The sequence below is a fragment of the Shewanella hafniensis genome (assembly GCF_019655335.1).
Classification (GTDB): domain Bacteria; phylum Pseudomonadota; class Gammaproteobacteria; order Enterobacterales; family Shewanellaceae; genus Shewanella; species Shewanella hafniensis.
This window is the reverse complement of record NZ_BPFD01000010.1, coordinates 1-57671: the sequence shown is the minus strand read 5'-3', so window position 1 is coordinate 57671 and position 57671 is coordinate 1. Positions and strand designations below refer to the sequence as shown.

Here is a 57671-nt window from a genome sequence, read left to right as displayed (position 1 = left end):
GAGAGTGTGAAATAGCGCTTGCCTTAGCCTTAAGCCCTTATTCCATCGCATACTGTTTAGGGCATTTTGTTTACTAAGAAAGTCTATGGTGATTTTCTAATGCGCGGCTTAGAATGCCCCTCACGCCTGTTCTATAATAATCAAGAATAACAACAGAACATTTGAGCGTAGGTCGCTTTTATGTCGTATGGTTAAGTTGATATTTTATTCGGGCACATCATCCTTGGGGTTGTAGATATGAGTGAGTCGGCAGAAACAGTTGAGCTTATCAAATTACCTGTGTCGCAATTGACATTAGGTATGTTTGTCAGTGCCATAGACAAAAATGATCAGGGTCAACTTGCTATTGCAAATGCTGGACAAATTAAACATAAGGATGCAATTTTAAAACTGGCCAAAAGTGGCATCAAATTCGTTTGGGTGGACACTGAGCGTTCGGCAGAACATTGTGGGTTAAAGAAAAAAACGACTAATGATAGTCAAGCCGACAATCGAAAAGCGCTAGTGAGTCGCGATAAACAACAAGCTCAAGCTAAGGTTATGCTGACCGAAGCGAAAGACCTTATTCGTAAAGTGTTATCCGAAACCTTCGAAGGCAAAGCCATCGAAGTCGCGCCCTTCGAAGCGTTAGCCGATACCATGATAGAGTCTGTGATGTTGGATGCCGATGCGCTTAAATGTATGTCTGCACTGCGTTCAAAAGATGCCTATCTACTCGAACATTCAGTGAATGTTGCCTTTCTGCTGGTAACCTTTGGTAAATACCTCAATCTTGATCGCGATATGCTGCGGCAAATGGCGGTTGGTGGGATTTTGCACGATATCGGCAAGATAAAAGTCGACAATAAAGTGTTGCACAAGCCGGGCAAACTGACGCCAGAAGAGTTCGAACATATGAAGTTGCATCAAGTATATGCACTTGAAATTATGAACGAAACTAGCGGCCTGTCGCAGATTAGTAAAGATATCTGCTTAATGCACCACGAAAAGTTAGATGGTCGAGGTTATCCAAGGGGCTTGAAGGGTGATGAAATTCCTCGCCACGGTCGTATGAGTTGTATCGTCGATATCTTCGATGCGTTAACTGCGACGCGCTGTTACAAAGAGGCCATGAGCCCAGCCGCAGCTTTTAAAATTTTACTCAGTCTGACGCCATTTCACTTAGATCAAGAATTGGTCTACGAGTTTATTCGCTGTATCGGTATTTATCCTGTGGGTTCCTTAGTGGAATTATCGGACGGCCGCGTTGGTATTGTCTGGGCTTCGAAGGACAGAGACGCACTGCATCCAATCGTAAAATGCTTTTATTCTTTAAAAGTAAAACGTTACACAGATGTCGCTATGGTGGATTTATTAAAATCTGAGCTGTATATCGAGCGCGGCGTGTCACCGAGCTCATTGGATATCGATCCAACGCCTTTCTATTAATTCTCAAATTCTGCCTCTAACGCCGGTCATCTGTATCGATGGCTGGTGTGAACGATTGCAGAGCCTGCGCTACAAACCGTAAACTGAATGTCTTCTCCAGTCTGGCAATGGGATGAACAGTGCTATGAAATCTTTATTTCCTATTTTTATCATTCTCTTATCTTTAGCTTTATTAATCCCTGGGGTGACTCAACCTATTTTGAGCATCAGCGGCACTATCGATAAGGCCAAACTGACCGAGCAGGGCATAGAGCAAGTTGCCCAAAGGTTCGATGAAGACTCGGGGCGCGACAGCGCTCGCGGTATGCTGAGTATGGTCAGTGGTTTGCTGGGGCTCAATAGCCTTAAGGGCGAGGTCGAAGTGCTACAGAAAACCCGTAGTATTTGGGGAACGGTAACCGAACTTTATCACTCTGGGAACGGGCTCGTTGCGGGATTAGTCATGTTATTCAGTGTAGTAGTGCCTGCCTTGAAGTTGAGTTTAATGCTGGCACAGCAATGTGTTAGCTCGATTGGCCTGAAGCTGAGGATTAATGCCGTCGTCAACGCACTCGCTAAGTGGTCGATGGCCGATGTGTTTGTGGTGGCGCTGATCATCACCTTTATGGCGGGGAACGCCTCAGGTGGCATGGGGGAAATGCTAAAAACCCAAGCGCAATTTGAAAATGGATTTTACTTCTTTACCGCCTACTGCATTTTATCGATTTTGAGTGGCTTGTTAGTGCGTCGTCCAACGCCAATTTTGTAGCGAGTTCCAAATGCCCTATAGCGGTTTAAGCGCCGCTGGATTGGCTTAGCTGTTATAGCTATTTGTTATTGAAAATCGATATTTGCTGAGTTTTTAGTTCTAAATAATAATGAGCATCCCCTAAGTTTGCAGGAAGATGCCATTGAAAAACTGGCTGATTATCGTGTTTTGCCTGATTGCCTTGGTCGCTTCGACGCAAACCACAGGACTCGTGCGCTCACTTATCGAATTCTCCGCCTTTGTTGGCGTCCTCTGCTGGGCTTGGCGAATGAAGCCAACGGCAGAGTAGACTGGCTTCTTGCTAACCATATTTATTGAAAATAAAGAATATACACTAAAGACGTGATACCAATCGCTGCCCACAGCATGACCCCAAGTAACAAAGGTTTGGGGCCACTCGCCCGCATTTTCTGCACTGTAATGCCTGCACCAATCAAAAATAAACACAGTACTAATGCCCGTTTCGACACCATAAATAAGGTGTCATAAACAGCGTGGAATTGTGGTAACCAATGGGCCACGGCAATAGCTAGACAATAAAAACCGATAAAATACGGCAGGTTAAGCTTGCGCTTATCGCCACCAAACAGCACTGCGCTGACTAATGCGATCGGGATAATCCACAGGGCGCGGGCGAGCTTTATGGTGGTAGCGGTTTTTAAGGCTTCATCGCCATAGGCCGAAGCGGCGCCGACAACCGATGAAGTATCGTGGATGGCGATGGCACTCCATACGCCAAAATCGTATTGGCTCATATTGAGCAAGTGGCCGAGAGCGGGGAATAAAAATAGCGCGACTGAATTGAGCACAAATACGCAGGCTAACGCAGTGGCGGTTTGATCGTTACGCGCATTGATGGCCGGAGCGACTGCGGCAATGGCGCTGCCACCACAAATAGCAGTACCAGAAGCAATCAAATGGCCCGTGACATGATCAAATTTCAGGGCGCGGGTAAGCACAAACCCTAAGCTCAGGGTGAAAAAGATTGAGCCAACAATCAGGCCGAAGTTGTGGGTGCTCGCCTCTATCGCCGCGTTTAAGTTAATCCCAAACCCTAAGCCAATGATCGAATAAGACAGGAGTTTTTTGGTGAGCGCGGCGATATTCCATTGCACTGGCACCCAGCCAAGACTGGCTAAGGTAAAACCTAAGACTAGCGCCATGGGCGATGAGATAAAAGGCGCGAGGCATAACAAGCCCGCACAGATGAAAACGATGCGGTGAGTCTTATTATCTTGCTGTGATGTTGATGAAGAATTCATAACGCCTTAGGCTCGAGCGATTCGGTTTATCGTTCCAACCATAGATCTTCACATTAAGCGACGGATACAAAATGGCGATCAATTGGATTGATCATGGAGACAGATGCAAGAGGGCATTATAGCTGTGTGTATGATCCTCAATAAAATCAATTAAACTTAACTAGTTAATCAGTTTTATTGACTCTCAGAAGGTTTGGCAAAGCAGGAGGGTAAATCGAAGAAGATGAACTGTGCTCAGTTCATCTTCTTAGCTAGATAATAAATGGTGAGCTTACAGAGCGTAAAATTATAAATTTACGATACTTTTCAAACTGTAATCACTGCCATCCTTTGCGGTAAACAACTTATCTTGGGTGTCGTTAGCGCTGGACATACCCGCATGTAATAGGCTGAGCCAATGGCGCGATGCGGCAGAACGTGACTCTGGTGTTCCGACTACCATGTTTAATGACGTTCCGATTTGGATATCTTCCAGATTGGCAACGTCTCTCGCACCTATCATGCCACTGCGGTCGAAACTGAGTTCAACGTGGCAACCTAGGTCCTGTAACACTATGGCGCAGGGCGCATCTTTAGTGCCGTTAAAGGCCACAAACTGTTTTGGCTGACGTAAACCACTGTGGCTGCCATCGGCAAAAAAGGCCAACAGGTGCTGGTAGTAAACCACATAGCTGCTCACATCTTGGTGTGAACCAGAGTTAAGTGGAAAGAGGCGGTCGAGGAATTGTTTCGCATTAGCGATCTTCTCGTGCTCGGTGACATTGACTTGGGCCACGGCTAGCACTTCTTCTGCGATGAGGCTGTTTAGATTCGGTTGGATCTGGTTGCTCTTGATAATTGACATATTCATCGCTTGTTCCTCTCACTCTTTCAATTTAAAAAAAATTCAGGGTTTTGATTTAACTTTTGGCTTATCAAAGTTTGTCTTCAATTTGGTTTGTCCGCTTTGAGTGCTTAGCCACTTTTAGTGGGAGTGGTTAAGCATTTCTTGTACTGGAATGGCTTAGCTTGTTCGCATTAGCCTTTCCTTGATTGCTTGATTTGTAGTCTAGTCTTTTTTTGACTACAATTTCACAATAAAAATTTTACACTGTGAATTTTACAAAATGCGCAATGACCAGAGCTTGATGAGAAAATCACATTTCCTAGGCACAAAAATACGTAACCTACGGAAACGTAATAATTTAACTATGGAAGATTTGTCGGCACGCTGCATTCGAGTCGACGCCGGAAGTGCGCCCTCTGTGTCATATTTGTCGATGATCGAGCGTGGAAAACGAGTGCCGAGTGCCGGAATGCTGGCAGTCATCGCCGCGGTTTTTCAAAAAGACGCCGAATGGTTCTTAGACGATGTGCCTGAAGAAAACGCCATTACGCCAGACAAGGGCCGCCGAGGTGGCATAAGCGGTATGGCGCTCGAACCCAGTTTTTTGTTTTCCAATGATATTTTACAAATCGCGATTCCAGAAATGCTGTCGCAAACAGGGATCTCTGGTCGGCAGTTTGCCCATTTATTGATCCGCGCCCATCAAGAACACCATCAAAATCATTTCCCCGATCTTGAACGGGCCGCCGAAGAAGTCGGCCTCAAACGTATGCCCTTATCTCTGGACGATATGTTGGATATCGCTAAGGGAATGGGATTAAAAATCAAATGGATAGATAGTACGCCGCAGGAAGTTATCGATGAAATGGGCGTGAGTTCGCGTCAGTTGGTCACCTCATTTATTGAGCCGCCGAGCACGATTTATGTAAATAAAATCCTCAAAAATCGCCCCAACAGACTCAAATATGATTTAGCCGTGCACATAGGTCATTGCGTGTTGCACAACAAGGACGGCCTCAAGAGTGTGATGATCTCAGGCCGCAAATTAGAAGTGGATGAAGAGGCGGGTATGCAGTCCAATACCTTGAACGCGCAGGATATTTTGCATGCGTGGCGCGATTTTGAATCGAGCTTCTTCGCTGGTGCGCTGCTGTGCCCTAAAGTGCCTTATCGCCAATTACTCGACCGCCACGGTTATGAGATTGAAGTACACAAGCAACTGCAAGTGTCAGCCTCAGTCGCCATGCGGCGCATGACAGTGGTATCTCCTTATCCTCATTGGCATTATTTCGACGCTTACGCACCGGGCAAGCTCAAAGCCGTTTACCGTGGTAACGGGATTCCACTGCCTTGGGGCAATATGCGGTTAGTGGAAGACCCTTGTCAGCATTGGGCCGTCTTTAGGATGATCAGTGAGCCGACGGTCGGCACTTCTGCACAGATTTCGATTTTAAACGTCGGCAACGAACCACGCATTTACTGCTGCGAGTCGATTAAAGTCGAAGACTCGGCTGGCAACCCGCATGTGCTCTGCGCCGGTATCGATTTAAATCCAGCCATTGAAGCCCAAGGTAAAGATGCCCTGTCTATCGCCCACGATTTGAAGAATGCCTGTGTCGCCAGCGGCGGTTCAGTCACTATTCCAAAACACATTAAAAGCGATCTGGTGAGCGTCGCAAAAATCCTCAATATCAACTGGATAGAACGCGGGATTAAAAACGACGCCCGCCTTATTTGCTCCCGCGGCGCCGTATGCCCACGTCAACCAAGTTGCTATCAAGCAGGTAAGTCACAGTGTGATGGGGCAACGTAAATCACTATTTGATTTACGTTGAGTTTTGCGGCCTTACGGCCGAGAAAGTCGTGGGGCTTCACCCCACACCCGACCAAGGAGGACTGCTCGTCCTATCCTCCTTGGATGCTCCATGACGCCCCCAACGGAGTTGAAAGCTCCTTGTGCTCATTGGCAAATTTGCTATCGCTTCCGAAGTCCTCGCTTTACATCCATGTAAAGCACTCCAGTTCGGCAATCCTTGCCTCTCGCTCATAAGCGCGAAAATCACCGATTTTCATTCGCCTTGCGGCAACTCCGAGGGGAATAGTATTCTGCGGCATCAGGTATGAAATTTAGGCTCGAAGAGATTTGCCTGTCATATCTTTTGGGTTTGTTTTCTTGAGCAAAAAGTGTTGGCTAGCATTTTTTGACTTTAACTATTTGTTATATTAGATGATTTACATAAGATCGCGTATTTATTTGATTTTAAATGATAATTTTTGAAGTGTGGTTATAGGCGGAATCGAGTTTAAACATATCGGAGGAAGGAATGGAAAGTTATAAATTAGCAGAAAAAGATCCAAATGATTTAGTTGAATCTTTGATTCATAAATATGGTGACAGTCCTTGGACTAAATCGGTTGTTGCGTCCTTACCTGTTATTGGTGCTTTTTTAGATTCTCACTTCAACTCAATGGCGAATGAAATATATCAGCGTCGTATTGAATCGATGTTTAGCGAAATCAACAATGAGTTGAGTTACATAAGCGATCAAATTGTAGATAAAGACTACTTAAAATCAGAAGAGTTTTTTGATCTTTCGCAGAATGCATTTAGCCGAGCTATAAAAATAGCAGATACTGAAAGAATATCCGCCATTGCTCGAATCATCGCTGAATCAATCATTGGTAAGCAGGCTACCTCTATTCCTTCTTTTGATTTAGTGAGCGTTATAGGTGAAATGTCACCATCTGAAGCCTGCATGTTTGGTGAGATTGGAAAGATTTATCTAGAACATAAACCTCTCTTAACTGGGTCGGGAAATACTTTATTTCGAGTGGAAGACATTCTCAACGTTTTACCTCCAAATTTGCAGAAAATTGCAGGTTTCTTATGCGCAAGACTTGAATCAAAGGGCTTACTTTTTTCAATTCTTGAATACTATGGTTTAGATGACGCTGGTGAAGAGCTTCTTAAGTACTTTCGGTCACAATGCTTGTAATCCATGAAGATAAAATGTTCATTTCCGTGAGATTACTTTTTTATTGAAAAACTGTGGCTAACAATCAATGTCAATTCTTCTGCTTCATCGAGAATATTTGGTTTTACTGTGATGTCTCAGGAATTAACGAGATTAAGCACTCGCATGTAAGTGACCGTTGGCGGCATGGATGCCGCCGTCGAGCCTATAGGGATATATTCACGGCGAGTCACTGGAATGAGAGTGCTTAATCATTTCTGCGTCGCTTATTAATATGCTAGGTCTAGAATTTAACGGTGCGATTGGCTTCAATCAGAACCATTATCTAGCTAATGGTTAGCGGATAGCAGCATCAATTCCAGTAGTAAAAATTGTCTGTATTGAGCCTGATTGACGTCATTTGGTTTTTAAAATCATGGATTAATACAACAAACCGAGCAAACACACTACGGTGCTGGCGGGCAATATGGGCTGTAACCAGCGTGGTTTGTAACTGAGTAAAATCACTAGGATTATCGAACTTAAACACACCCAGCCGAGCAGTAATACGCTGGCGTACGCGGGGCCGTAGTGACGACTGGCAAGCCAATAGCACAGGACGAGCGTTGCAGTACCAGCGGTGCGAAATCCGCGTGCCTGTGCATCGGTTAACGGGCGGTTACGCACGGCGCGGTGGTGGCTAAAATAAGATAAGGCCAACAGCCCCATGGCGATAAAACAGGTTAACAATTCGACTGTGGCTGTCATGATTCAACTCCTAATTCTGTCGTCGCTTTGGTTACCCTTGTAGCCAGTACTTTTTTAGGGCTACGCAAGCGTTTGGCTGCCATGTAAAACAGCGCTGCAAGCGCGAGCATCATGAGATCAAATCCTGCGAGAACATAGGCTTGGCGCTGTAGATTGTTTATCAGCTGATACTGTGAAGTCATGGCATTGAGCAGGGGTAACAGGCCATAGAGCAAGGCTGTGAGTAAAAAGAGTCGTTGCCATGTTTGTTTATCTCGTTTGAAGCAGGCGAGCAATGCGACTAACGCCCAACTGATAAAGAAACAATGGATTTCCCAGTTCTCTCTATCCACAAAGGTGACGGGTAAGAGTCGATTGGCATAAAAATAACAGGCTAGCGCTATGGGCAAGCCAGCAAACGTGGCGAGATTCAACATGTTCACTAGCGTGAGCCCGCTATGATTCTTATCTTTTTTAAGCTGTTTTTGTGCCAGTTTTTCGGCCCACATAATTGCGCCGCTGGCGATCATCACGCAGCCCGTTAATCCCGCCAGTAAATACAGTAAACGTAGGCCTTGGCCAGCAAAGCGACCACTGTGCAAGGCTATCATGGCACTTTGGGTTTGATTCGCTCCCGAAGTCACTGCCGACTGCGCCAACACAGTACCTGTCACAGTAGACAAGTGATACCAAGGCGCTTGCTGATTTAAGTTGTGCTCAGGGGCGATTTTGACTGTTACGCTGGCATTGCTGTCGTTGAGATTATCAAACTGCAAGCCTTCAATTGGTGACTCACCCACGACACTGTGAATCGCACTGAGTAAACTCTGACTATCGAGCATAGTGGCTGGCGTGCCAGTGGCGGCGGGAGTTTGGTAAATGGGTTTCCATTGCGAATAAAAGGCTTGAGTTTCATCACCATATTGCGTGTTAAGTCCCCATGGCATATACATAAACATCAGGGTCACTAGGCCGGTATAAGTGATCATAAGATGAAAGGGCAATGCGAGCACTGAGCTGGCGACATGGGCATCTAACCAAGAGCGCGGGCCTTTTCCGGGGCGAAAACTAAAGAAATCCTTAAAAATACGTTTGTGGATCACTATCCCGCTGATGATGGCGACCAACATGAACATAGTGCAAAAGCCGACAATCCAACGCGCTGTGAGCACACTCATATAGTACAAGTCGAAATGCAGTCGATAGAGAAAGTCGCCCCCTCGGCTTTCCCGTGCTTTAGGTAAGGCTTCACCTGTCGTAGGGTTAATAAAGCCTTGATGATAATCACCAAATCGCTGTCCTTCAGCGGCGGGATCGCTCCATGCATAGGTCAGTAATGGCACCCGTTGTGTGGGTAAGTAAATCCACCACGACTCAGCGTCAGGCGCTTGTTGTGCCAAGGACGTGAGGCCCTTGAGTATTAATTGTTGATTATCCGCATTGGCATCATATTGGCTGCCGTGGTTTTCGGGTTGCATCCACAGGTTGATTTCAGCACGGTAATAGGCCGCTGTTCCGGCGAAAAAAACCAGAAACAACACCCAGCAGGTGAGTAATCCCACCCAAGTGTGTAGCCAAGTCATTGAACGAAAAAAGGAGTCTTTCATAATCCACTCCCTTGAGCACTTGTAGCATCAAACGCTTTAGCGGCGAGGTAAGCTAAATACAGCAGACTGCTAAGCGTGAATAAATCCAGCCAGTATCGCCAGGTTGATTTAACGCTGAACACCCAAATCACGGCGCAGGTGTACACAGCAAATGACAGCATCATGGCGGTTAACACCCGATCAACCTGAGATAACGGCAGGATTTGCGCGAGCAAAATAGTCGCTACCGCACTTAATAAATAGCCACCAAAGGTTGCCGCGAGACAGCGATTACCTATGTGCAGGCTATCGCGCCAAATAGTGGTGTTTTTCCAACGCGTTAGCCTTTGTATTAACGGCTGAGTCATGGTGATTTTCTCAGTCATTATGGTGTGCCACTTTGGCTGAACTGGCGGTTAAATTGGCCCTGTTGGTGTAGGACAACACAGAGATTAACAGCGCGGGCAAAAAGGTTAAGCTGAGTAGCGTTGCCACGATAAGACCTGCCAATACCACTATGCCAACGCCGCGGTAGAGTTCACTGCCAGCCCCAGGGAATAACACCAGCGGCAATAAGCCAAACAAGGTCGTCGCGGTAGACATTAAAATCGGTCGCAATCGATTAGCGACGGCAGATTTGACGGCATCAACGACACTAAACAGACCCGATTGCAGGTTTTTACGGCTCTGTTCCACGATCAAAATTGGGTTGTTAACGACAGTGCCGAGTAGGATTAAAAACCCAAGCATAGTAATCATATCAAAGGGTTGGTGCCAACCTTGGCCGCCAAGATACGCAAATAAGCTGCCAATAGAATTAAGCGCTTGTAAGCCGACTAACCCGCCTGCGAGTCCGAGCGGGATAGTGATCAGCACAAATAACGGATAACCCCAGTGATTAAAAATCGCGACTAATAACAAGTAGATGATCAACACGGCGACCAGAAAATTGCTGGAGAGTGCCGCTTTTGTCGCTTCGAGCTGATCGGCTGCGCCCGAAATGTCTAAACTGACATCTTTGCCGACCGCACCTTGTTGATAGAGGATGGGGACTAGTTCTTCCCGCACCTTAGCCACAGCGGTTTCCAGCGCAATGGAGCGCGGCGGAATAATGTAAAGGGTCACGGTTCTGCGGCCATCGACGCGGCGTAAACTGTCGCTATCCATCTGCTCGCTAATGTCGGCTAAGGCTTGCAGTGGCAGTACATTACCCTTAGGCGTGACTATCGGCGCGAGCGCCAATTGCGACAGACTCTGTTGATTGCCTGCCAGACTAAATAGAAAGATATCCACCTTGTTATCATTGAGGAAAAACTCGTCGACATAGGCGCCATCGCTCAGTGCCGAAACCGCATAGCCAAACTCGCTGCCGCTAAAATCTTGTTCTACAAGACGTTGCCAGCGAGGGGAAATCTGCCATAGCGGTTGGTCTAGCGATAAGGTCGATGGGTCTGAATACAGCTGCGGCTCGGCAAATACTTTTTCCGCCGCTTGATACGCCGCTTCGGCAGCGCGATAGAGACTGGCTTGATTCGGGCCAGAAATATCCAAGGCGACAGCGCGGGTGCCACCATCGTTGCTGGAAATAATCGAACCCCGCGATGAAAAGGCGCGCATGCCCGGATATTGCTCAAACAAGGCGGTGAGTGAGCTCATCATGGCATCCATATCTTGGCTGCGAACGGGCTCGCTCATCACCCAAATACTGCCGACACCTACGCTGAGGGTATAGTATTTTAGCGGCGGAATTTTTTGCTCACCAGATTCAAAGGATGACGCCTCTGCATTGACTCTCGCCGATAGCTGAGTCGTTAATTCTTCAGCAATTTTAGCCATTTCCGACAGGTTGTAACCCGGCGGTGCGACCATAGAGGTAAAGGCTTTTGGTTCTTCACCTTCGGGTAAATATTCGGCCGGAGGCATAAGCCAAGCCGCTAGCCCAATCGTTAAGGCGAGCGAGAGCATAATCACAGCGGCGCGGCGTCTTGCCGACAGTACCAGCTGGCTGACTAAGCTCAATATGCGTGATGCTTTGGGCTGCTTACTTTGGTTTGTCTGCGCCGAGTGCATCTTACCGAAACCAAAACGGGCAATAGCGGCGGGTACGATGAACACCGCGACCAGCATAGAAGCGATAATGGATGAAGCGATGGCAATCGCGATATCCGAGTACAGTTGTCCCGCTTCTTGTTTGATAAATAGAATGGGTACAAACACCAGTACTGTGGTGAGTGTCGAGGCTAATACTGCGGGCCACACATCGTAGATACCACTGATGGCTGCTTCGAGACGATCTAATCCGCGTCTGCGCGCTTGTTCAATGCTTTCGAGCACCACAATGCTGTTATCGACCGTCATGCCGATGGCAAAGGCAACACCCGCCAATGAAATGACATTAATGGTGCGATCAAACACCAGCAGCCCGACGAAGGCGGCTAAGGTACACAGCGGAATACCGATAACACCAATCAGGGTGGCTCGATTCGAGCGCAAGAAGAGATACATGACCAAGGTTGCCAGTAAGGCTCCTAGGCCTAAATTGACCCACACATTTGCAACAGAATCTTGCACATAGCGCACATCATCACTGAATAACTCTAACTGCATGGCGTGCTGGGCGAGTTGATTTTGATTGATCTGCGCTATCACGGGCATCATGGCATCTTTGATGGCGATAACGTTAGAACCGACATCCCGTTTGACCGCTAAGCTGAGGGTACGTTCTTGTTCGGCAAAGGACAGTTCGCGGATCTCGGCGTGGTCGAGTTTTATCTCGGCCACGTCTTGCAGCAGAATATTCGTATTACCTTGGCGTTTTAAAATCAGTTGCTTAAGTTGATTTAAATCCTCAAAACGGCCAATTACCCGCAGTAAATAACGTTTTTTACCACTGTCGATATCGCCCGCAGACGTGTCCTTGTTGCGATCTCGAATGGCTTGGCGCACGTCCATAATGCTGATGCCGCGTTGGGCGAGTTTGGCGGGATCGAGCCGTATTTGAATTTGCCGTTCAGCGCCGCCTTGAATAGTGACGGAGGAAACGCCTTTGACGCGCTCCATTTGTGGGCGAATGAAATCGTTAGCGAAATCGCGCATCATGTCTATATCTAGATTCAGCGGGTTCCCCGCGACAGGCACGAGGCGGAAATACATGAAAGCGTTGTCTGAATATGAACTGCTGTAAAGCCTTGGTTGATCGACGTTTTCTGGATAAGACGACACTTGACTGAGCGCATTGCTAACACGAATAAGCGCATCGCTGATCTCAGTGCTTTGGGGGAATTCGAGTTCTATCCATGCCGAACCCGTATCTGCCCAAGATGTCATGCGTTGTAAGTTGGGCAGGGTGCGCAGGTAGCGTTCCTGCTCAAGCAGAATTTCTTTCTCGACGTCTTGCGGCGTTGCCCCCGGCCAACCTGTGGCCACGCTGATGGTGCGCACATCTAAGTCGGGGATCATTTGGATTGGGATACGCAGTGCTACAGCCGTGCCCAATACGCAAAATATCAGGACTATGACCGACAGTAAGGTGCCATGTTTAATTCCAAACTTCAGCATCCCACTAACCTCCTACTGCAGAGTTGAGTACAGAGACTGGCTGTTGGTCTTGTAGGCTCTCGTTACCGCGGATCACTACGGGCGCATCTTTAGGTAATGGGCTGAGGATTTCAATTCCGATGGCGCTCGTATGGCCCACTTGAACGGTATGCCGTTGGGCTATGTTGTTTTGCACGGTAAAGACACTGAACTGGCCGTCCGGGTGACGGACTAGCGCATCTTGCGGCACGACAACACTGTGTTGCGCCCGCTGTAAGTGGAAGGTCGCAGTGGCCGATGTGCCGGGCATCAAAAGTCCACTCGCATCAGGAATGGTTAAGCGCACCAAGAAGCTGCGAGCATTGTGGTCGCTCACGGGGACGAGTGCATTCACATGGCCGATAAACTGCTGTTCAGGCAGCATATCTGCGGCAATATCGACTTGAGTTGCTGTGGCTATGTTTTGGAACATTTCCTGTGGGACTTGAATATCGAGCCAGAGCTGCTCTTGGGACACTAAGGTGAAGATTTCTGTGCCGACATTGACCCATTCACCGATTTCAGTTTGTTTGCTTGCAATCACTCCCGCAAACGGCGCGATCAGTTGGTGGCGGGCGACCACCTCTTTTTGGTGTGCTAATGCTGCCGTTAAACTCTGCAGATTAGCTTCGGCTTCGGTTAACGCCGCTTGACGAATCGCGCGCTCCGTTTCGGGGAATAATTGCTGAGAACTGAGCGTTTGCGCCTCGGTGAGGAGCCGCTGTTTTTCTAGCAGCATGGTCTTAGCGGCCATTACATCGGCCTGACGCTGTGCTAATTGGTGTACGGCTAAGGTGTCATCGAGTGCGAGTAGAGGCTGGCCAGCGCGGACTTGCGATCCCGCATCGACCAACACTTTGGCGACTAGGCCATCGGTGCGAGCCGATAAGCGGGCCACCCGTGCGGATTTAATGGAGCCACTGAGTGGCAAAAGTTCATTGGTATTGCCTGTTTGGGGCAAGGCAACTGTTACTGGTACTGCGTTTGCGTGGACTGCAAAACACAGTAGGTATAAACCTATCATTAAATACCGCACGTTAACTCCATCTCACTATTAAGATCATTACTGAGTGATAAAACTCGTGGTGGTGATGTGTAAAACACTATCAACTTCGTTGCCAGCCAGTGTTTGTTTGCCTTCTGTGGTGTGGTTACTGACGAGCAAGTAGCGGCCTGCATCTGGGGTATCGAGGGCGAACTTACCTTGGGCATCTGTGGTGAAAGACTTGCTCCAAAAACCGGGGCGATAAACTTGTACTGGATGATTCACCAGTGGCGCGCCTTTATAGCTAAGCACAAACTCGGGTGTACCTGACTTTACTGGCGTAAATTCAAAATCTTGCAGCGCTTTGGTGTGTTCTTGTCCCGTGCGGGCATAGAGTATTGCGGCTTGTAGTCCTGTCTCGGTTTTCCAGGGTTGCCACGCGGTATCGGCATAGAAGCTGACGTCACTCTTGCCATCGCGTGTTTTAACCAGTAGATGATCGGCCTGCGCTGTGGCGGTCAGCGGTGCTTTGGCATTGGCATCGAAAATCCTTGCCGCGCTTAAGGATGCTAACTCTTCTGCCGAAGCTTGCTCTGAACCCGGTTCGCCAAATTGCACTTTAACCGAACCATCGGTATTACGCTCAAGCCACACTTCATGCGCTTGAGCCGAAAAGGCGATTCCACCGAGTAAAGTAAGTATTGCAAATGCTTGTTTCATATAATTATCCTTAATGTTGTTTAGGGTAGCGTGCAAATTTTTACAGTGTCCAACGTAGTGACAGCGTGGCATTACGTGGCTCGCCAAAGTCTGCGTAACCCCAGAGTGAGCGGTTATAGTTTTTGTCGAAAATATTGTTAATGTTCACTTGCATCGAAATCGACGGTGTTATTTGGTAGCCAAACATTAAGTCGACGAGTGAGTAGGCTGATTGTGTTTGGCGATAAGCCACATTCGGCGCGCCATCGACGCCATAAATAGTGCCTTGATAGAAAGTGCTGCTCTGCCAGCGCCAGCTTGCGCCCGCAGTAATGCCCGGCAGAATGTCTTCAAAGTTATATTTAGTGGTGAGTTTGAAAATATCTTCGGGTAGATAAGTTTGACGACGTAGGCCATCTTCATCTTCCGCGTCGTTATGGGTATAACCGCCACTGATATCCCATAAGTCGGTAAGCCGTCCGGCAATTTCTAACTCGTAGCCCTTGGTGGTAATGCCATCCACACTTTCGTAGATAGAATCCCCAGAAGGGAGCTGACCTTTACCCGCATATTCGGGTTCGTTGTCTTTATTGGTTTCGTAGATGGCCGCTGACATATTGAGTGTGTCATCGAACAGTGCGACCTTGATGCCGCCTTCGACGTTGGTGCCTTCTGCGGGTTCGAGCAGTTGGCCATCTTCACCAAAATAGGTGCCAGGTTTGAAGATTTCAGTACGGCTGGCATAGACAGAGATTTGTTCGGTCACATCGTAGACTAGGCCATAGTAGGGGATGAAAATACCGGTTTTTTCCATGGTCGCATCTGTGCTGTTACCCACGAGATCATGCTTTTCATAGGACCAGTTACTTACGCGTCCACCGACCATTAATTTCAGTGAATCCAACACATTGACACGGACAGTGCCGTAAACACCCGATTGGCTTTGCTCATTGGTTTGGCCATTGGTGGGTGAATTAGGCAGATTAGGCTTGGGATAATGGCCTTGATCCGCCACGTTATAGCGACGTTGGCGTGCGGAGTTTGTGTTGATGTTATCAAACTCGTTGTCACCATAGTTAAAACCGATCACCGCACTATGTTCACGGCCGAGTAAGTCGAAGTTACCCGTGGCGTACAGGTTGAAGCTGTTGGTATCGGATTCGCGATCATGCTGGGCGGCATAGGTATCGCCCCAAGGGCCAACAAATTCGCCGGTTGATTTGACAATATAATCGCCAGGGTAAAAGGCCAATGCGTCTATGGTGGCGTTGGCAATACGATAGGCACTGACGAGTGACCAGTCGTTATCGAATCTATGTTTAAATTCGGCCATGAGACTATTTTGGGTCACATCCCAATGGGTCCAGTCCTGTGAGCTGGAATAGCTGCGGCCAAAATCGACAGCTGTGCCATCGGTATAAAATGCGGGATTAGAGTTCCAGTTATACACGCCGTCGGTTTGCGATTTTTGATAGTCCGCAAACAGTGATAGGCTAGTATCTATGCCGAGACTCGTTTCAACTACGCCATAAAGCACAGTGGTATCGCGCTGATAGCGGTCGATAAATGAATCGCCTTTCTTCACCGCACTCACGAATCGACCTTTCACATTGCCAGAATCCGTTAGCCAGCCAGAAACATCGGCCTCTAATCTATAGGTATTCCATGAGCCATAACTGATACTTGCCGTGGCACGGGTGTCATCCGTTGGGCGTTTACGAATAAAATTAACCGTGGCAGAAGGTTCACCTAAACCGCTTAAGATCCCAGCCGCACCTTTTAATACTTCAACCCGTTCGGCAATTACAGGGTCTAAACCTTGATCTATTGAGCCGCTGTAAACATGGGATGAAGAGGTCGTGATTAAGCCGTCAATTTGCACCCCGCTGTCGAGTGCATAGCCGCGCACGAATATCTGACTATTTTCAGAGGCATCGCCCACCATAGTCACGCCAGGAGTGTGATTTAACACTGACTCCATAGTGACCAAACCTTTGTCGCTAATCATCTCTTCGGTAATCAAAGTGACGCTTTGTGGGGTTTCTTTGAGTGACATAGACAAACCCGTGGCGCTATTCATTGCTGCGCGGGTGTATGTCCCTACCACGTTCAATCTTTCTATCTGTTCTGTATCTTTTTTCTCATCTTGCTTAGGGTCAGTATTGGCTTGAACCGTCAGAGTAAGTGTGCTGAGAAGTACAGGGATCAATGGCGAGCGCCAAGACGTTAAAACAGATAGGGGAGGCATGGTATTTCAATCCTTTCAGGCGATTTCAGATTAAATGATGATTGGCGATCCTGAGTGCAAATAAAGCATATAGTTGCAAATGAGAATCGATCGCATAATAGGTTTGTTGAAAATAAATGCAATATGCCCAATGTGTAAATTGTTGAAGCAGGGTTGTAACTTATTGGCGAATGGTTTGTCAGCGAGCTGTGATAAGCGGTCGCGGTGGGTGTGGCACTTTTAGCGCATGCCTTACTATAACTCGGTTTCGGGCCAGCGACTTTGAACAAAAGCTGTTGTGACTCAAGTTCTCTTAGCCAATAAAAAGGCCACAGTCGTTACCGACTGTGGCCTTTAATCTTTACAATCGAATCGAAATCCAACCGACGTATTAAGCCTAAAAGTGTGATTTACATTCTCGGTTTATGCCCGTACTTGGCCTGTGCCTGAGACTAAATACTTCTCAGCGGTCAAGGATTCGAGCCCCATTGGGCCGTAGGCATGTAGCTTAGAGGTCGCGATGCCAATTTCGGCGCCAAGACCGAGTTCGCTGCCGTCGGAGAAGCGCGAAGAAGCATTGACCATCACCACTGAAGCATCGACTGCACGTTGGAAGCGTGCGGCAGTGACTTCGTTTTCGGTGCAAATCACTTCGGTGTGCTGGCTACCAAAGCGGGCAATATGTTGGATTGCATGGTCGAAGTGATCGACTTGGCGAATGGCAATTTCGAGATCTAAATACTCTTGGCCGAAATCGTCTTCTTCCATATAAGTACAGTTTTCGAAGTAGCCACCGGATTGAGTACAAGCGTTGATTTTAACCTTATGCTCGGCTAGCGCTTTGGCCACTTTAGGCAGAAATTGCGCGGCAATTTCTTGGTGCACTAAGAGCGCTTCGAGGGCATTACACACGCCTGTGCGCTGGGTTTTACCGTTGAGCAGTAAGTCCAACGCAATATCCAGATCGGCATCTTTATCGACGTATAAATGACACACGCCTTTAAAATGCTGGATCACTGGGATTTTACTGTTGTCAGACACAAAGTTGATCAAGCCTTCGCCGCCACGGGGAATGATCACATCGATATAATCTCGTTGCTGCATCAGTTCCAACATCAGGGCACGGTCAGGATCGGGCACTACAGTGATTAACGCCTCGGGCAAGCCGTACTGTTTCAATACGCTTTGCAAAATGGTGGCGATAATTTTACTGGTGTGCAGCGCCTCTTTACCACCGCGCAAAATCACGGCATTACCGGATTTAAAGCACAGGGCACCTGCATCGGCAGTCACATTCGGACGCGCTTCATAAATCATACAAACCACGCCTAATGGCACGCGCATCTTGCTGATGGATAAACCGTTAGGTCGTTGACCAATATAACGTTCATTGCCAATGGGATCGGGCAAGGCAGCGATGGTTTCAATCCCTACTGCCATGGCTTCTACGCGTTCTGGTGTTAGCGTTAAGCGGTCGAGCATAGCAGGGGCAAGGTTATCGGCTGTTGCTCTGTGTAGGTCAATCAAGTTAGCGCTTTGGATTTCGTAGGACTTTTCACGTAATGAACGCGCCATGTCGAGGAGTACAGTATTTTTAAGCTGTTCGTCAACTTGGGCGAGAATAAGAGCCGCTTTAGCAGCTTCTTGAGATAAGTTTTTGATTAAAGTCATATTTACTCCGCTTAGATGTTTACTCACTCATATTTATTCGGCTGATGCTTATTCGAGAATGGCGATATTTTTCTCGGAAATGATCGGTCCAGTCTTTTGCTGAAATTCACTGGCAAACTCGCGATCGTCTTGGTCCGTAATAAAGCTAAGTAAACAACTGCTGTAATTGGATTTGGCCTTGGCCAATTTAGTACCATCACCTTTGCGTACTAAAATGGTGTCACCGGCAGAAAAGTCCCCATTGATGGCAACGACATCGTCGCTGGTCAATTGCTCGCTATGGATATCGAGGGAGATATTAAAGTCATTTTCAACAATGACTTCGCCCTGAGCCTGCGAGGTATGTGTCATCCAGTGCAAGTGATCTTGCATTGGCTTTTCATCGGGGGTAAATAAGGTTCCTGGGTTTTGGCCCTTCAACAATTGGTTGAATGAGTCAGCATCAAAACCATTGATAATAAAGGTTTCGATCCCGTGGGAAATTGCCTTTTTGGCGGCTTGTATCTTAGTCCGCATACCACCAGTGCCGACGGCACTGCTGGCGCCGCCTGCCATGGCGTAGATTTCGGCATTAATCTCGGTCACCTGCTTGATAAGCTGTGCATCGGGATTTTCATGGGGGTTTTGTGTGTAAAGCCCATTCACATCCGAACAGATAATCAGGGTATCGGCATCGGCCGCTGCGGCTACCATGGCCGAGAGATTATCGTTATCGCCAACTTTGAGCTTGTCGGCGGTCACGGCATCGTTCTCGTTGATGATAGGCAGTAGCCCATGTTCGAGTAGGCTGAAAATCGTATCTTTAATACTGATGTAACGATCTCGATTGCGTAAATCACCGTGGGTTAACAGTAGCTGTGCGGTCGGGAAATCAAATAACTTGTTCCATGTGGCCATCATATCGGCCTGACCAGCTGCTGCCATGGCTTTCTTCACTGTGACGCTAGGTTTATCAACCTCGCCAAAGTGATGCCATCCCGCGGCGACTGAGCCCGAAGAGACCAAGACAACTTGGATCCCTTGGGCACGACAATAAGTAATAAATTGGGCAATGCCGAGTAAGTAGTGGCTGCTGCAACCTTGTTTGTGGGGTGCAATCAGGGCACTACCTACCTTAACGACAATGCGTTTCCAGGGTAAGTCAGTCATACCTGCGCGCCTCATCTGTCTTCGGCTAAAACACGGCCAGCCTTATGGAATAATTTAGTGGTTTTGGCACAGGGATCAGTATCGAGTAACGAGACTATCCAAATCACCACACTGCTCACGGCAAAGCCGGGGATCATTTCATACACCACTGTGGTTAAGGCTTTTCCATCTGCCAATACCGGTGCATAAATCCAAAATAGAACGGTAGCTGCGCCAGAGACAATGCCCGCAATTGCGGCTTTGTGAGTTAAGTTAGCTTTATACAAGCTAAATAAAACTAACGGACCAAAGGCGGCTCCGAATCCTGCCCATGCATTACTCACCAGTGACAGCACACTGCTAGAGCGGTCGAGCGCCAGTAGACTTGCGACAATTGCCACGCCTGCTACGCCAAAGCGACCCATTTTCACCATGTCTTTTTCGGTAGATTCTTTCTTCGACATCACGCGATAGATATCTTCCGTTAGCGAGCTTGATGACACTAATAGCTGCGATGAAATGGTGCTCATGATCGCGGCCAGAATGGCGGCCAGTAAGAAGCCACTAATGATCGGATGGAACAACAACTCAGAAAACACGATAAAGATGGTTTCAGGGTCTGTTAGCTTCATACCAAATTTATTGGCGTAAGCGATACCGACAAGGCCCGTTGCCAGTGCACCAATTATGGTCACTGTCATCCAGCCCATACCTATGTGTCTGGCGGTTTTAATGTCAGCGACTGAACGAATCGCCATAAAACGCACAATAATATGCGGTTGGCCAAAGTAACCGAGTCCCCAAGATAGGCTCGAGATAAGCCCTAACATAGTGACGTTTTGCATCGCATCGGTGAAGTGTGGAATCGACTGATAGGCAAAGTTCATCATCTTGTCGGCGCTGGTAAATTCCTGATATGCAACTACAGGGACTAAGACTAAGGCGATAAACATGATACAGCCTTGAACAAAGTCAGTGAGGCTCACAGCCAAGAAACCGCCCAATAAAGTATAAGAAACCACAACAGCGAGGGTGACGACTAAACCTAAGTCGTAGTTCAGGCCAAATGCCGACTCAAATAACTTACCGCCAGCCACTAAACCCGCTGAGGTATACAAGGTAAAGAAGATCACAATTATCGCCGCGGCAATAATACGTATACTGCTATTGGCATTACCAAAGCGTTTAGCAAAAAACTCTGGAATAGTGAGGGCGTTATCCGCCACTTCGGTATAGACCCTAAGTTTAGGTGCGACGATTAAGTAATTGATTAGAGCACCAATCAATAGTCCGAGTGCGATGTAAATGGTTTCGAAGCCAACCAAAAACATAGCGCCGGGAAGCCCCATGAGCATCCAGCCACTCATGTCAGACGCCCCCGCTGAAAGTGCAGTCACCTGTGGACTTACCTTGCGGCCACCCAGAATATAGCCAGACACATCGCTGGTGGATTTTTTGTAAGCGAATAAACCAATGGCGAGCATAGCAATAAAATAAACAGCTAAGGAAATATAAGCGAGGTAATTCATGGATTATTTATCTCCTAACGCTTTGTTATTTTGAATAATACTCGGTTTCAAAATGACAAAGAGATAGGTGCTTAATATTGCAAATAAACACATAAACTGCATTGTTTCCTTGGCGTGTAATCGGGTAAAACTTGCTGCCTGCGAGATGAGATTTTCCTCTGCTGGGGTCTCCGTTGACATAATTTCTCCTTGGTTGATAATTGAATTTATATCACCAATATAGTTAGTGATCTAACTATATTAAGGCATTTTATCGGCCAAATATCAAGCTTCTATTGGATTTAAATGGTTTTGGTGGCAGTAAAAGAGTGGCTTTTGGGGTGGGAAATAGTTTGAGAACTGACTATTTTTCTGAGGTGTTTTTCTGCTCGGCGATACTGTGGGCAGTACGTTCGAAGGTTAAAGTGATGCGTTCAAACATCCCAGTAATCATAGTGAATTGTTCGTTGGGTAACGGACATTGGGCCAGCGCTTGTAATAAGGCTTCGCTGCTGATTTTAAACTCTTCTGCGACTTGTCCGTGGGCGCAGGCGATAAATGCCTGACCTAAATTGTGTTGCCAGAGGTTGAGTGCATTTTCTAAGCCTAAGTTTAAGTGCGTATCTGAAATGCCCTGCAACATGCGCCGCATCCGAATCGACACATGGCCTATATTAAGTGCCGTAAACACCAGATCGGTAAATACCCTCGAACTCTTGCCCGAGCCTTTTTCATAACTGGCGATCCGCAGCAGTCGATCGCCCATGCGGGCGTTAAACCAAGGCTCAGGATCATCATGCTGCGCGATATGCACCAGATCTTTTTGGATGGATTGCAGCAGACGATATTGCATCAACCGCTGGCTAGGTTCGGTAATCAATTTAAACAACCAATACAGCACAGTAACGCCAACAAAAATCGCTAAGGCATTGCTGACGGTGTTTTCTATCGCAAATGAAATGGTGTTGCTGGGCTGCACTAACACAGCAAACGGCACGCAAATGCCGAGCCCATAGGGCAAGGTCGGTCGATTCGCCAAGGCGAGTAAGCCAATAAAAAACGGCCCAGCGAGCACTAAAACTAGGATTTCAAAATCGCCGCTACTCTGTGCTAGTAAAGGTAAAGCGTAAAACACTGTGAGGGGCCCAGCGATAGTGATGCCGACAAGAATGCGGCGCAAAATCGTGGTTAACATCGGCAGTGGCTGGCGCGCCATCATGATGGAAAAGACCACGGGCAGCAGGATCATCATGAGGACCGCGCTCGACCCTGTGCCAATCCACAGTGAAGCCCCAATGACAAACACCGCCATGCTGCGCAGGCCCGTGGTAACGCCTATTAATGGGTCTCGGTGAAACTCCATCGGCGGCGCGTTGAGCTGTACCGCAGAATGACTGGTCAGCACGTTGTAGCTCTTGAGCACCATGATCAGATCGGCGCTTAATTCCATCGCGACTTTGAGTAAGCGCGTCTCTAACGGCGCGCGGTCGCGGTATTGCATCAGGTTTTGCTGGAGTTGATACCTCAAGGTGCGTGCCATTTTGTAGCATTCTTGGTCATCACTGGATTGCGCCATCAAGGTAAAACTACTGCGCATATTGGCTAAGGATTTCGCGAGTGGTTCGCTAACAAGATGGGAATGATTACGTTGCAGCCGGCCAAATATTTGGATTGCCGCCAATAGCGAAAGAGTCTTATTGCAGAGAAAGTTCGCCGCATGGCTCTGCCCGCGTCCTTCGGGGCCTTCATAAATCACTGCGCTGGAATCGTCACTCAGCGCCGATACTGACTCCATAATCGTGTCGATATGTTCATGGCGACTCGCATGTTCCCCTAGTAAATCGAGTTCTAATGCAAGATAGTTAAGCGTATGATTAATGGTGTTTTTAGCATGCAATTGTAGACTATGTTTTACCTTGGTCGGCCAAAGTAGCGAGCTGACCAAGACGGCGCATATCGCCCCAACAACAATCTCGCTGATCCTCGACTGCGCCACATCGAATATTTTTGCGCTATCGGCCGTGCTCGGGCTCGCCATCACAATGAGCACTATCAAGCAGGCGGTCATGCCCGCCATAGCAAACGCATAGACAAAGTTTTGCTGGCGCACCATGGCCGATAACCCAGAATTTAGCCCTATCCAGCAGGCGAGTAATCCTAAGGCGAGTTCGGGATAGGGCGTAAACCCGTTGAGTATGGCAATCCCTGCGAGCGCACCGACTAAGGTGCCGCCGATTTGGCATAAGCCCTTTTCGATCACGAGCCCGCTTTCGGGGCGGATTTGCAGGAATACCGCCGACACCAGCGCCCAATATGGCCGTTCTAGATTTAAGAACATGGCCACATATAAGGCGAGCGCCATCGAGATCACGCCTTTAATCGCGAAGATGAGGGTTCGTCGGTCTGGAAAGAATAAACTCTTCAGTAACAGCGTCATAATGACTATTTGTCAGTTTGTAGCTGGATGGAAACTGTCATGCCGACGCTCAGCTCTATGTCCTTAGGAATGCTATCTAGCTGGATATCGACCGGAATACGCTGCGACAACCTCACCCAATTAAAGGTTTGGCCGATTTGCGGCAATAACTGTCCATTAGTAGTGACATTAGTATTGGCGATTGCTTTACCTATGCTGGTCACTTTGCCATGCAAGACATGGCCGCCACTCATCAGGCTGACATCGGCGTTTTGACCTATGTGAACCAAGGGGATTTTGGTTTCTTCAAAATAGCCTGTGATATAGAGAGAATCTTGTTTGACCAGCGAAAATACCGAGTTGCCTTTGCTGACATAGTTGCCATTGCGCAGACTTAAATTGATCAGCGTGCCATTTTCGGGAGCGTGAATTTGCGTTCGTGCTAAGTCAATTTGGGCGGTATTCAATTGCGCCTGTGCGAGCTCATAACTGGTTCGTGCCAGTTCGGTATTGATAAAAGCTTCGTCGAAGGTTTCTTTGCTGACCAAGTTGTCATTGGTCAAACCGATACGGCGTTTGTACTTATGTTTTGCCAGTTCCCATGCCAATTTTTGGCTTTCCGCTTTGGCATTCAATTCGGCAATCGTGGCCTTGTAGCGGGTATCGTCCACAGTGAACAACACATCACCCTTACTGACGATTTGATTGTCTTTTACATTCAGTTGATTCACCCAACCGGACACATCTGGCGCTATGGTAATGATTTCGGCGCGAACTCGGCCGTCGCGAGTCCAAGGAGAATAAAGGTAGTGTGACCATATCCAATGTCCCGCGATACCTGCAACCGCGACCACAATGAGGGTGAGGCTGATACGAAAGATTTTTCCCATGAACAATCAACTCCCAAGCAAGTAAATGACCAACGCCAGATAGCAGATAAACAGCCCAACTTCGAACCAAGCTTCGCGCCACAGCTTGTGATAGAGCCCAGTTTGATAGAGCACCAAGCGAGTGATACAGGAAAGCAGAAAAGCTAAGGGGATAAAGATAATTAATGGACTAAATAACAAACCATCGAACGCGAGTTCTTTAAGCATTACGCTATTCATCCCGATTACAGTGGCGCAGCGATAACCGCGCTATGTGTTTAAAATGCAAAGTACTCAGTCGAGATTATAGGAAAGTCGCGTGAGAGTTAATGATTTTATGCTATCTGTGATCAATTAGGGCCAGCATTAGCTGGCCCTAAATATGATGAAATCAAAGCGAAAATCACTTCTACCTCATGGTAACGAATTCTTCCGCGCCCGTTGGGTGGATAGCAACAACCGCATCGAAATCGGCCTTAGTTGCACCCATTTTCATGGCGACGCCAAAACCTTGAAGGATTTCGTCCATACCAAAACCAATACCATGAATACCGACGACTTTTTCGTCCTTGCCTGCGCAGACTAACTTCATCTTACAGGCTTGGCGATGGGCCGTGACGGCGGTATACATTGAGGTAAACGTCGAGGTATATACTTTGACGTTATCGTCGCCGTATTGAGTACGGGCTTCTGGTTCGGTCAAGCCCATAGTGCCGATTGGTGGATGGCTGAATACAACGGTTGGGATCAGGTTGTAATCCATTTTGGCATCTGTCATACCGTTAAATAAACGCTCGGATAACAAACGGCCCGCTTTAACCGCAACAGGAGTGAGCTCTACGCCGCCCGCCATAATGTCGCCGACACAGTAAATCCCTTTGTGAGTGGTATTTTGCTGTTCGTCAGTGATGACATAGCCCTTGTTATCTAATTGCACTTCGGTGTTTTCTAAGCCGATATTGCCCGTTGCAGGAGAACGGCCAATCGCCCAAATCAGGCAATCGACTGTGATGCTTTCACCGTTTTCTAAACTCAATGTCAGGCTGTCATCGGCATTTTTGACCACGGCTTTTGGCACGCTATGGGTGTGCAATGTTGGGCCTTCGGTTGCCATGGCATCGACGAGTGCATCAACTAAGATGGGGTCAAAGTTACGCAGCGGTGCATGTTTACGCACTAATAAGTGAGTTTCACTGCCTAGAGCATGTAACACGCCAGCGACTTCAACGGCGATATAGCCCGCACCTACAACGGCTACGCGCTTTGGTTGCTCGCGTAGTGCGAAGAAACCATCGGAGTCGATACCGTATTGCGCGCCAGGAATGTTCGGAATAGTCGGTGCGCCGCCAGTGGCGATAAGGATGTGATCGGCGGTGTAATGTTCGCCGTCCACTTCGATGGTGTTGCCATCGACAAAACGGCCATAGCCATTTAACAGCGTTACTTTGTTATTGGCAAAACCACGGCCATAGGCATCGTGAATGCGGCCAATGTAGGCTTCGCGGTTTTCGACCAAGGTATTCCAATCGAATTTATTAACAGTGACGTCGAAACCATAATCTTTGGCGTAAAGGTTCATCGCTTCGGCAACATGGGCGCCATACCACATGACTTTTTTCGGCACACAACCTACGTTTACACAGGTGCCACCTACGTGTTTGGCTTCGATGAGTAGAACCTTAGCACCACGCATTGCCGCTCGGTTTGCTGAGGCGATACCGCCGCTGCCTGCGCCTAGGCAGATATAGTCAAAATGTTGAGCCATGAGTTTCTCCGTCTTACTTCAAGGATGAGATGCTTTACAGCAGAAGGTCATTGTAGGGGTGTTTGCGATAACAGACCAGCCCATTGCATGACTAACGTATAAGACCGTACTTTGACTGAAAAAGATCCCGAGCTTTACACTGAGCCTAACTGAGCATCGCGTGGTTATCTAGCGGCGATATTGGCACTTGGAGTGATCGTTTTGAGCAGGGCCTTCTGCACCACATTTCAAACATTGCCATTCCTTTTGGCGGGCGCTGAGTTCGTCGGCTTGATGGGCTGCAGCATTATCTTGTTTGCCGCCGAGTTGTGCTTCTAACTGATCCATACGTTTATCGAGCCAGCGGCAGTTGGGGTCATTGGCTACGTGTTCACGGCTGGCAAGTTGTTGCTTGCGGGTGAGTTTTTTACTCTTAGTGGCTTTGGTCGATTGCGTGTCTTTCGTTGATTTAGTGGCTTTGGGTGGCTCAGTCGGCGTGAGAGTGGGAGCTGCATACTCGAAACTGCTTTGCACTTGGTTAGGCACTGTAATCGGCTTGCCCTCACTATCGAGCAAGGTACCTAGGGGCAAAGGCGCGGTTTGTGTCGATTGGGATAAGGATTCTAGACTCGGTTCAGGCTCAAGCCGTTGCCGTGTGTCAGCCGAGCTCATTATTGGGGTAAAAAGCAGAAGCAAGGCAATAACTGTGGTGCGAATAAGGTAGCAGTACTGGGCTAACATTCCTTGTTCCTCGGCAAAATCGATATGAATGGTGAGTCGTTCCGTCGACATTTTGAGTGTAGTTAGCGAGCGTTATTTTGCCAAATGTAGCGGATAAATTGATTGAGCAGGGTTGCATTACGGCGCGAGAAATAAGGTGTTAAAACGTCATCGCAAAGTGGATACCGGCATAGGTCTCATCTTGCGAGCTTATATCGCCATTTGCCGTCGCTTCTTGCTCAATATCACCTTGGGCAATGCTGTGGCTAATGTGGCCGCTAACATTCATGTAGGATGACAACTGATAATTGGCTTCTAGGCCAAACTGTAGGTTATTGCGACCATCATGTTCTTCTGTTCGGTATTTAAAATCAAAGCCTTGAGTGATGTATGGTGTGAGGCTGAGTTGCTCTGTGACATTCCAATAACTGTGCAAACTCACTTCAACAAAGTAACCCGCAGCTTCGGTTGAATAGACGTAACTCATCGATGGTATTAGCCAAGCTTCTGCGGTGTAAGCGAGTTCGGCAAATAGCTCGTTATCTTGGCAACGGCTAATGCTGTAGCCTTCAATGCGCTGATATCCCAGATTTGCTTCTAGGTTCTCGGCGATATTGAACCCATATTCGAGGCCGATATTCCACTCTGTATAGGCTTGGCTATCACCACGGCCGACTAAGGCGTAGGTAGTAAGGTTACCGAATTGCACTGCTGTATTCAGCCAATAGATACCGCCATCTTGCAAGTTATTGCGACCCTGTGAGATGTATTGACTGTCCCACCCTAAATCTAGTGTCACAGCTAAGGCTTCACTAGATTGACTGGGTAATACTGTGTTTGAAATGCTTTCGATACTTTCATTAGCGAGTGCACTGCCACTAATACCATTGATACCGAGAGCGCAGAGGATACCAGCCATGAATTTAACAGAATGTGTTGCCATATTTTTGCTGATTTAGGTAGCAGTGCGTGAGTTACGCGAATAGTACCTTGAACGCACTTAAACATTAATGCGAATTGATTCGATTTGCGATCGAGCCAACAACAATACTTAAGTAAATTAAGTGTAAATCTTAAATGCGAACCAGTTCACTTTTTTTTAGAGGAAATCGAGCTAGATAGCGATATTCGAAGGGAACAATCGGTTTTCTTGCCTTGATAAATAGCACATTAGCCCTTATTTATACTCAAATAACCTCAAGATCCTGCATCTCGCATCTTGAAGTGGCTCGGGCGTACACCCTATACAGATTATTGAGGAGTTAGAATGAGCAACCCTTTGCTTAGCGGCGCAAAATTACCGCTTTTTTCACAGATTAAACCGGAACATATTCAAGTCGCCGTTGAGCATGCCATTGCTCAGTGCCGCACTAAGATTGATGAAGTGCTGCAGAATCAAGGTCCTTACACTTGGGACAATTTGGTCGCGCCATTAGAACAGGTTGACGATGAACTAAGCCAAATTTGGTCGCCGGTTTCCCATATGAATTCAGTGACCAGCACAGATGAGTGGCGTGCCGCCCATGATGCTTGTTTACCTCTTTTATCGGAATACGGTACTTACGTTGGCCAACACCAAGGTTTGTATCAAGCCTATAAAGCGCTGCGAGCATCCAATGAATTTGCACACTTGAGCCAAGCCCAGCAGAGGGTGATAGAGCACAGCCTGCGCGACTTTGAACTATCGGGTATTGGTTTAGATGACGCGCAAAAAGTGCGTTATGGCGAGATTGTAAAACGTCTTTCTGAACTCACCAGTGGTTTTTCGAATCAATTACTGGATGCGACGCAAGCTTGGACTAAGTTGATCACTGATGAAGCTGAGCTTGCTGGTTTGCCCGAGTCTGCCAAAGCCGCCGCTAAAGCGATGGCGCAGTCGCGTGAGCTAGAAGGTTGGTTATTTACCTTAGATTTCCCCTCTTATCTACCCGTCATGACCTACAGCGAAAACCGCAGTCTTAGGGAAGAATGCTACCGTGCGTTTGTCACTCGCGCTTCAGATCAAGGTCCCAATGCCGGAGAGTTTGATAACAGCCCGCTGATGGACGAAATTCTTGCTTTGCGCCACGAACTCGCATTGTTACTCGGTTTTGACAGTTTTGCTGACAAATCCCTAGCGACGAAAATGGCTGAAACGCCGGCGCAGGTGATGGCATTTTTAAATGAATTAGCGCTGCGCTCAAAGGATCAAGCTAAGGCAGAACTGGCTGAGCTGAGAGCGTTTGCTGAGGCCGAATATGGCGTGACTGAAATGGCCTCTTGGGACTTAAGTTTCTATGCTGAGAAGTTGCAGCAGCATAAGTATGAGATTTCACAGGAAATCCTGCGTCCATACTTCCCCGAAGATAAAGTGCTCTCGGGTTTGTTCTACACAGTATCGCGTTTATTCGGCCTTAAGATTGTCGAGCAAAAAGACTTTGACCGTTGGCATAAGGACGTGCGTTTCTTCGATATTCATGACGAAACCGGCGAACACAGAGGTAGTTTCTACCTCGATTTATATGCCCGCACAGGTAAACGTGGTGGCGCTTGGATGGATGACTGCCGCGTGCGCCGTCAAACCGCCAATGGATTACAAAAGCCAGTGGCCTATTTGACCTGTAACTTTAATGGTCCGGTCGATGGCAAACCTGCGCTGTTTACCCATGATGAAGTGACAACCCTGTTCCACGAATTTGGCCATGGTATCCACCACATGCTGACCAAAATCGATGTTGCAGGCGTGTCAGGTATCAATGGTGTGCCTTGGGATGCGGTCGAGTTACCAAGCCAATTTATGGAAAACTGGTGCTGGCAGGAAGAGGCATTAGCCGAAATTTCTGGCCACTTCGAAACGGGCGAGCCATTACCTAAAGCCTTGTTAGATAAGATGCTGGCGGCGAAAAACTTCCAATCTGGGATGATGATGTTGCGTCAACTCGAGTTCTCGCTGTTCGATTTTAGAATGCACCACGAATACGACCCAGCAAAAGGCGCGCGTATTCAAGAAACCTTAGACGAAGTGCGTCGTCAGGTGGCCGTATTAACGCCGCCAGACTTTAACCGTTTCCAACATGGTTTTGCCCACATTTTTGCGGGCGGTTATGCCGCAGGTTATTACAGCTATAAATGGGCTGAAGTGCTGTCGGCGGATGCGTTTTCCCGCTTCGAAGAGGAAGGTATTTTTAACCCTGAAACGGGTCGTCGCTTCCTGCACAATATCCTTGAAATGGGTGGTTCAGCCGAGCCGATGGACTTGTTTAAACAGTTTATGGGACGCGAGCCGAATATTGATGCCCTGTTAAGATATTCGGGCATTGCGGCATAGATTTAATGCGTAAGCTATTGCGATAAAAGATAAACTTGCCAATTTTAACTGGCTGGTTATCTCAGGCCAATGAGCTTAGTTGAACGATAAAAAGACGCCTTAGGGCGTCTTTTTTGTGATCTGATTCACGCTTGCCCTGTGGTATGACCTCTGTTAGCCTGTGGCTCTTATTTTAAGGGCGACTGGTTATGAATCTGTATTTTCGTTTGTTTTGGTTGTTATTCTGGCGCACGCGCCACTGCCGTAAAATTGATTTTCTCGGAACTAGCCGTATCACCTATCGGGCGTTACCGAGCGATTGCGATATCAATTTCCATCTGACTAATTCTCGCTATCCTGCATTTATGGATCTGGCGCGGACTTATATGTTAGCCGAGATGGGTCTGCTAAAACGTTTCTTAAAGTTGAAGTGGATGCCGATAGTTAACGCTGCCGAATTTACCTATATTCGCGATATCAAGCCGCTAAAAACCTTTGAGATTGAAACCAAAGTTGTTGGCTGGGATGAGAAGTATTTCTATATTGAACAACGCTTTGTGAGCGAACGTGGCCTACATTGTATCGTCCATGTGCGCGGTGTATTTGTGTGCAAAGGTAAGCAAGTGCCGCTCGATGTGTTAGTGAAAGAGGCGGGTTATACCGATGCCGCACCTGAATTACCGCCAGAAGTCGTGAAGTGGAAAGCATTTTTGCAGTTGAAGAAAGAACGCAATATGTGACTGTGTAGAGGCATGACTTACCCGCTAAGGTATGCCTCTTATTCCTGCCGTTTCCTCCATCTCAGCCAGTAACACCTCTTCTTGTACTAACATCCAAGCGCCACGCAGTTGTGCCTGTTGCCAATAGCGCACGATTTCATCTAAATCCAACAGGTTTAGATGTTGGAAGCTATAGCTTAAGCAAGGGATGAGTGCACAGTCGGCTAAGGTAAAACTGTCGCCACAGACCCAATGGTGTTGCGTGAGCTGGGTGTCTAAGCGTTGAAACTGGGCCAGTAGTTGTTTCTCTAATTGTTTGATTTCGAACTCGTTGCTGTCCTCGATGTGCTTTAATTTTTCTAATTGAAATAAAGGGTTGTTAATATCGTTGTCTATGATGCGATCGAACAAACGCACCTGTAAATTGCGTTGCGGTTCTTGGGGCAGCAACTGGGTACTGTTATTAAAATGCCTATCTAGGTATTCGATAATAATGCTGGACTCGGGGATCAACTGATCATCCTGGGTTTTGAGTAGCGGAACTCTTGCCTGTGGATAGGTTTGGTGAAATTCCTTGCGTGAAAAAGGGTCGCGCAGATCTATGATTCTGGGATAGAAATTGGCCTGCTTTTCATAAAGTGCGATCAACACCTTTTGCGAATAGCGTGATAAGGGATGATAAAAAAGCTCCATAGGCACTCACTCCAAACCCTGTATTTTACTGACTTTACGCCTTAACTTTAGTCGCAATTGAAGCGCTTGCTGTAGGAGTTTTTCTAAAAAATGTAGGGGCAAAGCCAATTTTTCGCGGCAAAGCCAAATGATCCATCAAGGATAAAAATCGGTATTATTAACGACATTTCAAAAGTGTCGGGATTTAATTATTTTAAAGGTAATAATATGAGCCAGTTAGAGCGTTTTTCATCTATTTATGCCAGAGCCAGTGAGCGCAAAGGCGGCCCTGCGGGGCTCGAAGCCTTATTATCTGGTTGCCTGTCCGATGATGAAATTCGCCAGTATCGGGATGCTGAATTATTGTCTGCGATGAGTCGTCAGGTGTTTCAAAGTGGCTTTGTATGGCGGGTAGTTGTTAATAAATGGCCTGAATATGAGAAGTCATTCTTTGGGTTTGAACCGCATAAAGTCTTGATGTTATCTCCAGAGCAAATTCAAGCGCGGGCGAGTGATGCGACGCTGATCCGCCATTTAAAAAAGACCCAAGCCATTTATGATAATGCTTTAATGATCCACGATATTGCTCGCGAACATGGTAGCTTGGCGCAGCTGATCGCCGCTTGGCCGACGCAGGATATTATCGGTTTATGGGCACTGTTGAAGAAACGTGGTACTCGATTGGGCGGCAACACAGGTCCTTATTTTCTGCGCGGTATTGGTAAAGATACCTTTTTGTTAACCGATGATGTGCAAGGCTATTTTAAAGCGCACAAATTGGTCGATGCAGGTTTTACGTCGCAGACAGCGCTTAAACAAGTACAAGCTGTATTTAATCAGTGGCAACAGGAATCAGGGCGTTGTTTGGCCGACATCAGCCGTATTTTGGCCTGTAGTGTAGGGGATAATCGAATTTAGGATATTTAGATTTAGCACTTGTAAGCGCAACATAAAAAAGACCAGCCGCGGGGGCTGGTCAAGGCTCTATTTATCAAGCCACTGGAGTGCCGCAGGGAAGCAGCGGGTAACGCGACTAACTAAACTTAAAAACTTTTGCTGATGCCAACCACAAATCTGTCATCGAAGATTTCAGTCTGAGTACCATAGACTTTATGGTCGGTATCGACTGTGCTGCCGTGGTAACGGACATCAAAATTAAGCCCGTAGAACATTTTGCTTAGACCTAAGTTCCAGTGCCCCCAACCTTCAGCACCTTCACCGCTCAAGTCTTGATAACCGACAGAGCCTGAGATTTTCACGCCATTATCGAAGTTATAGCTTGGATGTAAGGCGTAGTTCACGCCGTGCCAGCCATCGACTCCAAACCAGTCATCGACTGTGGGCGTGACTTCTAATTGCAGGTTGGCACGGCCAAACTGTTTGCCGACTTTGAGCCAGAGTTCTGTGTAATTTGAATAGGATGCACCCGGGTAGAGGTATGAAAATAGCATTACATCATAGGTAAATCCTGAGTCGCCAAATTCACCGGCTTTGCCGATAAAAGGCGCGGTAACTATCTCTAAATTAGGATCGGCAAACTTGATGTTGGAGCTAAATACCCCTGCATACCAACCTTCATTATGATTCCAGCTTAAGGTGCCTTGCACTACGGGGATATCACCATCTAAGGTTTCAGATTCACCGCGGAATACATAATCGGAGGCAAAGTTAACATTGGCATTAATCGTACCGCCTAAGAGCTGGTTGTCATCGGCCGCTTGGACAGTCATAGCAAGGGAAAGTAACGCCCCGCTAAGCAAAAATGTAGTGCGAGTCTTCATAATCATCATCTCAAAATTATTTCAAAATATTGGGAGTTGTTAGCGCACCATTATCGTAAAAATAAGTTGTGAATAGCCGTGATGCTTGGAATGAACCAATCACGAAAATATGTGAATGAATATGAACAAATGCGTTTTAAAGCGAGGAGTTTTTAGCTTTGTAAGCAATATTCGTCATTAAAGAAGTGTTATTTGTGGGAGTCTGAGTTTCATTTAATGGGGTATTAAACTGGATTTCGGGTTTGCTCCGCCTATGGGGAATCACTAAAATAACCCGCTCAGTATGATTTGAGACGGTTAATTTTATTGTTGTGGGTTTGACTTAAACCATTGGCACCGCATTTCGGCCATATTAAGCGGTTTGAGGTAACAAATTGCACATGAATCCGCTAAATGATGTTTTTTACGCGCTGGTAGTCTGAAGCCAATTCTTTGCTTACTCTCTTTCGGTATTATCAGTTTTAATAGGGTCGTTTTTAACGATTTGATGCTGAGAGTGGCCTGAGTAAAAACAGCAGCGCTGTGTTTTCGTCTCTATGTACAAATTATTGCAACAAGTGGCGGTTAAGCTAACGTCATTGAGCTGTGGGCCTTGGCCTGCCGCAAGTCTAGAATATGAACAGATTTGCAACATATTCAATATGGAGTAGGCTTATTGGGTGTTTTACGGCATATCCCCCTAACAATGCCACTCAAAGTTAACCGATTTTTTAAATCGAATAACAATTCGATGAATATAGTAATGCTGAATGAGTGAAAATTTTCATTAGTTTACAATTTAGTTTCGTTATCTTCCTTGTTGATTCATATAGGCTATGAGATAAATAACGGATTTGATTTTAGTTACAATTACGGCTCGTGTCAGCGCAATAAGTGTACTGGTATGTGGGCAGTTAATATTTGAAGGAGTTCTCATGCGGCAGACAATTAAACTTGCCTCAGTTATAAGCGTGGCGTTATGGATGGCAGCTTGCAGCCCTCAAGAAGAGAGCGCTCAGGCGGGTGCTGGTCCACGTAGTATGGAAGTGGGAATCCTTAATGTTGTTGCCCAGCCACAAGTGATTCAGGTGGAATTACCAGGACGCAGTAAAGCTTTCCTCGAGGCTGAAGTTCGTCCACAGGTTAACGGTATTATCACTAAGCGTAGTTTTGTTGAAGGCGGCAATGTGAAACAGGGTGAATCCTTGTATCAGATTGACTCTTCAACTTACAAAGCTGCGTTAGTCAGTGCCAATGCCGATTTAGCCAGAGCCAATGCGGGTTTAGCCTCAGCAAAAGCTAAGGCGGCACGTTATCAGCAACTGGTGAAAACCAACGCCATCAGTAAGCAAGAATTTGATGAAGCTGAAGCGGCTTACAAAGAAGCATTAGCGAATGTCACAGTGGCAGAAGCTGCGATCAACACAGCTAAAATCAACCTGCAATACACTGAAGTATTAGCGCCTATCTCTGGTCGTATCGGTAAATCGAGTGTGACTGCGGGTGCGTTAGTGACCGCCAACCAAAGCCAAACATTGGCGACGATTCAACAACTTGATCCTATCAATGTGGATATCGCGCAATCGAGTGCGCAGTTGTTACGTCTTAAGGCTAAGTTGAAGCAAGGTAAGCTACAAGCGTCAGAAAATGCAGACGTGCAATTGTTGCTCGAAGATGGCAGTCAATACAGTCATCCGGGTAAGTTGCAGTTCGCTGAAGTGAGTGTGGATCCAAACACTGGTTCAGTCATTCTGCGCGCTGAATTTCCTAACCCTGAAGGTATCTTATTACCGGGTATGTATGTTCGCGCTATGTTAAATGCGGGCACGGACCCACAGGCTATCTTAGTTCCGCAAAAAGCGATTACGCGTAACTCTAAAGGTGAAGCTGTGGCGATGGTGGTGAATGACCAAGGTTTAGTCGAAGCGAAAACTGTGACGACCGCTGAAGTGATTAACAACCAATGGCGAGTCACTTCTGGTTTAGCTGTGGGCGATAAGTTGATTGTGGAAGGATTACAGAAAGTTCGTCCCGGCGCTCCAGTAACCACCAAAGTTATTTCTGAAACGCAAGCACAATAGGGCATAGCTATGGCACGTTTTTTTATTGATCGCCCCATCTTTGCGTGGGTGATCGCCTTGATTATTATGCTGGCGGGGATCCTCTCGATCCGCTCGCTGCCAGTGTCCCAATATCCTAACATTGCACCACCGACCGTGGTGATCAGTGCCAACTATCCTGGCGCTTCCGCTAAGATCGTTGAAGATTCTGTAACTCAGGTGATTGAGCAACGTATGACGGGTATCGATCACCTCCGTTATATCTCCTCAACCAGTGACAGTTTTGGTAATGCGTCTATTACCTTAACCTTCAACGCCGAAGCCGATCCGGATATTGCACAGGTTCAAGTTCAGAACAAGTTACAGGGCGCTATGACCCTGTTACCACAAGAAGTGCAGTCGCAAGGGGTTAACGTTAACAAGTCGAGTTCAGGCTTCTTAATGGTATTAGGCTTCGTATCGACCGACGGTTCGTTAGATAAAGGCGATATCGCCGACTACGTGGGTGCGAACATTCAAGATCCTATGAGCCGTGTTCCGGGCGTAGGTGAAATTCAGCTGTTCGGTGCCCAATACGCGATGCGTATATGGCTAGATCCGTTGAAGTTGACTCAATACAGCTTAACCAGCTTAGATGTTGTTGCGGCGATTCGTTCTCAAAACGCTCAAGTCTCCGCTGGACAGTTAGGTGGCGCGCCATCTGTGGCTGGCCAAGAGCTGAACGCGACTGTATCGGCGCAAAGCCGCTTACAAACGGCGGAAGAGTTTCGCAAGATTATCCTTAAATCGGATATTTCAGGTGCAAATGTCTTCCTCGGTGATGTGGCACGAGTTGAGTTAGGTTCTGAAAGTTATGCCGTGGTGTCACTGTATAATGGTCAACCTGCAACAGGGTTAGCGATTAAACTGGCAACGGGTGCTAACGCGCTGGATACCGCATCAGCGGTTCGTGAAAAAATTGCTGAGATGAAGCCCTTCTTCCCGCAGGGATTAGAAGTCGTTTATCCATACGATACAACGCCTTTCGTTGAGCAATCTATCGAAGGTGTGGTGCATACCTTGCTTGAAGCTATCGTACTTGTGTTCGTTATCATGTACCTCTTCCTGCAAAACTTCCGTGCAACCTTGATCCCGACTATTGCAGTGCCTGTGGTATTGCTGGGTACCTTTGCGATTCTATCGATGGCGGGTTTCTCGATTAACACCCTAACCATGTTCGCTATGGTGCTCGCCATCGGTTTGCTGGTGGACGATGCGATTGTGGTGGTGGAAAACGTCGAGCGGGTGATGTCCGAAGAGGGCTTAAGTCCACTCGAAGCGACGCGTAAGTCGATGGATCAAATTACCGGTGCCTTAGTCGGTATTGGTCTGACCCTATCTGCTGTGTTTGTACCTATGGCATTTATGTCAGGTTCAACGGGTGTGATTTACCGTCAGTTCTCTATCACTATCGTCTCTGCGATGGCGCTGTCTGTTCTGGTGGCGTTGATTTTAACGCCAGCACTGTGTGCGACTATGTTAAAGCCAGTCAAGAAGGGCCATGGTCACATAGAAACAGGCTTCTTCGGTTGGTTTAACCGTACTTTCGACAAGCTGACTAATCGTTATGAATCGAGCGTGGCCGGTATCATCAAACGCAGCTTCAGAGTGATGACGATTTATGTTGTGCTGGTGATTGCAGTGGGTTGGATCTTCATCCGTATGCCTACCGCCTTCTTGCCAGATGAAGACCAAGGTATTTTGTTTACCCAAGCGATTTTGCCGACTAACTCAACCCAAGAAAGCACTTTAAAAGTATTGGAGAAAGTCTCTGATCACTTTATGGCTGAAGAAGGCGTGAGATCGGTATTTAGCGTGGCGGGCTTCAGTTTTGCGGGTCAAGGGCAAAACATGGGTATCGCTTTCGTTGGCTTGAAGGATTGGTCTGAACGTGAAGCGCCAGGCATGGATGTTAAGTCTATTGCGGGTCGTGCCATGGGTGTGTTCGGCCAGATGAAAGATGCCTTAGTTTTCGCCTTCGTACCGCCTGCGGTTATCGAGTTGGGTACGGCGAACGGTTTCGACATGTACTTGCAGGATAAGAACGGCCAAGGTCACGAGAAGTTAGTGGCGGCACGTAACCAACTACTGGGCATGGCGGCACAGAATCCAAATCTGGTGGGTGTGCGTCCTAACGGCCAAGAAGATGCGCCGATTTATCAATTACATGTAGATCACGCTAAGTTAAGCGCGTTAGGCATTGAAATCACCAATGTGAACAGCGTGCTTGCGACGGCTTGGGGTGGTTCTTATGTGAACGACTTTATTGACCGCGGCCGCGTGAAGAAAGTGTATGTGCAAGGTGATGCCCAGTATCGTATGCAACCAGGAGATTTAGACACTTGGTATGTGCGTAATAACAAGGGCGACATGGTGCCATTCTCAGCCTTTGCGACGGGTACATGGGAATACGGTTCCCCACGTCTAGAGCGCTTTAACGGCTTACCGTCGATGAACATTCAGGGTGCTACGGCTCCTGGGTTCAGTACCGGCGCGGCGATGGAAATCATGGAGGACCTTGCTAAGCAGCTTCCTCCTGGATTTGGTGTTGAGTGGAACGGCTTATCGTACGAAGAGCGTCTATCGGGTAACCAAGCGCCTGCGCTGTATGCCTTGTCGATCTTAGTGGTATTCCTCGTACTGGCTGCACTCTATGAGAGCTGGTCGGTGCCGTTTGCCGTTGTGCTTGTGGTGCCACTCGGGATCATCGGTGCCTTGATTGCAATGAATGGTCGCGGCTTGCCAAACGACGTATTCTTCCAAGTCGGACTGTTAACCACAGTAGGTTTGGCAACTAAGAATGCCATCTTGATTGTGGAATTCGCGAAAGAGTTCTACGAGAAAGGTTCTGGCTTAGTCGAGGCGACCCTGCATGCGGTACGTGTACGTTTGCGCCCTATTTTGATGACGTCTCTCGCCTTTGGTTTAGGTGTTGTGCCGTTAGCCATTAGTTCGGGTGTGGGTTCTGGTAGCCAAAACGCCATTGGTACTGCGGTACTTGGCGGTATGATGAGCTCGACCTTCCTAGGTATTTTCTTCGTACCATTATTCTTCGTGATAGTGGAGCGCATCTTCAGTAAGCGTGAGAAGAAAGCTAAAGAAGAGAAGCCAAGCTCAGCTGAATAAGCTCAGTCGTTTCTAAACTAAAGCCCTGCGATAGCGGGGCTTTTTGCTATTTTAATGCTTGTTAGTTATAAAGATGGATAGGCTCTGTACGCGAGTTCTGGCATATTGCACTTAGGCCGTTAAGAGGACGAAACATGGATGATGCAGCATTGGAATTGCAAAAATTAGATGCACTACTCGCTAAGGGTAAGTGGTACTTTATTTTGGTCTTTGGCGTACTTTACTGGGGTATGTTGACGTCCCTCGTGGTCGCCTTAATCCATTATTTTATCTTGGGTGATCCATTCTGGGCGGAACTGCAAAGAGCACTCTATATTTATCCCATTAGCGGCATTTTATTTGGTTGGTTTGCGTGGGTGCAGATTCATCGTAAGCGAGATAAACTGCACGCTCAATAGCATCAATAGCATCAATAGCATCAATAGCATCAATAGCATCAATAGCATCAATAGCATCAATAGTATCAATAGTTCTGGTTAAGCTGAGTGTAGGGGTGACATGGTGTTTTCGTGGGGTAATCTTGCCACTAAGCAACTTATCGTGGGAATGGTATGCCATGGCATAGCGCTGGCATTTTTGGCCTATGGCGTTTATGCATTTTACTTGCAGGAGCTTGTACTGCCAGAGTTAACTCGCTGTGTCGGTGCTGCTGTGTTATTTGTGGGCATGGGGCTAGCCCCTCAATTATTTTTTATGTCTGTGAGCCAGATAGTGTCGCAAGCTGAGGACACGACATTAAAATCTACCCTACAGACCTATGTGTTTAATCTAGGTATTTTTTTGATGATCTGCAGTCTGTTAATGGAATGGCTATACGACTAAAGCTATCGAATAAAGAAAGGGCGTCGACTTGATCATCGACGCCCTTTTTATTGCGATTAAGGCGTGTAGTAAGTTGCAGCGCCCGGCCCGACGGGCAGACCAAAACCAAATACCCACAGGAAGAAGAACGCCGTCCAACCCACGAAAAACACCAGAGTGTACGGCAGCATAGTGGCGATCAGCGTGCCTATACCGAGGTTTTTCTGGTAACGACAGGCGACCGCTAATATCAAACCGAAGTAGCTCATCATAGGCGTGACTAAGTTAGTCACTGAGTCCCCAATACGGTATGCCGCTTGAATCGTTTCGGGCGCATAACCGACCAGCATCAGCATAGGCACAAAAATAGGAGCGGTAATGGCCCATTGCGCCGAGGCGCTGCCGAGCATCAAGTTGATAAAGCCGCAAAGCATAATAAAGAACAGGAACACAATAGGGCCAGTCAAGCCTATGGATTGCAGTCCATCGGCCCCTAACACTGCGAGTACCGCACCTAAATTACTCCAGTTGAAGAAGGCGACAAACTGCGCGGCGAAGAAGACGAGGACGATATACATGCCCATAGTGCTCATGCTGTGGGACATGGCATTGATGACATCTTTATCATTTTTGATGCTGCCCACGACTTTGCCGTAAATAAAGCCCGGTATGGCAAAACAAATAAAGATGAAGGCGACTATACCCTTGAGGAAGGGCGAACCTGAGATAAGGCCAGTTTCTGGATGACGCAGCGGCGCACCTTCAGGGACGACTGAAAGCGCTAGGATAACGGCGAGCACTAACATAGATAACCCAGCCCATTTTAAGCCACGCTTTTCAATCGCACTAACGCTCTCCATTGATTGCAGTACGCTTTCATCCGCATCTTCACCTTGGTATTTGCCTAACTTAGGCTCGACGATTTTCTCGGTAACAAAGGCGCCGAGGAAAGTGATCACAAAGGTGGAAACAAACATGAAGTACCAGTTCACTTCTGGGCCGACGTTGTACTCAGGATCTATCATGCGCGCCGCTGCTTCGGTTATGCCAGATAATAAGGGATCGACAGTACCCAGTAACAAGTTAGCACTATAGCCTCCTGAAACCCCTGCAAAAGCTGCAGCCAAACCCGCCAGAGGATGGCGACCTAGGGAATGGAAAATCATCGCTGCCATAGGGATAAGCACCACATAGCCAAGCTCGGCGGCCGTGTTAGACATAATGCCGGCAAAGACTATGGTCACAGTAACCAATCGCTTTGAGGCGCCCATGACTAATGCACGCATAGCGGCGGATAATAAGCCAGAACGCTCAGCAATCCCGACGCCAAGAAGTGCGACGAGCACAGTGCCAAGCGGTGTAAATCCGGTAAAGTTAGTCACCAAATGCGACACTATCATCCGCAAGCCTTCGGCGTTCATTAGGCTAACCACATGAATTAACCCGTCTGCACTGCGGCCATGGGAGCCAACGGGCCTTGGGTCGACAACGGTTAAACCAAAGTAACCCGCGATGCCTGAAATAATGACCACAGCAACACAAAACAGTGCGAAAAGGGTGATTGGGTGGGGAAGAAGATTACCTAAGCGTTCAACAATATTGAGAAAACGCACAAACCAACCACTGGTGCTGATATCGCCATGTTGTGGATTTGGCTCAGGAGCCTTTTTTGGGGGGATATCACCGGAATTAAAACTCATCGTACTTCCTTTATGTCGACCTTTGCGCAGCGCACTATCTTTTACCCTAGAACTGGCGCGAGGCGTTGCCGACGGCCGATGACGTGGCTGAGGGAGATTACTCTGGCTGCAAATACTCTGGGTGAAAGCTAAGGTAAAAGTTAAAAAATTAGCCGGAAAGTATGATTGTTAAGTTTTAATTGAAACTTAAATGTTGCGATGGGCGATGTTGAAGCGGTTAGGAAAAAATAGGATAAAAAAATGGACTCTCGAGGAGTCCAGTATTCACGAGCAAAATTGGATGCTCTAATGTTGTGCCATAACACTATAGACCTTGTTTGCTGTATCGGAGCTGAATATTGTTAAATTTCTATTTTTATAGTGCTTTTTAATTCACATGAACAAAGATTATGGCCTAAAGTGGGATTTTGCTGGTGGTCGAAGCTCTAGATAACTGCTTCTAGTGTCGCCAGCTCTGACCAGCGAATAATTTCATCGACTTAATCTGTGCCATAGGTGAAATTTCCACTCATTTATGATTAGCTGTATCCTGTTAACAAGAATAAGAAACCTAAGGATGGAAGATGGAAAAATTGTTATTGGGATTAACGCTGATTTTTATCGTGACCTATCTTTGGTACGTCAGCTTAGTCAAAAAGCGCAATACCGCACTCGAGGCCCTGTCGGGTATTGATGTACAACTTACTAAGCGTGCCGATCTTGTGCCTAATATTCTAAAAATCGCTAAACGATTTATGGATCATGAAAAGTCGTTGCTCACTGAAATCACCGAATTACGTACTCAGCTTAGCCGTAATTATAACAAGGCTGATCCGAATGCCGTTAAAGAGCATTTAGTTCAGGCTGAGCAGTTGAATGACAAAATGGGCGCCTTGATGGTGAATGTGGAGAACTATCCTGAGCTCAAGTCCGACAACACTATGCTGCAGGCGATGCAGACCTATAACGAAGTCGAAGCGCATATCTCCGCTGCGAGACGTTTCTATAATTCGGCAGTGTCAGAGCTGAATACTGCTGTTGAAATCTTCCCTGGCTCGATTATCGCTTCAATGGCGAGTATTAAAGTTATGCCTTTTTATGAAGGGAGCGAAGCGGCAAAAGCGCCCATAGATGCGGCCGAATACTTGTAAGCCTAGCTGTGCAGGGTGAGCTATCACCCTGCAATACTATGATATCAATATGAATATTTTAACCTTCATTTTAGGTAGCCCGATTCAAACTTATCGGGGTCATGTTGGTTTGTCTGCGGATTTGGATGAACTTCCTCAACTCGAAGCGTATTACGAAGAACACCTCGCCCCCATTAGTCGTAAATATGAAAATAAGCGTGTGGCCTGTCTTAAGGCGGCGCGTAAACGTTTATATTTGAGTTTAATGATAGTGCTTGGGCTGAGCTTGCTCACCGTTATTGGCTACTACAGTGGTCGCGCGTATTTCCCGCCTTTACCTTTGCTTACCTTAGTTGGTTTGAGCTGGTGGAGCTTTGCACCGACTCGAGATTTTAAACATTTGGTTCAGCGGGATATTTATCCACTGATGTTTAAATATTTCGGTGATGATTTTGTTTATAGCCGTGAAATGCGCCTCGATATGAATCGACTTGTTGCGGCTAAAGTGTTGCCGCAATACGATAAAGTCAGTTTCGGCGACTATATTCAAGGCCGCTATAAAGGCGTTGAGTTGACGATTAATGAGCTCACCTTGACCAAGAATGTGCAAGTCGAAGAACTGGATGCTAGTACCCATAGGCGCAGAACCGTTACCCGCACCGAAACCCAGTTTAGTGGCTTAGTGGTTGAGCTGAGTAGCCATAAAGCGTTTATGGGCCACACTGTGGTGCTGAGGGATCGCGGTGGTTTAGCGAATTTCTTGTCCGACAGCCATGCTGGACTAGTACGAGTCAAACTTGAAGATCCACAATTTGAAAAAGAGTTCGACGTGTTTTCAACGGATCAAGTGGAGTCTCGCTATTTGCTCAATACGGCATTTATGGAGCGCTTACAGGAACTTGCTAAGCATTTGGGCGGAAATATTCAATGCGCTTTCTTTCGTAATAAGTTGATTATGTTCCTACCAAATCGCAGAACGCGTTTTCAAATGCAGTCTATTTTTAATGGCGCGACCTTTTCAGCAGAATTTAGTCAGATAAACCGAGAGATGAAGCAACTCTTTGCTATCATTGAAGTACTTAAACTTAATCAGCACACGGGACTTTGATGTTGCTCACTCGCATAGCACCGACTCGCCCACCGATGGCTGCGGCCTTGTTATCGCCTCGCCGCCTTGCCGTGTTGGGTCTGTGTTTATGGTTGATATCGAGTCTGATGGCGAGCGTAAAAGCAGAAGAGACAAGCGCAAAGCCTAAGCCGCGTATCGTTGCCAGATATTCAGAGAGCGGCATCGTCAGCCGTGAAGGCTTAGAAAAACTCAAAATTTATCAATACCAACAAGCCAATGGCATCACTGTATTTACCGACAAAGCCCCAGCCAATAACCCGTATCAAATTTTGTTGTATGACTGTTTTGCCTGCCGCCCCGATTCAACCATAGATTGGAATGGCATCCGATTATTTACCGCCAATTATGATGCCCTGATCACCCGTGCAGCCCATAAACATCAACTTGACCCCGCCTTGATCCGCGCCGTGATCCACGCAGAATCAGCCTTTAATGCGCGTGCATTGTCGCGTACTGGCGCTATGGGATTGATGCAATTAATGCCAGAAACGGCCAAAGAAATGGGGGTAGCAAATGCGTTCTTACCCGAAGAAAATATCTTAGGTGGCAGTAAGTATCTGGCGCAGATGCTAAAACAGTTTAACGGGGATGTAGCCTTAGCCTGTGCGGCCTATAATGCGGGGCCGACAACTGTGGTGCAGTACAATGGTATTCCGCCCTATCCTGAAACCCAAGCCTATGTTGAACGGGTGAAAATTCTATTGAAGCGTTATCGCGAGCAGAAAGGCGTTTAGCTGTAGACTTTGTGAACTAAAATCAAGCGGCGAAAACCTGAGATCATCGCCGCTATTTGAGTGGAAGGTTATTCGCCGACTTCCCATTTTACTGTGATGTTACCGTCCGCTTGTCCGAGCGTCTTACCTAAGTAATCCATTAATTCGGTTGCGATTTCATCTAACTGCCATGGCGGATTGATGATCCATAATCCTGCCGCTGTCATGCCAAACTCATCCGAATCGGGTTTAATCGCCTGCTCGATTCTTAGCTGACGTTTAATGCCACTGTTGGCGAGGCGCGATAACATGCCTTCGGTTTGAGCGCGATTCACCACGGGATACCAAAGCAGAAACACGCCCGTGGCAAAACGTTTATGCGCTTTGATCAGGGTTTCGGCTACATCTTGGTAATCGGTTTTCATCTCGTAGCTAGGATCGACAAGCACCAGAGCGCGGCGCTCTAAGGGTGGCACTGCGGCGATAAGGCCTTTTAAACCATCACCTTTGATTACTTTAACTTGCCTGTCTTCGCAAAAATAATCGTCCAGCAACACATAATCAGTGCTGTGCAGCTCGTGCAGTACCATGCGATCTTTAGGCCCTAATTCCATATCTATAATGGCGGGCGAACCTGGGTAGAAGTTGAGTTCGTCAGGATTTTCTTCATTAAAATGACGCACGGCGGCGACATAGTCCTGCAGCGATTGCGGCAGATCAGTTTTATCCCAAAGCTTAGCTACACCTTCGAGGTATTCACCGGTTTTTTGTGCAAATTCATCGCTTAAAGCATAACCACCCGCGCCCGCATGGGTATCGATATACACGAGTGGTTTGTCTTTCTTGTGCATCAGCTGCAAGGTTTGAAGCAAGATGGCGTGTTTCAACACATCGGCATAATTGCCAGCGTGATAACCATGGCGGTAACTTAACATGGGGGATCCTAGTAATTTGCAAACAAAGCAAAGAGAGGCAAATGCCAGTCGCTAATTATACCTGCGATGCTTGTAGGCGTAAATTTAATGCCTCAGTTGGCGCTCTGTTTATTAGCAAACCAGTGTGTGGGAGTTTGCATTTGAAAGGTTTTCAGCCATAGATTCGCGGGTGCGGGTTTGCCAAATAGATAGCCTTGAAATTGTTCACATCCTAACGCTGTGAGTTGCAATAACTGGGCTTCGGTTTCGATACCTTCGGCAATGACGTTGAGTTTTAAGCTCTTAGCTAACAGGATGGCGGCATTCACAATTTGGGTATGGCGTTCACTAATGCCCATTTGACTGACAAAGCAGCGGTCGATTTTAATCGTGTCGGCACTGATATCGATGAGTTGGCTTAATGAGGCATGGCCAGTACCAAAATCGTCAATGGCGATAGACACTCCCATACGAGCCAAGGTGTTTAAGCGTCGGCCCGTTTCTTTATGGGTTGAAAATACTGAGGTTTCAGTAATCTCAATTTCTAATAATGGGATGAGTTCGGGGTGATTCATATAGGTTTGAATCAACACCTTAAAGAAGCGATCCGACAGAATATCCTGTCCAGATAGGTTGAAGGCAATCCTGACCAGAGGCACATTTTTCGGCCAAGAACGGATCAGTTGCAGTAATTGCCTAAAGACTTTTATCGCAAAAATCGCCTGTAATTGGGATGACTCTATGATGGGAATAAACGTGTTCGGCATAATCATAGTGCCGTCTTCATCGAACATTCTTGCCAGCGCTTCAAAGCTAATAATGTGGCCATCTGCCCTTACTTTAGGCTGTAGCCACATTTCCAGACGATTGTGTTTCAATGCATCACGAATTCTGGCTTTCTGTGATGAGGCTTCGAGAAGATTATTAATTAAACCAATGTAATACACCATTACTGGGCTAGCTTGGGTGGTTTGTTTTATGGCAATTAAACATTGCTCTGCGGCTTGCTGCGGTGAGGCCTTATTGCCCGAACTGCAACCGACTCGGCACTCGAGATGATATTCAATCTGTTGTTCTTGCTTAAGCTGCAGGTGTGTTGGAATACGCTCGCGTAATTGCTGCGCGAGGTTTTCGGGGGAGATCAGCGGCAGGCTGGTAAACTCAAGCGCAAACGAGGCTCCCCTAAAACGGTATATTTTTGCGTGATGCCCAAAGCGATTTTTGAGTTCGGTTGCAAAGGCTTTTAGGATGGCATCTCCGACGCTGATCCCTAAGGCGGCATTGATTTGACTCAGGTTATCAATTTTGACTATGGCAACTGTCATATCCAAATGGATTGTGCTTGTGGCTGGGTTATACCAGTGATTCTCGTTGGGTAATCCAGTCACTAAGTCATAGAAATGTGTGCTGATATGGTGCTTTTTAAGTCGGCTTAGTTCAATTGCATGGTTGGCCTGTTCAGTGACATCGTGGCAGTGAAACAACAAAGTGTCATGGTGCTCTAAGGAGGCTTTCTGCAGCAGGTATTTAGTGCTGTTATTGTTCTTTAAATGGGTCGGAAACGAGGCCGCCAGTAAGTTTGTGCTGGTATCTTCGGTAAGTTCAAAAATGTCACATAAGCGAGTGCGGTTTAGCGTGACCTCTCCGGCGATTTTTTGGGCTGCATTATTCAGGTTGAGGATCACGCCGTCCTCATTACAGAAGAAAGAGGCGGTGCCATTATTTTCAAAGATTTCAGCATATTGATCTAAGGTACGCTGCAGAGCATTTTGATGCTGGATCATTTGCTGAGCATGGACTTTCTGGGTTTTTAGCAAGCGCATCGCCGACAAGGGAATGCAAATATTAAAAAAGACAAACAGTAAACCATTCAGATAAGCGTGGGTCGCAGGCAGACTGATATCAATATCAATAATCGGGGGAATATTTTGGTTACGCAGTAGCAGTAAAAAAGGCAATACATTAAAAAACATCATAATAACGGCTACTTTTCTGCCAAATAGAAAAAGCGCCATTAAGGGAAGGGTATATAAGAAGGTAATCCCTGCCTGGGATAAGTTAAAATCAGGGATAAACAAGAGTATAGAAATACAGGCGGCAATGACCATAGCCAGCAGGCTTATTGAACTGGCGAGTAAATATTTGCGGGTAAACCATAAAGCCAAAAACAGCACAGTTAGAAAACTGACCGTAATGCTGATAATAAAAGCGAGGTTTAACTCATACGCAATTAAAGAGCTATGCAGCACTATGCTAGTGGTCAAAATCGCGCCACTGAGCAGAATAATCCGCAATAAGCTGGTTTTTAATATTGTTCTATCAGGATTTAAAAAGTCTTGATCCCTAATAAACAAAAAACCTTTTAGCCATTGAAGCAAAAAGAGTCCTTATCCCATACGGAAGTCACGCAGGTTGACTGGGGATATAACATATAACATAAATCACTAAATTGTTATACAAATAGATTGCTGCCTTTATAAATCAGTACATTACAGTGTGATGCTTGTTTGAATTATTAAGGGCGTACTGAGACAAATTGGCTAAGACAGTGATGAGCTTAGCGATGTGTTTTGCTGACTAGCATATTCATAAACGAGATTTTTAGGCATAATGGCCATCATTTTCATTGGTTAGAAGACAGCCTGTGACCCCGATTTTTTTCAATCAGCAATACCCAACACTTGTGGATATTTGTGCACGTTGGCAAATCGTCTACGATGCGAATGCGACCTTCGAATTACGTTTTGAATCAGATACTTTATCACTGCATAAACGCGATGAGCCTAAGCTCGACGGTATAGTGGTGGACTTTGTGACTGGCGCTGTCGCCCATAGACGTAAGTTCGGTGGTGGTCGCGGCCAATCCATCGCTAAAGCCGTGGGATTAAAGCAAGGGGTAACACCGAGTGTGGTTGATGGCACTGCGGGTTTAGGGCGCGATGCCTTTGTGCTTGCAAGCCTTGGTTGCACTGTGACTATGGTTGAGCGTCATCCTGTGGTTGCGGCATTGCTTGAAGACGGCCTGCGCCGCGCCTATCAAGATGCTGAAATCGGCGATTGGATGCGTGAGCGGATGCGTCTGTTCCATGGGTCTAGCCTTGAAGCTCTATCTAAATTGGCACAAGAGGTGGATGTGGTGTACCTCGACCCTATGTATCCCCACCGCGATAAATCGGCCCTCGTTAAAAAGGAAATGCGGGTATTCCAATCCTTAGTCGGTGCCGATTTAGATGCCGATGGTTTACTCGCCCCCGCTTTAGCTTTAGCAACGAAACGTGTCGTCGTTAAGCGCCCAGACTATGCCGAAGATTTGGACGGGGTTAAGCCTAATACAGTTATTGAAACCAAGAAAAACCGTTTTGATGTATACGTAAAAGCCGCGATGAAATAGGGTTTATACCTATTTACATGATTGCTCAGACAAACAAGCAAGGCACTCATTAAATATGATGACCATATCGATAAGTTTGTCCGCTGGATGTTCTATTTCACGGCGCAGCTTAACGTAAGAAAAACTGCACTGGCACAACAAGTTCTAACGTCTCGTTTGGCATTGCATCGGGTATGGCGGGCAATGGTTGTGCTCGCTCTAACATTTTTAGGGCTTCTGCATCTAATGTTTGATAGCCCGAACTTTGCTCAATTCGACTCGCGCTGACTCTGCCTTGACGATCTAACACAAAATACAGCATGACTGTGCCTTGCTGACGTCGATTACGTGCCGTGCGCGGATATTCTTTATGTTGCTCTAACCAGGCTAATAAAGTCGCAGTGTAGTCTTGGGAGTCGCCCATCAAACCTCCGCCAGTAAAGCTATCACCACTATTTGTCGTGTTATTTTCTGTAGAATGACCTGCACCGTTTTGACCTACTTCGTTGGCAGACGCAGCTAACGCTGTCGGCGATGGGGTTTCGATTGGACTGCTATGCTGCTTATTCACCTTGGACTGAGTTGTTCGCTCATGCTGAGGTGTTGGCTCTATGGGTTTAGGTTTGGGACGTGGTGTGGGAGTGACTTTCTTTGCCACGGGTGGCAATGGTTCTGGTTTGTCGAGTTGCTCTGCGATTGGCTCAGATTTTTGTTCAGCAACTGGCGCCGTCGTTTGTGGCAGAGCACTCGCTGCGCTACCTGCAGGCCCTAAGGATATTTCAATCCCTCCGTTGCCAACCGCTTTAGCCTGACCCGTGGGCGTTATTACTGCTGGCGACCAAAACACTGCAGCCGTTAAGGCGATGTGCAAAAAAGCCGCTAACAGCAAAGCTATACCGCATTGCGCTATGTTCGGCGCGAACTCTTGGTCTGTCATTTGGCCCCCAGCTCAGTTAATAAACGCAGCTTTTTAACGCCTACGCCATACAAGGCTTGAGTAAAATGCACGAGCTGGTTTCCCGATAACTCACCATCAACTTTTAGCGTGACTTGGGTTTCTGGCTCGGCGGACAGCAGCATATCGATGCGTGCTAACAGTTCTGCTTCCGTAATCGGTTCATTATCGAGTGCGAGCTTGTTGTCACGGCTTATTAGGATGAGCATTGCATCCGGTTCATCTACGCCATCACTTTGCGAGACCGGTGGAGTGACATCAAACGGTGCTGTCACTGAAAGGCTACCTGCGATCATAAAAAAGATTAACAGCAAGAACACCACATTAATCAGCGGCAAAATACGTTCTTCGGTTTGGTCCGGCCGACGTTCAGGAAAATGCATTAGTGGCTGTTCTCCATGTTATTGCCGTCCGCTTTAGTCGCAGGTGCGGGTTGCCAATTGGAGTCTTCTACCAGTGTTAGCGGCGCAATCCCTGCGGCATTAAGTGCATCCAATACCTGCACTAACCTTTGTACTGGAGTATCCGCCTGCGGCTGTAGGCTCACCATTTGGCTTGCAGGCTGGCGCCCTTGTGCTTTTTGCTGTAATGCTTCCAGTGTGATTATTTCGCCGTTTAGTTGCAGTTGATCTGCGCTAATTTGCACTAAAAATGGCGCTTGTTCAACGGGAGCTGGGCTACCCGCTGTGCTGGTATCGAGCGCCACAGTGCGCCAGTCTAGAAAACTGGAAGACAGCATAAAAAACACCAATAGGATAAACACCACATCAATGAGTGGCGTTAAGCTAATTACTGCTTTACGTTTTGAAGAATGAGTCGTGAATCTCAGCTGTTGACTAAATGGCGCTTGCATGGAGTGCCTGTTTGTTACTGGCGGAGAGTGGCGTAACCACAGTATTTGGCGTTTGATAGCTACTGGTAGCTGATAACTCAGGGGTAAATAGTTGCGTGACTAAGTTATCCATTTCATGTGCAAGATGATCGACACGCCGCTCCAGATAGTTCAGCAATGCCACCACTGGGATAGCGACACATAAGCCAACCGCTGTGGTGAGCAAGGCTTCCCAGATCCCGCCTGACAGAATCGCTGGATTCACTTTATTACCCGCCGCTTGCAGTTGTTGAAAGGCGGCGATCATTCCCATTACCGTGCCCAGTAATCCCAGTAGTGGTGACAATGAACCTATGACCTCTAGTGGGCGCAATCCGCGTCTTAACTGAAATAGCGCATTACAGCCATAACGCAGCACTTCTTCGCGCACCAAAGGTTCAGGTAGTTGGCGTGTGATGCCACGAATCGCTTGTGCCATTGCCTGTGCTGTGGGATTGCGGCTTACTGCAGCAAGCTGTAATGCTTCTTCCTGCTTGCCTTGTTGCCATAGGGCTAATGCCTGCCTTGCGGGTTTACGTTGCCACAGTCCGGCGCGCTGAAACTGAATAAGTTTCATCAGCACAATCGTCATAGCAACCAATGACATCAGCATTAATATCACCACTACTGTGCCGCCAGCCTCTAGCAGCGCGAGGGCATCGTGCCACCAAGTCGATGTTGCTAACACATCTGTAGCGGAAGCTTCTTCCGTTGGCTGTTGCACACCCGAAACTACCGTTTCAGGTACTGAAGACAATTGCTCAATGGCATGAGTCTCAGTGCTGAGCGGTAACGTAGCTTGGCTGTTATTAGCACTGGTGTTTTCCTGAGCCCAACCGTCGAACGGCAGAGTAAGTAGCATCAATGAGAGTAAAACGGCTTTCAATATCATCAATTTTCTCAACCTTTAACTTGATTCATTTTATGGTTAACTCGCCCTGTATCTGGGTGAGTGAAGGAGAATAATTTACCCGCAGGACGTAACCAGCGAGGTCGCCAAGCTAAGGTTAAAGCGACGGCGAGTGCAGCCACGCCAATCATTGTTATCCAGAGCAGGCTGCCAAAGCTGGCACCGTCGCGCACCAGCGACAGTGCTAAAGATATGCTTAGCATCAAGATGCCTAGGCTGCGTAGGAGCAACACCTCCCTTTGAGTGGGTAGCGCCTTATCGAAAACAACGCGCCAATGCCGTACTTGGCTCAGGGCGAACAAAGCAAAACTGAGGTAGGCCGCGCTAAATATGGCGACTAACAGCAGGTCTTTAGGCATTAATCCTCTCCTTTTAACATCTAACTCTCACGGATAACGGATAGTTTCCGCGCTGCGTAAATGGCCATCACAGCACTAATAACAAGCACTAAGTCTAGGGTCGCAACGGGCCAATAGGTATGGGTGAATAGGGTCTTAAGCAGATGGTCGCCTGTGGTTATCCAGTTCAGTCCCACAGCTGCGATAGCAATCAGAGCAATCGTCCAGCATTGTTCTGCCCAAGCCTTTCGGTAACCATACTGTTTGTTTATAAACACTCTGATTAATGCATGAAGTAGGCACGCCAGCCAGACACCAAAGAAGGCATATACCTCTAAATCGCGGCTGGAAATACCTGCAAATTGTTCCCTATTATTGAGCAAGCGATTGACTACTAAAAAAGCCCCGGTCGCAGAAATAATGCCAGTGATCGCAGCGATGTTATGTGCATTCATAAAAGACACATTGAAGCCAGTGCTGCCTTGCTTTTGGTTACGTGCCTGAGTCCAATGCAGTAGGCCAGTGGCGATTAACGCGCAAGCACCCAGCCCTGCGATAAAATAAAGCCAGCGCAGTGGCCAGTGTGTAAATTTGATGTAATGCATACCAGCAATAAAGTTAAATATATTGGTCGTCGAGGATGAGTTGAAATGTGCGAGTTCCTCTCCAGTGGCGGTAGAAAATCTCCTATTATCAATATTCTGAGATACGCTGTTATCGCTATTTAGCCTGAGTGCGACGACACCACCTGCATCTCCAGGATTGCTAACCCGAATCATATAGACAGCCCCTTGACCTAGCTCGCTTTCGGTCGCCGCAATCATAGGATCAATTGCGGCAATATTGGCGGGTTGGCCTATTGCTTGTGGTCTAACACGCCCCTGTGATTCGGCGATAAAACGACTCCGTGCAGGACTATTGCGTGAGCCTTCTCTGGCATCGGTAATTTCGTCTTCATTTTCACTGCTAACATCTTGCTCACGTTTGCGTGAAGCTTCTCTTACTTTGGATTTGGGTCGTTCCTGCGTCACGGATGCTGGGTTAAGCTGTGCGAAAACGGCATCGGGCGCCTTGGGGAAATAGATCAAGTGCGCAATCATTAGCCCTGACAAGGTGATGACGATAGTGAAAGGCAGCAGCACAACGCCTGTGAGGTTATGAATATCGAGATTGGCTCTGCCAAAGCCACGAAGCAGCCTAAGGGTAAAGAAATCGGCAAATATTCTACGGTGTATGACTATGCCGGAAATTAACAGGCAAAGCATACCCATGCTCGCAATGCCAACCAGTAGGGCGCCAATGTTGTTTTGGCGTAAGGTTAGATTGTGATGGAAGGGGTAAATAAAGTTACTCGCTCCTCGGGTGTTTGGAGCCGGAAGCGGTTCGAGTGTGATCGGGTGGAAACTATTTCGCTGTGCTATGTGTGACTTTGCAGAATCATAAGCCAATGTCAAAAAAGGTCTGCGCTCAGCGGGTAGCACTATAGTCCAAGCTTTTGCCCCCTCAGCTCGCTCTGCCAGTAAAGGTATGATCTCGCGGTCTACCGATAATGGCCTTACAGTATCCATGTGGATTCGAGTGTGTGGCATCATCCAGCGATCGATTTCTTTATCGAATACTGACAGCGTGCCGGTCCAGAAAATGGCGAACAGCAAGCCGCTTAATATCAATCCTGCCCAAGTGTGCAGGAGACTCATTCGAGTACGGAATCCATCTTTCATGCTAATGCTCCAATTATCCAAGCCATGAAGATACTAAAACCCGTCAGGCTGCTTACGTTCAGCCAAGTTCGCAGGACGCCGTTACGGGAAAATGCCCACAATAGAATCAGCACTAAGTAGATAAACCCCAGCATACTGGTGACGACCACGGCATCCGTCCATGGCATGCCCATGTGGTAAAGCAGAGCTCCTGTTGTATTAACAAGTTGGCCACTGGATAAATAGCACAATAAACAGATGGCGATTGAGTGCGCTACCATCCCAGTGGTGAACAGCCATTTGCTAACGGCGCTTTGATTGCCGCGCTTCGATTGATGGGACAATCGTGAGTCTTTTTTGAGCATGATATGTAGGTCCATATTCAGAATTGCGTCTTAACGCTAACGAAATAGCTACGTCCGCGCTCTGAATAGCGGTAGGCCCCAGTATCGTTATTGACTTTAAATCGCTTAGCGTCGGTGATGTTGTCTATCCCGACGTTGAAGCTGATAAAGCGGTTCAGCGAATAGTTCAGGCCTGTGTCCAGCGTGATCAAATCCTTGTCGCTCTTATCGACCGTGTTGCGATCGAAGCTGATTCGGGTAATTTCGCCCTCATAATTACCTCGCAGGAATGCCGAGAGTGCCTCTGTAGGTTGGTAGTCGAGCGTTATTGAGCCGTTATGATTTGGGATACCAACGAGCGAGTTTCCATCAAGTAATGCTAATGTCTCACCGAAAGGGCGAGGACCCGCGGGGGTATTGATGATCACGTTGTCTGCGTCAATTCGTGAATCGGTATAGGTGTAACTCGCTTTGAGCGCCAAGGTATTAGTCATGTCCCAGTGGCCTTCAAGTTCGACACCGCGGATCTGTGCTCCCTTGGCATTTAGCCAAGTGGCCCAAGCTGGGCAGTCTTTGGTGCCAACGTCACCTGAAATGCAATAGGCTGGAATATATCCGCCGTTACCATCGTCGAAATAGAAGGTGTTGGTGTTGAGGATTTTGTTGGAAAAGTCATTGAAAAATAGCGTGGCACCGATATTTAGTGTGTCATCTTGAGTGTAAAGCGCGCCGATTTCATAATTCGTGCTTTGTTCTGGCTCTAAGTCGGGATTACCAACAATGACAAACTGACTCGTACCGCCGCCGCGTTGAGAGCCTGTGGTGTTATCAATCTGGTCAATCTTCGGGCTCTTGTAGCCAGTGGCGATGCCGCCTTTGAAAGTCCAGTGATCGTTATGATTGAAAACAAGATATGCTCTAGGTGAGACATGATGACCAAAGAATTCGTTGTCCGTTAGTCGCGCACCAAGGGTGAGATAAAGTTTATCTGCGAGCAGCTCCCATTCGTCTTCTGCAAAAATACTGAAATCGCTGACAGAGCGGGTGCCAAAGCTTCGGGGAGAGCCATTGCCTAAATCACCGTTAGTTAGTTTGTCGTTAGTCCATTGACCACCGAAAGTCAGAGTATGGCTATCCACACCTGTAATGAAGCGTGCATCGCTGACTTTGTTTGTTGATCCTGTAGTAAAATCAGCTGCAGCAGGATAAGTCAGTCTTTCATAATCTTCTTCATAGTATTTCAGTTCTAGTTCGCCAAGATCGAACAAGGCATTGTAGGCAATGCTCCATGCATCTCGGGTCCATTCGCGGTCAATGCTACCTCTGGCATTAGGCAGTAGCACGCCGCCAGGATTGCCAATGTAGCGCTGACTCGCCTTTGAGTAGTCAAGGATGACTTCGTGGTCACGATGAGGCGTGATCCGTAACTTACTGCCAAGCGTTTTCTTAGTCGACTCCTGATATCCACCGTAATATTTGTCTTCGTCTTGGACGGCTTGATTTCCCCAAATGGAAGCACCAATCAGATCTTTAACCAGTGGCCCCGAAATATAGATATCCTGTTGGTTTTGGTTTCCCATTGAGCTGCTGTCCGGAACGCGCAGACCATAGCCCGCGCTGGCGCTCCATTTTTCAGGTGTTTTCTTGGTAATGATATTGATGATGCCGCCCATTGCATCGCTACCATAAAGTGAGCTCATAGGCCCACGAACCACTTCGACCCGATCAATTGACGCAACGGGAGGGATAAAATTGCTATCGAGATCTTCGTTGTTCAATCCTCGTGGATTTCCCGTGTCCGAGCGTACCCGCTTGCCGTCAACGAGCACTAACGTATAACCCTTCTCCATGCCGCGTATGGATATTCCGCTCTGTGCGCCAGAACCAATAACATTGACCCCGGGAATTTCCCGCGCGATATCTTGTAGTGAATTAAATTTGCGTTGCTCTAGATCCTTGCCTGAAAGCACACTAATGCTCGCTGGCGCATTTTTGATATCCTGTTCATAACCCGCAGCGCTGATAACCGTTATGGGTGCCAACACTATTGCGGCGGTCGCCTTGCCGAGAATATATTGCCCCTCAAGGCGCGATGTGACCTGTAAACCCGTCCCCGCCAGTATCTTTTGCAAGCCTGCTTCAATCGAGTATTGTCCCTCTAGCCCTAAGCTGGTTTTACCCCGAGTGAGTGCTGAAGATATCGACAGATCAATATTCGCGGCTAGAGCAAAGCTGTTGAGGACAGCATCGAGCGTGCCCGCCTTAATCTGATAATGTTGTAGCTTGTTGATTTGTCTAGCATCAACATCGACAGTTTGAGCCAGTGATGGCTGTGGTGCTGTAATGCTTAAGATGACGGTGAAACTCAGGCCCATAAGGGACAAGTAGTTAGCGCGGTATTTTTTTGGTCGCGAACGGCCAAATTCAACGGAATGCATAGAGAGTCCCAAGGGGGAAAGTTAATAGGTTCTATCTACTATTCCGAACGAGATCGCAAAACCCGTAAAATTTTTTGAAAATAATTTTCAGCGTTAAGGTTTTAGCGGGCTGGGATCACTTTGACCCAGTAAGCGGTGCGATATTGCAGTTCTACTGACAGGCTGCTTGCAAGGCTTTGTAGGGCAAGGTCGGTATCTTGCAGAGAAAATACGCCGCTGATGGTCAAATTGGCCACAGCACTATCGTATAGCGTGAAGCCGGGTCGATAGCGGCCGATCTCCTCGACAAAATCCGCTACCCGCATCCCTTCTGCCACTAGCTTGCCATGGCGCCAACTGATGGCTGAGCTTTTCAGCGGTGTCGGGGGCGCGATCATTGTCTTATCAAATCGAGTTTGTTGGCCTGCATCCACTCGTTGTGGCTTACCACCACTGGCAGTATAAGCTTCTACTGCGCCGTCGATTACGGCTACACGGGCATAGAGTTCGTATTGGCGGACGCAGAACTCAGTACCCAGCGCGATTAGTTGGCCAAAGTGAGTGGTGACTAAGAATTGGCGACGGGGAGATTCATGACCCGTTTTGATTAAGATCTCTCCTTGATGGAGTTGTATTTGCCGCTTCTCGGCTGAGAAATCCACATCCACCGCAGTATCTATGTTTAGTGTTAAGCGGGTGCCATCTTCAAGAGTAAAGGTGCGAGTTTCGTTTGCGCCGGTACGGTATTGAGCCTGCAGACTCCGGCCAAGTCGAGTCTGTGACGCGCCAAGCCAAGTCGCGGTGACGCCAATCCCTGCCAGCGCTAAAACATTGAGGAAACGCCGACGTGATACGACGGACTGGCTAACTTTTTCAAGCACTTGGATGCCAGTACCCTTAGGTAAGGAGGTAAACTTGCCAGTGATCTGGCACATGCGTTGCCATGCTTGTTCGTGAAGTGAACTTTGGTCACGCCATTGTTGGCAGTTAATACAATCCTGCTCGGTAGCATCATCCGCCAACAGACGGGCCATCCAGCCAGCAGCCGCTTCAATGGCATCGCAGTTGTTTTCCTGCCCGATATTTTCGGCCCCAGATTGATTGGCAGGCATGACTAATAGGATTCCAGCGCGAGGCAGCAGGCCGCTAAGCCTCGCGCAACATACTTTTCTACCGATGAAACAGAAACTGATAGTTGCTTAGCAATATCGGCATAGCTTAAACCCTCTATCTGGCGCAGTAACAGCGTCAAGCGCACATTATCCGGCAAGTTATCGAGCATAACGGCAATTTCAGCGAGTGTTTCAATGATGACATGATGGATTTCTGGCCCAGGTATGAAGGTTTCTGGCATCAAGCTCAAACTTTCTAGGTAGGCTTCTTCAATCTTCTGCCGACGATAAGCATCAATCATCAATCCTTTGGCAATGCGGGTTAAAAAACGCCGAGATTCGCCTGAAGGCGGCAGATTTCCGGTTTTTAACAAACGTAGAAATGTATCTTGGGCTAGGTCGGCTGCTGTTTCTGAACACCCCACGCGTGAGTATAGCCAGCCGCGTAGCCAAAACTGGTTATCTCTATATAGGTTATTGATAGGAGAAGAAATATTGACCGACGGCATACGGTATAGGCAAGAATATTAAT

51 protein-coding genes (1 of these 51 running past the window's edge) are annotated in these 57671 nt (G+C 47.4%); 17 read left to right on the top strand and 34 right to left on the bottom strand.

Annotation, left to right across the window (positions count from 1 at the left end):
* From K5Q99_RS05180 to K5Q99_RS05165, 4 genes are all read left to right on the top strand, one after another.
* Positions 1-2: a 2-nt sliver of a hypothetical protein gene (locus tag K5Q99_RS05180; RefSeq protein WP_220776249.1), read on the top strand. It extends 238 nt beyond the left edge of the window; just 2 of its 240 coding nucleotides fall inside the window; its start codon lies beyond the left edge, outside the window; only part of the stop codon is in view: it crosses the left edge, with 2 bases visible at positions 1-2.
* A 235-nt stretch (positions 3-237) separates the two neighbouring features.
* Positions 238-1428: an HD-GYP domain-containing protein gene (locus K5Q99_RS05175; protein ID WP_220776248.1), complete on the top strand. Its 1191-nt coding sequence runs from the start codon at positions 238-240 to the stop codon at positions 1426-1428.
* Positions 1429-1540: 112 nt separating this feature from the next.
* Positions 1541-2176 carry a paraquat-inducible protein A gene (locus tag K5Q99_RS05170; protein WP_220776247.1) on the top strand — a complete coding sequence of 212 codons (636 nt, stop codon included), beginning with the start codon at positions 1541-1543 and terminating at the stop codon, positions 2174-2176.
* 142 nt (positions 2177-2318) lie between these two features.
* Complete coding sequence (locus K5Q99_RS05165) at positions 2319-2465, top strand: hypothetical protein (protein WP_086014207.1); 147 nt, start codon at positions 2319-2321, stop codon at positions 2463-2465.
* A 22-nt stretch (positions 2466-2487) separates the two neighbouring features.
* On the opposite strand, the gene K5Q99_RS05160 is transcribed toward K5Q99_RS05165, so the two are convergent.
* Together K5Q99_RS05160 and K5Q99_RS05155 are read right to left on the bottom strand one after the other, a co-directional pair.
* Entirely contained in the window at positions 2488-3438 is a 951-nt protein-coding gene (locus K5Q99_RS05160; protein ID WP_220591524.1) for a YeiH family protein, read from the bottom strand.
* A 286-nt stretch (positions 3439-3724) separates the two neighbouring features.
* Entirely contained in the window at positions 3725-4288 is a 564-nt protein-coding gene (locus K5Q99_RS05155) for an aldolase/citrate lyase/malate synthase family protein (protein WP_220776246.1), read from the bottom strand.
* A gap of 256 nt (positions 4289-4544) precedes the next feature.
* Here K5Q99_RS05155 and K5Q99_RS05150 point away from each other — a divergent pair, with 256 nt between their 5' ends.
* Both K5Q99_RS05150 and K5Q99_RS05145 read left to right on the top strand, forming a co-directional pair.
* A complete protein-coding gene (locus tag K5Q99_RS05150; RefSeq protein WP_219235088.1) occupies positions 4545-6077 on the top strand; it encodes a DUF3612 domain-containing protein in 1533 nt (510 codons plus the stop codon).
* Between the two features lie 511 nt (positions 6078-6588).
* Entirely contained in the window at positions 6589-7260 is a 672-nt protein-coding gene (locus tag K5Q99_RS05145) for a hypothetical protein (RefSeq protein WP_220776245.1), read from the top strand.
* 399 nt (positions 7261-7659) lie between these two features.
* Here K5Q99_RS05145 and K5Q99_RS05140 read toward each other — a convergent pair whose 3' ends face one another.
* The 17 genes from K5Q99_RS05140 to K5Q99_RS05060 all read right to left on the bottom strand — a co-directional run bounded on the left by K5Q99_RS05140 (position 7660) and on the right by K5Q99_RS05060 (position 28037).
* Entirely contained in the window at positions 7660-7986 is a 327-nt protein-coding gene (locus tag K5Q99_RS05140; RefSeq protein ID WP_012090624.1) for a DUF3325 domain-containing protein, read from the bottom strand.
* The gene (locus tag K5Q99_RS05135; RefSeq protein ID WP_220776244.1) at positions 7983-9572 is read right to left on the bottom strand and encodes a PepSY-associated TM helix domain-containing protein; all 1590 of its coding nucleotides are present in this window, start codon (positions 9570-9572) and stop codon (positions 7983-7985) included. Before K5Q99_RS05135 ends, K5Q99_RS05140 begins: the two co-directional genes overlap by 4 nt.
* Entirely contained in the window at positions 9569-9937 is a 369-nt protein-coding gene (locus K5Q99_RS05130; protein WP_220776243.1) for a hypothetical protein, read from the bottom strand. Before K5Q99_RS05130 ends, K5Q99_RS05135 begins: the two co-directional genes overlap by 4 nt.
* Positions 9930-13109, bottom strand: a complete 3180-nt coding sequence (locus K5Q99_RS05125) for an efflux RND transporter permease subunit (RefSeq protein WP_220776242.1) — start codon at positions 13107-13109, stop codon at positions 9930-9932. The genes K5Q99_RS05130 and K5Q99_RS05125 overlap by 8 nt, the downstream gene beginning before the upstream one ends.
* Before the next feature lie 4 nt (positions 13110-13113).
* Positions 13114-14163 (bottom strand): efflux RND transporter periplasmic adaptor subunit, encoded by a 1050-nt coding sequence (locus K5Q99_RS05120; RefSeq protein WP_220591517.1) that lies wholly within the window; start codon positions 14161-14163, stop codon positions 13114-13116.
* Positions 14164-14190: 27 nt separating this feature from the next.
* Complete coding sequence (locus tag K5Q99_RS05115; protein ID WP_106648917.1) at positions 14191-14832, bottom strand: nickel transporter; 642 nt, start codon at positions 14830-14832, stop codon at positions 14191-14193.
* Positions 14833-14872: 40 nt separating this feature from the next.
* Positions 14873-17059: a TonB-dependent siderophore receptor gene (locus K5Q99_RS05110; RefSeq protein ID WP_220776241.1), complete on the bottom strand. Its 2187-nt coding sequence runs from the start codon at positions 17057-17059 to the stop codon at positions 14873-14875.
* 402 nt (positions 17060-17461) lie between these two features.
* Positions 17462-18709 (bottom strand): glutamate-5-semialdehyde dehydrogenase, encoded by a 1248-nt coding sequence (locus K5Q99_RS05105; RefSeq protein WP_220776240.1) that lies wholly within the window; start codon positions 18707-18709, stop codon positions 17462-17464.
* A gap of 48 nt (positions 18710-18757) precedes the next feature.
* On the bottom strand, positions 18758-19858 hold the full coding sequence (gene proB / locus K5Q99_RS05100; RefSeq protein WP_006079434.1) for a glutamate 5-kinase: 1101 nt from the start codon (positions 19856-19858) through the stop codon (positions 18758-18760).
* Positions 19859-19869: 11 nt separating this feature from the next.
* Positions 19870-21366 (bottom strand): sodium/proline symporter PutP, encoded by a 1497-nt coding sequence (gene putP, locus K5Q99_RS05095; RefSeq protein ID WP_220776239.1) that lies wholly within the window; start codon positions 21364-21366, stop codon positions 19870-19872.
* 3 nt (positions 21367-21369) lie between these two features.
* Positions 21370-21546 (bottom strand): hypothetical protein, encoded by a 177-nt coding sequence (locus tag K5Q99_RS05090; RefSeq protein ID WP_220591514.1) that lies wholly within the window; start codon positions 21544-21546, stop codon positions 21370-21372.
* 163 nt (positions 21547-21709) lie between these two features.
* Positions 21710-23782, bottom strand: coding sequence for an FUSC family protein (locus K5Q99_RS05085; protein ID WP_220776238.1), 2073 nt, complete (start codon positions 23780-23782; stop codon positions 21710-21712).
* Between the two features lie 5 nt (positions 23783-23787).
* The gene (locus K5Q99_RS05080) at positions 23788-24651 is read right to left on the bottom strand and encodes an efflux RND transporter periplasmic adaptor subunit (RefSeq protein WP_220776237.1); all 864 of its coding nucleotides are present in this window, start codon (positions 24649-24651) and stop codon (positions 23788-23790) included.
* Between the two features lie 6 nt (positions 24652-24657).
* Complete coding sequence (locus tag K5Q99_RS05075; protein ID WP_006079439.1) at positions 24658-24858, bottom strand: DUF1656 domain-containing protein; 201 nt, start codon at positions 24856-24858, stop codon at positions 24658-24660.
* A 181-nt stretch (positions 24859-25039) separates the two neighbouring features.
* The gene (gorA, locus tag K5Q99_RS05070) at positions 25040-26395 is read right to left on the bottom strand and encodes a glutathione-disulfide reductase (protein ID WP_220776236.1); all 1356 of its coding nucleotides are present in this window, start codon (positions 26393-26395) and stop codon (positions 25040-25042) included.
* A gap of 168 nt (positions 26396-26563) precedes the next feature.
* Entirely contained in the window at positions 26564-27115 is a 552-nt protein-coding gene (locus K5Q99_RS05065; protein ID WP_220776264.1) for a hypothetical protein, read from the bottom strand.
* A 139-nt stretch (positions 27116-27254) separates the two neighbouring features.
* A complete protein-coding gene (locus tag K5Q99_RS05060) occupies positions 27255-28037 on the bottom strand; it encodes a hypothetical protein (protein WP_220776235.1) in 783 nt (260 codons plus the stop codon).
* A 324-nt stretch (positions 28038-28361) separates the two neighbouring features.
* Between K5Q99_RS05060 and prlC the strand changes: the two genes are divergently transcribed.
* Positions 28362-30401, top strand: coding sequence for an oligopeptidase A (gene prlC, locus K5Q99_RS05055; RefSeq protein ID WP_220776234.1), 2040 nt, complete (start codon positions 28362-28364; stop codon positions 30399-30401).
* Between the two features lie 188 nt (positions 30402-30589).
* Positions 30590-31120, top strand: coding sequence for a thioesterase family protein (locus K5Q99_RS05050; protein WP_006079446.1), 531 nt, complete (start codon positions 30590-30592; stop codon positions 31118-31120).
* A 24-nt stretch (positions 31121-31144) separates the two neighbouring features.
* Here the strand turns inward: K5Q99_RS05050 and K5Q99_RS05045 are convergent, their stop codons facing one another.
* On the bottom strand, positions 31145-31792 hold the full coding sequence (locus K5Q99_RS05045) for a glutathione S-transferase family protein (protein ID WP_220776233.1): 648 nt from the start codon (positions 31790-31792) through the stop codon (positions 31145-31147).
* Positions 31793-31999: 207 nt separating this feature from the next.
* On the opposite strand from K5Q99_RS05045, the gene K5Q99_RS05040 reads away from it, so the two are divergent.
* Positions 32000-32689, top strand: a complete 690-nt coding sequence (locus K5Q99_RS05040; protein ID WP_220776232.1) for a DNA-3-methyladenine glycosylase I — start codon at positions 32000-32002, stop codon at positions 32687-32689.
* A gap of 125 nt (positions 32690-32814) precedes the next feature.
* On the opposite strand, the gene K5Q99_RS05035 is transcribed toward K5Q99_RS05040, so the two are convergent.
* On the bottom strand, positions 32815-33561 hold the full coding sequence (locus tag K5Q99_RS05035; RefSeq protein ID WP_106648956.1) for a TorF family putative porin: 747 nt from the start codon (positions 33559-33561) through the stop codon (positions 32815-32817).
* Positions 33562-34466: 905 nt separating this feature from the next.
* Between K5Q99_RS05035 and K5Q99_RS05030 the strand changes: the two genes are divergently transcribed.
* The 4 genes from K5Q99_RS05030 to K5Q99_RS05015 all read left to right on the top strand — a co-directional run bounded on the left by K5Q99_RS05030 (position 34467) and on the right by K5Q99_RS05015 (position 39578).
* Positions 34467-35612, top strand: a complete 1146-nt coding sequence (locus tag K5Q99_RS05030; RefSeq protein ID WP_220776231.1) for an efflux RND transporter periplasmic adaptor subunit — start codon at positions 34467-34469, stop codon at positions 35610-35612.
* A 9-nt stretch (positions 35613-35621) separates the two neighbouring features.
* Positions 35622-38756 (top strand): efflux RND transporter permease subunit, encoded by a 3135-nt coding sequence (locus K5Q99_RS05025; RefSeq protein WP_220776230.1) that lies wholly within the window; start codon positions 35622-35624, stop codon positions 38754-38756.
* A 134-nt stretch (positions 38757-38890) separates the two neighbouring features.
* Positions 38891-39154: a hypothetical protein gene (locus tag K5Q99_RS05020; protein WP_220776229.1), complete on the top strand. Its 264-nt coding sequence runs from the start codon at positions 38891-38893 to the stop codon at positions 39152-39154.
* Between the two features lie 100 nt (positions 39155-39254).
* Positions 39255-39578 (top strand): hypothetical protein, encoded by a 324-nt coding sequence (locus K5Q99_RS05015; RefSeq protein WP_219235070.1) that lies wholly within the window; start codon positions 39255-39257, stop codon positions 39576-39578.
* 56 nt (positions 39579-39634) lie between these two features.
* Here the strand turns inward: K5Q99_RS05015 and K5Q99_RS05010 are convergent, their stop codons facing one another.
* Positions 39635-41257 (bottom strand): AbgT family transporter, encoded by a 1623-nt coding sequence (locus K5Q99_RS05010; protein WP_246604390.1) that lies wholly within the window; start codon positions 41255-41257, stop codon positions 39635-39637.
* Between the two features lie 563 nt (positions 41258-41820).
* On the opposite strand from K5Q99_RS05010, the gene K5Q99_RS05005 reads away from it, so the two are divergent.
* The 3 genes from K5Q99_RS05005 to K5Q99_RS04995 are packed head-to-tail and all read left to right on the top strand — an operon-like array spanning position 41821 to position 44229.
* Positions 41821-42387, top strand: a complete 567-nt coding sequence (locus K5Q99_RS05005; protein ID WP_106648973.1) for a LemA family protein — start codon at positions 41821-41823, stop codon at positions 42385-42387.
* Between the two features lie 49 nt (positions 42388-42436).
* On the top strand, positions 42437-43474 hold the full coding sequence (locus tag K5Q99_RS05000) for a DUF3137 domain-containing protein (RefSeq protein WP_220776228.1): 1038 nt from the start codon (positions 42437-42439) through the stop codon (positions 43472-43474).
* Positions 43474-44229: a lytic transglycosylase domain-containing protein gene (locus tag K5Q99_RS04995; protein ID WP_220776227.1), complete on the top strand. Its 756-nt coding sequence runs from the start codon at positions 43474-43476 to the stop codon at positions 44227-44229. The genes K5Q99_RS05000 and K5Q99_RS04995 overlap by 1 nt, the downstream gene beginning before the upstream one ends.
* Before the next feature lie 68 nt (positions 44230-44297).
* Here the strand turns inward: K5Q99_RS04995 and K5Q99_RS04990 are convergent, their stop codons facing one another.
* A complete protein-coding gene (locus K5Q99_RS04990) occupies positions 44298-45143 on the bottom strand; it encodes a 23S rRNA (adenine(2030)-N(6))-methyltransferase RlmJ (RefSeq protein WP_220776226.1) in 846 nt (281 codons plus the stop codon).
* Positions 45144-45235: 92 nt separating this feature from the next.
* Entirely contained in the window at positions 45236-47500 is a 2265-nt protein-coding gene (locus K5Q99_RS04985; RefSeq protein WP_220776225.1) for a bifunctional diguanylate cyclase/phosphodiesterase, read from the bottom strand.
* A gap of 266 nt (positions 47501-47766) precedes the next feature.
* Here K5Q99_RS04985 and K5Q99_RS04980 point away from each other — a divergent pair, with 266 nt between their 5' ends.
* Positions 47767-48513 carry a class I SAM-dependent methyltransferase gene (locus K5Q99_RS04980; protein ID WP_220776224.1) on the top strand — a complete coding sequence of 249 codons (747 nt, stop codon included), beginning with the start codon at positions 47767-47769 and terminating at the stop codon, positions 48511-48513.
* Positions 48514-48622: 109 nt separating this feature from the next.
* Here K5Q99_RS04980 and K5Q99_RS04975 read toward each other — a convergent pair whose 3' ends face one another.
* The 10 genes from K5Q99_RS04975 to K5Q99_RS04930 all read right to left on the bottom strand — a co-directional run bounded on the left by K5Q99_RS04975 (position 48623) and on the right by K5Q99_RS04930 (position 57648).
* Positions 48623-49429, bottom strand: a complete 807-nt coding sequence (locus tag K5Q99_RS04975; RefSeq protein WP_220776223.1) for an energy transducer TonB — start codon at positions 49427-49429, stop codon at positions 48623-48625.
* Positions 49426-49830, bottom strand: a complete 405-nt coding sequence (locus tag K5Q99_RS04970) for an ExbD/TolR family protein (RefSeq protein WP_220776222.1) — start codon at positions 49828-49830, stop codon at positions 49426-49428. Before K5Q99_RS04970 ends, K5Q99_RS04975 begins: the two co-directional genes overlap by 4 nt.
* On the bottom strand, positions 49830-50300 hold the full coding sequence (locus tag K5Q99_RS04965) for an ExbD/TolR family protein (protein ID WP_220776221.1): 471 nt from the start codon (positions 50298-50300) through the stop codon (positions 49830-49832). Before K5Q99_RS04965 ends, K5Q99_RS04970 begins: the two co-directional genes overlap by 1 nt.
* Complete coding sequence (locus tag K5Q99_RS04960; protein ID WP_220776263.1) at positions 50284-51210, bottom strand: MotA/TolQ/ExbB proton channel family protein; 927 nt, start codon at positions 51208-51210, stop codon at positions 50284-50286. The genes K5Q99_RS04965 and K5Q99_RS04960 overlap by 17 nt, the downstream gene beginning before the upstream one ends.
* A gap of 8 nt (positions 51211-51218) precedes the next feature.
* Entirely contained in the window at positions 51219-51587 is a 369-nt protein-coding gene (locus K5Q99_RS04955; protein ID WP_220776220.1) for a DUF3325 domain-containing protein, read from the bottom strand.
* Positions 51588-51607: 20 nt separating this feature from the next.
* Positions 51608-53287, bottom strand: coding sequence for a PepSY-associated TM helix domain-containing protein (locus tag K5Q99_RS04950; protein WP_220776219.1), 1680 nt, complete (start codon positions 53285-53287; stop codon positions 51608-51610).
* Entirely contained in the window at positions 53284-53631 is a 348-nt protein-coding gene (locus K5Q99_RS04945; protein WP_220776218.1) for a hypothetical protein, read from the bottom strand. Before K5Q99_RS04945 ends, K5Q99_RS04950 begins: the two co-directional genes overlap by 4 nt.
* A gap of 17 nt (positions 53632-53648) precedes the next feature.
* Positions 53649-56048 carry a TonB-dependent receptor gene (locus tag K5Q99_RS04940; protein ID WP_220776217.1) on the bottom strand — a complete coding sequence of 800 codons (2400 nt, stop codon included), beginning with the start codon at positions 56046-56048 and terminating at the stop codon, positions 53649-53651.
* A 101-nt stretch (positions 56049-56149) separates the two neighbouring features.
* Positions 56150-57139: a FecR domain-containing protein gene (locus tag K5Q99_RS04935; RefSeq protein WP_220776216.1), complete on the bottom strand. Its 990-nt coding sequence runs from the start codon at positions 57137-57139 to the stop codon at positions 56150-56152.
* A 2-nt stretch (positions 57140-57141) separates the two neighbouring features.
* Positions 57142-57648, bottom strand: a complete 507-nt coding sequence (locus tag K5Q99_RS04930; protein WP_220776215.1) for a sigma-70 family RNA polymerase sigma factor — start codon at positions 57646-57648, stop codon at positions 57142-57144.
* Positions 57649-57671: the final 23 nt, after the last annotated feature.

Bases quoted from the DNA above. Each gene is read 5' to 3' on its own strand.
- K5Q99_RS04970 (WP_220776222.1), bottom strand. From the start codon at position 49,830: ATGCATTTTCCTGAACGTCGGCCGGACCAAACCGAAGAACGTATTTTG.
- K5Q99_RS05125 (WP_220776242.1), bottom strand. From the start codon at position 13,109: ATGCTGAAGTTTGGAATTAAACATGGCACCTTACTGTCGGTCATAGTC.
- K5Q99_RS05135 (WP_220776244.1), bottom strand. From the start codon at position 9,572: ATGAAAGACTCCTTTTTTCGTTCAATGACTTGGCTACACACTTGGGTG.
- K5Q99_RS05150 (WP_219235088.1), top strand. From the start codon at position 4,545: ATGCGCAATGACCAGAGCTTGATGAGAAAATCACATTTCCTAGGCACA.
- K5Q99_RS05160 (WP_220591524.1), bottom strand. From the start codon at position 3,438: ATGAATTCTTCATCAACATCACAGCAAGATAATAAGACTCACCGCATC.
- K5Q99_RS05090 (WP_220591514.1), bottom strand. From the start codon at position 21,546: ATGTCAACGGAGACCCCAGCAGAGGAAAATCTCATCTCGCAGGCAGCA.
- K5Q99_RS04945 (WP_220776218.1), bottom strand. From the start codon at position 53,631: ATGCTCAAAAAAGACTCACGATTGTCCCATCAATCGAAGCGCGGCAAT.
- K5Q99_RS05045 (WP_220776233.1), bottom strand. From the start codon at position 31,792: ATGGAGCTTTTTTATCATCCCTTATCACGCTATTCGCAAAAGGTGTTG.
- K5Q99_RS05030 (WP_220776231.1), top strand. From the start codon at position 34,467: ATGCGGCAGACAATTAAACTTGCCTCAGTTATAAGCGTGGCGTTATGG.
- K5Q99_RS05035 (WP_106648956.1), bottom strand. From the start codon at position 33,561: ATGATGATTATGAAGACTCGCACTACATTTTTGCTTAGCGGGGCGTTA.
- K5Q99_RS05040 (WP_220776232.1), top strand. From the start codon at position 32,000: ATGAGCCAGTTAGAGCGTTTTTCATCTATTTATGCCAGAGCCAGTGAG.
- K5Q99_RS05170 (WP_220776247.1), top strand. From the start codon at position 1,541: ATGAACAGTGCTATGAAATCTTTATTTCCTATTTTTATCATTCTCTTA.
- K5Q99_RS05065 (WP_220776264.1), bottom strand. From the start codon at position 27,115: ATGTTAGCCCAGTACTGCTACCTTATTCGCACCACAGTTATTGCCTTG.
- K5Q99_RS05085 (WP_220776238.1), bottom strand. From the start codon at position 23,782: ATGACGCTGTTACTGAAGAGTTTATTCTTTCCAGACCGACGAACCCTC.
- K5Q99_RS05115 (WP_106648917.1), bottom strand. From the start codon at position 14,832: ATGAAACAAGCATTTGCAATACTTACTTTACTCGGTGGAATCGCCTTT.
- K5Q99_RS05060 (WP_220776235.1), bottom strand. From the start codon at position 28,037: ATGGCAACACATTCTGTTAAATTCATGGCTGGTATCCTCTGCGCTCTC.
- K5Q99_RS04960 (WP_220776263.1), bottom strand. From the start codon at position 51,210: ATGATATTGAAAGCCGTTTTACTCTCATTGATGCTACTTACTCTGCCG.
- K5Q99_RS04990 (WP_220776226.1), bottom strand. From the start codon at position 45,143: ATGTTAAGTTACCGCCATGGTTATCACGCTGGCAATTATGCCGATGTG.
- K5Q99_RS05155 (WP_220776246.1), bottom strand. From the start codon at position 4,288: ATGAATATGTCAATTATCAAGAGCAACCAGATCCAACCGAATCTAAAC.
- K5Q99_RS04940 (WP_220776217.1), bottom strand. From the start codon at position 56,048: ATGCATTCCGTTGAATTTGGCCGTTCGCGACCAAAAAAATACCGCGCT.
- K5Q99_RS05050 (WP_006079446.1), top strand. From the start codon at position 30,590: ATGAATCTGTATTTTCGTTTGTTTTGGTTGTTATTCTGGCGCACGCGC.
- K5Q99_RS04935 (WP_220776216.1), bottom strand. From the start codon at position 57,139: ATGCCTGCCAATCAATCTGGGGCCGAAAATATCGGGCAGGAAAACAAC.
- K5Q99_RS04950 (WP_220776219.1), bottom strand. From the start codon at position 53,287: ATGAAAGATGGATTCCGTACTCGAATGAGTCTCCTGCACACTTGGGCA.
- K5Q99_RS05140 (WP_012090624.1), bottom strand. From the start codon at position 7,986: ATGACAGCCACAGTCGAATTGTTAACCTGTTTTATCGCCATGGGGCTG.
- proB (WP_006079434.1), bottom strand. From the start codon at position 19,858: ATGACTGACTTACCCTGGAAACGCATTGTCGTTAAGGTAGGTAGTGCC.
- K5Q99_RS04965 (WP_220776221.1), bottom strand. From the start codon at position 50,300: ATGCAAGCGCCATTTAGTCAACAGCTGAGATTCACGACTCATTCTTCA.
- K5Q99_RS04955 (WP_220776220.1), bottom strand. From the start codon at position 51,587: ATGCCTAAAGACCTGCTGTTAGTCGCCATATTTAGCGCGGCCTACCTC.
- K5Q99_RS05005 (WP_106648973.1), top strand. From the start codon at position 41,821: ATGGAAAAATTGTTATTGGGATTAACGCTGATTTTTATCGTGACCTAT.
- K5Q99_RS04930 (WP_220776215.1), bottom strand. From the start codon at position 57,648: ATGCCGTCGGTCAATATTTCTTCTCCTATCAATAACCTATATAGAGAT.
- K5Q99_RS04975 (WP_220776223.1), bottom strand. From the start codon at position 49,429: ATGACAGACCAAGAGTTCGCGCCGAACATAGCGCAATGCGGTATAGCT.
- gorA (WP_220776236.1), bottom strand. From the start codon at position 26,395: ATGGCTCAACATTTTGACTATATCTGCCTAGGCGCAGGCAGCGGCGGT.
- K5Q99_RS05000 (WP_220776228.1), top strand. From the start codon at position 42,437: ATGAATATTTTAACCTTCATTTTAGGTAGCCCGATTCAAACTTATCGG.
- prlC (WP_220776234.1), top strand. From the start codon at position 28,362: ATGAGCAACCCTTTGCTTAGCGGCGCAAAATTACCGCTTTTTTCACAG.
- putP (WP_220776239.1), bottom strand. From the start codon at position 21,366: ATGAATTACCTCGCTTATATTTCCTTAGCTGTTTATTTTATTGCTATG.
- K5Q99_RS05105 (WP_220776240.1), bottom strand. From the start codon at position 18,709: ATGACTTTAATCAAAAACTTATCTCAAGAAGCTGCTAAAGCGGCTCTT.
- K5Q99_RS05075 (WP_006079439.1), bottom strand. From the start codon at position 24,858: ATGCTTAAAGAACTCGCGTTCGATGGTTTGTTATTTAGTCCATTAATT.
- K5Q99_RS04995 (WP_220776227.1), top strand. From the start codon at position 43,474: ATGTTGCTCACTCGCATAGCACCGACTCGCCCACCGATGGCTGCGGCC.
- K5Q99_RS05145 (WP_220776245.1), top strand. From the start codon at position 6,589: ATGGAAAGTTATAAATTAGCAGAAAAAGATCCAAATGATTTAGTTGAA.
- K5Q99_RS05020 (WP_220776229.1), top strand. From the start codon at position 38,891: ATGGATGATGCAGCATTGGAATTGCAAAAATTAGATGCACTACTCGCT.
- K5Q99_RS05025 (WP_220776230.1), top strand. From the start codon at position 35,622: ATGGCACGTTTTTTTATTGATCGCCCCATCTTTGCGTGGGTGATCGCC.
- K5Q99_RS05010 (WP_246604390.1), bottom strand. From the start codon at position 41,257: ATGAGTTTTAATTCCGGTGATATCCCCCCAAAAAAGGCTCCTGAGCCA.
- K5Q99_RS05175 (WP_220776248.1), top strand. From the start codon at position 238: ATGAGTGAGTCGGCAGAAACAGTTGAGCTTATCAAATTACCTGTGTCG.
- K5Q99_RS05080 (WP_220776237.1), bottom strand. From the start codon at position 24,651: ATGGGAAAAATCTTTCGTATCAGCCTCACCCTCATTGTGGTCGCGGTT.
- K5Q99_RS05015 (WP_219235070.1), top strand. From the start codon at position 39,255: ATGGTGTTTTCGTGGGGTAATCTTGCCACTAAGCAACTTATCGTGGGA.
- K5Q99_RS05110 (WP_220776241.1), bottom strand. From the start codon at position 17,059: ATGCCTCCCCTATCTGTTTTAACGTCTTGGCGCTCGCCATTGATCCCT.
- K5Q99_RS05130 (WP_220776243.1), bottom strand. From the start codon at position 9,937: ATGACTGAGAAAATCACCATGACTCAGCCGTTAATACAAAGGCTAACG.